The sequence below is a fragment of the Pantoea sp. MT58 genome, assembly GCF_014495885.1.
In the GTDB taxonomy this organism is placed as follows: domain Bacteria; phylum Pseudomonadota; class Gammaproteobacteria; order Enterobacterales; family Enterobacteriaceae; genus Pantoea; species Pantoea eucalypti.
Genome location: NZ_CP061083.1, coordinates 1,828,785 through 1,886,455, shown reverse-complemented (window position 1 = coordinate 1,886,455; position 57,671 = coordinate 1,828,785). Strand labels below are relative to the sequence as shown.

The window sequence follows — 57,671 nt, the reverse complement described above, 5'->3', positions numbered from 1 at the left end:
AGTTTGGGGGAATACCATGGCCTATTTCATCGATCGCCGGCTTAACGGTAAGAACAAGAGCGCGGTTAACCGCCAGCGCTTTCTTCGCCGTTATAAGTCGCAAATTAAGCAGTCGATCTCCGAGGCCATCAATAAACGCTCGGTGACCGACGTCAGCAGCGGCGAGTCCGTCTCTATACCTATTGACGACATCAATGAGCCGATTTTCCATCAGGGACGCGGCGGAAATCGTCATCGGGTCCATCCGGGTAACGACCATTTTGTGCAGAATGACCGTGTTGAGCGTCCACAGGGCGGCGGCGGCGGTGGCAGCGGACAGGGTAATGCCAGTCAGGATGGTGAAGGACAGGATGAGTTTGTCTTTCAGATCTCGAAGGATGAGTACCTTGACCTGCTGTTTGAAGATCTTGCCCTGCCTAATCTGCGCCGCAACCAGCATCGTCAGCTTAATGAATATAAGACTCACCGTGCCGGTTTCACCTCTAACGGCGTACCAGCCAATATCAGCGTCGTGCGTTCGCTACAGAACTCACTGGCGCGTCGTACCGCAATGACGGCAGGGAAACGCCGTATGCTGCATGAACTGGAAGAGACGCTGCAGGAGATTGAGAAAACTGAACCTGCTCAGTTGCTGGAGGAGGAGCGGCTACGCAAAGAGATCGCTGAATTGCGGGCGCGCATCGAACGGGTGCCCTTTATCGACACCTTCGATCTGCGCTACAAAAACTTTGAGAAACGCCCGGAGCCTTCCAGCCAGGCGGTCATGTTCTGTCTGATGGATGTCTCAGGTTCGATGGATCAGGCCACCAAGGATATGGCGAAACGCTTCTATATCCTGCTTTACCTGTTCCTGAGCCGCACCTACAAGAACGTTGATGTGGTTTATATCCGTCATCACACGCAGGCCAAAGAGGTGGACGAACAGGAGTTCTTCTACTCTCAGGAGACGGGCGGCACCATCGTGTCCAGTGCACTGAAACTGATGGATGAAGTCGTAAAAGAACGCTATGACCCGGCGCAGTGGAATATCTACGCGGCGCAGGCATCGGACGGTGACAACTGGGCTGACGATTCACCGCTCTGTCATGAGATTCTGGCGAAGCATATTCTGCCGGTCGTGCGTTATTACAGTTATATCGAAATCACCCGCCGTGCGCATCAGACGCTGTGGCGTGAATATGAGCATCTGCAGGCAACATTCGATAACTTTGCCATTGAACATATTCGCGAACCGGAAGATATCTATCCGGTGTTCCGATCGCTGTTTCATAAACAGGCAACGGAAGCCTGACCCACCAGGCCGGTTAATCACCGGCTTTTTTTATCTGCCGAATAACCTGCTAAAACAGTCTGTTTTCTCCCGCTTGCCTGCCAACCCCCTCATTCTTCACATTAATCTGATTCCATACCCTCTTCAGCAATTGGTATAATGATCATTTTCACAATGACAACTCCTTGATAAAACATTATCTTTCAGAGATAGCATGGATATTTGTCAGCAGTTGCTGCAGCGCACTGTCATATCTCAGGAGACCGGGTTTGAACCACACTATTGTCTACAGTCTTTTTATCATCGGTTCCGTGCTGGTAGCATCGAGCATTCTGCTCAGCTCTTTCTCATCCCGACTGGGCATTCCTATTCTGGTTATCTTCCTCGCACTGGGTATGCTCACCGGTGTTGATGGTATCGGCGGCATCGCTTTCGATAACTATCCCGCGGCTTACTTAATTTCTAACCTGGCGCTGGCGATCATCCTGCTGGATGGCGGTATGCGAACCAAAGCCAGCTCGTTTAAAGTCGCGCTCGGGCCTGCGCTGTCGCTGGCCACCGTCGGCGTGATGATCACCGCAGGTTTAACGGGCGTCGTGGCCGCATGGCTCTTTAACCTCGACATGATGCAGGGCTTCCTGATTGGCGCCATTATTGGCTCTACGGATGCTGCTGCGGTCTTCTCACTGCTGGGTGACAAAGGCCTGAATGAGCGCGTCAGCTCCACGCTGGAGATTGAATCGGGCAGCAACGACCCGATGGCCGTGTTTCTCACCATTACCCTGATTGAAATGATTGAACAGGGCCGCAGCGGCCTTGACTGGATGTTCCTGGTGCATCTGGTACAGCAGTTCGGTCTGGGTATCGTATTAGGCCTGGGCGGCGGCTGGGCGCTGCAGCAACTGATAAACCGTATCAGTCTGGCTCCTGGCCTTTACCCGTTGCTGGCGTTGAGTGGCGGCATTCTGGTGTTCGCGCTGACCACGGTATTAGAGGGCAGCGGTATTCTGGCGGTCTATCTCTGTGGCTTCTTACTGGGCAACCGCCCGATTCGTAACCGCCACGGCATTCTGCAGACCTTTGACGGTATGGCCTGGCTCAGTCAGATTGGCATGTTCATTGTGCTGGGCCTGCTGGTCACACCCTCTGATTTGTGGCACATCGCGGTGCCAGCCATGCTTCTTTCGCTGTGGCTCATTCTGGTGGCACGTCCGCTGTCGGTCTTTATTGGCCTGCTGCCATTTCGCAACTTCACGACCCGTGAACGGGTCTTTATCAGCTGGGTCGGCTTACGTGGTGCGGTACCGATTATTCTTGCGGTCTTCCCGATGATGGCAGGCTTAGAGAACGCTTCGCTCTATTTTAATATCGCTTTCTTCGTGGTGCTGGTCTCCCTGATGCTGCAGGGTACATCACTGGGCTTTGCTGCCAAAAAAGCCAAAGTGGTGGTGCCGCCAACCGCTTCACCTATCAGCCGTGTGGGTCTGGATATTCATCCGGAAAATCCCTGGGAGCAGTTCGTCTACCAGCTCAGCGCCGACAAGTGGTGTGTCGGTGCCGCACTGCGTGACCTGCAGATGCCACGAGAGACGCGTATCGCCGCCCTTTTCCGTGACAATGTGCTGATGCATCCCAATGGCGGGACGCGTCTGAAAGAGAACGACGTTATCTGCGTCATTGGCCGCGAGCGCGATCTTCCCGCGCTGGGCAAGATGTTCAGTCAGTCACCGCCGGTTTCGCTCGACCAGCGCTTCTTCGGCGACTTTATTCTGGATGCAGAAGCTCGCCTGCGCGATGTTGCGCAGATTTACGGACTGGAACTGGATGAGAGCACGAATGATCAGCAGTCACTGGGACAGCTGGTTCTGGCTATGCTCGGCGGTTCACCGGTGGTCGGCGATCAGGTGGAGTGGAATCAACTGACATGGACTGTTGCTGAGAAAGAGGATAACCGTATTGTGAAAATTGGTGTCCGGCCAGCGGAAGAGAAGGAATAATCCTAATGATTCAGCCACGTTATTTTCTCTCAATACGCTAAGCTTAACGTTCTACGCCAGTAAAAACGGGAGAAATGAATGGGACACGTGGTTAAAATTGGTCGTTATGAGATTGTTGATGCCGATCTTGGCGGTGAGAATCCGGACACTGTCAGTATCCCCTGTCACACTAATCCCGGTTTAATTACGCAACTTGATGGCTGGGATCGTGATACCAGCGTCCCGGCCTGGATTGACGGTGAACCGGTGAATCTGCAAATCGGCCATTACGATAAACAGCAGGACCGCTGGATTTTAAAGAAACCTGCCTGATGCGCGATCATTACCGCCAGTCGTCAGATTCGGCGGTAATTCCTAAAAAGCGTCTTAAACAGTTTAGTTATAACTGACCCCTTCCTTATTTTATCTAATTAAATCCACAAGTTAGCTATTTAAAACTTTAATCAGTTTTGATGTTTTCAGATTTTTTCCGTATTAACTCTGTCAAATAACTCCTGCATACTCATTCTCGATGCTGCAACATTCCGTGATTATCATCACGCTTTAATCGTTATCTTTTTTGCAGCTGAACTGGCTTTACTGACTGCAACAGACTGAAAATTATTTTTTAATTTTTCAGAGGCCCACTCCTGAGCGCGCACCTGATTCTGGTCAGGCCATCTTTTACTTGAGAAAGAGAGCAGGTTTTATGGCAAGTACATTGATAATGAATAGCCCGAGCCGCTCATGGAGCGGCACGCGTAAAAATATCATCGTGAAATTCGCCCTGAGCTTTTCCGATCTGATTGCACTTAACCTGGCACTGTTTTTATCTGCCGCGACGATACAAGGTATTTGGGGCGAGCTGGATACCTTTATTCCACCGCACCAGATCGAATATCGTTTCGTGGCACAGTTTATTATGTCAGTAATGTGTACCGGCTGGTTCTGGGTACGTCTGCGTCACTATACTTATCGCAAACCGTTCTGGTTTGAGCTTAAAGAGATCGTTAAAACATTATTTGTTTTTTCACTGCTCGACCTCGCACTGATCGCTTTTTCTAAATGGGACTTCTCCCGCATGGTGTGGGTCTTCAGCTGGACATATGCCCTGCTGCTGCTCCCACTGATGCGTGCTCTGGTGAAACGCGCCATCAACAAGGCGGGCCAGTGGCAGAAAGAGACCATCATTATCGGTTCCGGCCGCAATGCCACCGAAGCTTATGCGGCGCTGCAGAGTGAAGAGATCCTGGGCTACAACGTGCAGGCCTTTATCTCGGTTGATGATGTTCCTGCCCAGCAGAGCGTGAATGGCGTGCCCGTTATCACCTGGAAAGACATTAACTGGCAGACCATTGACCGCGATAACGTGCAGTTTATTGTTGCCATGGAGTATGAGCAGCAGCCAATGCGCGATCGCTGGCTGAAATTCCTGTCAAAGATGAACTGCCGTTCAGTCTCGGTGATCCCTACGCTGCGCGGTGTACCGCTTTATGGTACGGACATGTCCTTTATCTTTAGCCATGAAGTGATGATCCTGCGCGTCAGCAACAACCTGGCGAAACACTCCTCCCGTTTCATGAAGCGTGCCTTTGATATCGTGGTGGCGTCAATGCTGCTGCTGTTCCTTGGCCCGATCTTCGCCCTGCTCTGCTACATGGTGAAACGCGATGGCGGCAATGCAATTTATGGTCACGAACGTGTGGGCCAGAATGGCAAAAAATTCAAATGCCTGAAATTCCGTTCCATGGTGACCAATTCAAAAGAGGTGCTGGAGAAATTACTGGCAACCAGTGAAGAGGCGCGGATTGAGTGGGACAAAGATTTCAAACTGAAAAACGACCCGCGCGTGACCCGTATTGGTAGCTTCCTGCGAAAAACCAGTCTGGATGAGTTACCGCAGTTATGGAACGTGATCCGCGGCGAGATGAGCCTGGTGGGTCCGCGTCCGGTTATCGAAGCGGAGCTGGAGCGTTATGCGGGTGATGTGGACTATTACCTGATGGCCAAACCCGGCATGACAGGTCTTTGGCAGGTCAGCGGACGTAACGATATCGACTATGACACTCGCGTCTACTTTGACTCCTGGTATGTCAAAAACTGGGCGCTCTGGACCGATATCGCGATCCTGTTTAAAACCGCAGGGGTGGTATTACGCCGCGACGGCGCCTACTAGGCCTTTAATGCGATGCCTGTTTACAGCAGGCATCGCACTTTCCGCACGACTTCCTCTATCTTTTTTGCCTCTGAATCATTACCCTCTTCGATCGTTTTTCAACAGAACGTTACCCTCTGGTTGTTATGCAAAAATTTACGCTGCTGTTATTAAGCCTGGTGCTGCTGGCACCCTTAGGCATTGATCTCTATTTGCCCACGCTGCCACAAATCGCAGAAGGGCTGGATACGCCGGTTAATCTGGTTCAGACCACGATTCCGCTGTTTCTGCTGGTCATGGGGCTGGGACAACTGGTCACGGGTCCGCTGGTGGACAACTATGGCCGCAAGCCGATTGCCCTGCTGGGACTTGCGCTTTACATCGCCGGCAGTGCTATCGCTGCCACGGCGACGTCATTCCCGCTGTTCGTCGTTGCTCGTCTGGTGCAGGGCTGTGGCGTCTGTTGTAGCGCCGTTGTCGCCTTTAGCGGCGTGCGCGACCGCCTGAGTGGCGATGATGCCGCACGCGCCTATGGATTCCTGAACGGCGCACTGAATATCGTTCCGGCACTCGCTCCGTTACTGGGTGGCCTGCTGGCCAGCGCCTTTGACTGGCGCGCGCCCTTCTGGTTCCTCTGCGCCTATGGTCTGCTGATTACGCTGCTGGTGATTATCTGGCTGCCCGAGACGCGCCCGGCAGATACCCTGCGGGTGAAAGGATTACCGGTTAAGCAGTACGCTGAAATCCTGCGTCAGCCGCGTTTTCTGGCGTTCGCTTTTGCCAATGCCGGTGCGCTGGGCATGGTGCTGACCTACGTGTCACTGGCACCACAGGTATTAATGACCGAAGGCGGCCTGACGCCGATCCAGTTCTCGTTTGCTTTCGGGGCCAACGGTTTCTGGATTATGTTTGTCAGCATGTTTGTGAATAAAGCGATTCGCAAAGCGGGTCGCCCTTTCTGTCTGGCAATGGGTTTTTTAACGATGCTGCTGGGCGCGGTGCTACTGATGGCGGGAACGCAGATATTTCCGGCGGAAATGCAAACACACTGGGCGCTCTACATGTTCCCGGTGGCGGTATCGGTTGCCGGACTGGCCTTTACGGTAGGACCCGCCACCAGCTATGCGCTGGAGCCGTATCAGCAACAGGCAGGCGTGGCGTCCGCCCTGCAGGGATTTATTCAGATGGCTGGTGGTGCAGCAGGCAGCCTGGTAATCGTTGCGCTGCCGGTGGCGGAGAAGCTCTCGCTGAGCCTGATGATGCTGCTGGGTGCAGCGCTGGCGTTTATCGCCTGGCGCTGCAGCAGAAAGATGCGCGGCAGCCTGACCGCGCTTAAATAACGGTGACCGGAACGCGGGGTGCCAGGGCGCACATCAGCTCATACCCTACCGTTCCGGCTGCTTTTGCGACCTGATCGATTTTCACCTGCTCACCCCACAGTTCAACGGCTGAGCCAATGCCAGCCTGAGGGCAAGGCGTTAAGTCCACGGTAATCATATCCATGGAGACGGCTCCCACCACCTGCGTCATTACACCATCGACGCAGACCGGCGTGCCGGTTGGGGCATGACGCGGATAGCCATCAGCGTAACCGCAGGCCACCACGCCAATCCGCTGCGCCGTGCTGGCATGATAGCGATAGCCGTAACCCACGCCATCGCCAGCCTGTAATTGCTGAACCGCGATAATCTCACTGCTTAAGGTCATCACCGGCTGCAGGCCACTGCCTGCAATGTCCTGCCAGTTACCGCTGGGCGATGCGCCATACAGAATGATGCCAGGACGAACCCAGTCAAAATGCGCTTCAGGATGCCATAAGGTGCAGGCGGAGTTAGAGAGCGATCGCGGGCAGCTCAACCCTTCTGCCGCCTGCTCAATGCGCTGCAGCGGTGCAACTAAACCCTGCGAATTTTCAGCATCGGCGAAATGCGCCATCAGCGTCATCTCACCGACATTGCTCAGCGCCCGCAGTTTCTGCCACGCGCCGTTGACCTGCTCCGGGCGAAAGCCCAGACGGTTCATCCCGCTGTTCATTTTGAGATAAATATCAACCGGGGCAGAGAGTTGGGCACTGGCCAGTGCTTTGATTTGCCAGTTGCTGTGCACACTGGTAGTCAGACGATAGCGATCGATTAACTGCAAATCTTCTGGCTGGAAAAATCCCTCCAGTAACAGAATCGGTTTTTTCCAGCCCTGCTCACGCAGCTGAATCGCCTCCTCCATATTAAGCAGTGCGAAGCCGTCAGTGGCAGATAACGCCTCGCGGACGCGTTCAATACCATGGCCGTAAGCATTCGCTTTCACCACTGACCAGACGCGGGATGCAGGTGCCGCCTGGCGAACGACCGCCAGGTTCTGACGTAACGCCTGCTGATTGATGGTAGCGATAATCGGACGTGACATCCTCTCTCTCCCTGAAGACTTAACGAGTTGCGTTGGCGTTACGCAGCGGCGATGACGTCGCCGCGAAACCGGGTAAGTAGCGGAACACCGCTAAGTCATCCGCCGCAATGGCAGGCTTTTTACCGGAGATGAGATCGGCCAGCAGCTGACCAGAACCACACGCCATCGTCCAGCCCAGCGTACCGTGACCGGTATTGAGCCAGAGATTAGAAATTGGCGTGGCACCCACAATCGGCGTACCGTCTGGCGTCATCGGACGCAGCCCGGTCCAGAAACTCGCCTGCGCGACATGACCGCCTTCAGGATAGAGATCACTGACGACCATCTCCAGCGTTTCCCGACGTGCTTCAGTGAGTCTGGTGTTAAAACCAACAATCTCTGCCATGCCACCCACACGAATACGATCGTCAAAACGGGTCACCGCCACTTTGTAAGTCTCATCCAGAATGGTCGAAACCGGCGCAGCGTCAGGGTTTTTAATCGGAATGGTCAGAGAGTAGCCTTTTAGCGGATAGACCGGGATATCAATGACATTTTTTAACAGCGCGGTGGAGTAAGAACCAAAGGCCACCACATAACTATCCGCCTTGATGATCTCCTCACCACACTTCACACCATAAATACGATTGCCATCGCGCAGCAGGTGGTCAACCGGGGTGTTAAAGCGGAAAACGACGCCCGCCTCTTCGGCCATTTTTGCCAGACGCTGAGTGAAAAGCTGACAGTCACCGGTTTCATCGTTGGGCAGCCGTAATCCGCCAGTGAGTTTATGCTGCGTTGCCGCCAGAGCTGGCTCAACGCGTGACAGTTCATGCGCCTCTAACAGCTCATAGGGCACGCCCGCGTCGCGCAGCACGGCAATATCTTTGCTGGCGCTGTCAAACTGCTGTTGAGTGCGGAACAATTGTAATGTTCCACCCTGACGACCTTCATAGGCGATGCCGGTCTCAGAACGCAGCGCTTTCATGCAGTCGCGACTGTACTCGGCAATCCGTACCATGCGGCTTTTGTTCTGCTGATAGTGGGTGATGTCGCAGTTACGCAGCATGCGCCACATCCACTCCAGCTGAAAACTGCTGCCATCCAGCCGGATAGCCAGCGGCGCGTGGCGCTGAAACATCCACTTCACGGCTTTCAATGGCACGCCTGGCGCGGCCCAGGGTGCGGCATAACCGGGTGAGATCTGACCGGCATTACCCGCGCTGGTCTCCATCGCCGCCGCGGGTTGACGATCGATGACGGTCACCTGATGTCCGGCGCGCGCCAGATACCAGGCGCTTGCCACTCCCACCACACCACTTCCAAGAATTACAACGTGCATAGCTCCCCCACCCGGCATGTAAAAGCATAATTCACTGTTAAGAAGATGATAGTCAGCGGATTTACACAGCGGACATCACCCCATAAATTCAGCATCCATTTCACATCTTTTTCACTTTTCAGGTAACTAAAATCTTGCTGCCCGGCTAATTTCAGCGCTTTATGCGCCTTAATCACGAAAGACAGAAATAAATGACAACAGTGGCAGTTAAATCTGCGCATTGCAGGAGAATCCTTCAACCCCATACATTCCGCTTATAAACAGGATGATATTCCGCATTTTAAATTAATAGTCGCATCAAAGGCTGTTAAATTCTCTGCTGCAACACTCTTAATGATTTTGTGCCAAAGAATTCATTTGAGTTCGCATTTCGGATAAGCGACAGTGGGCTATCATTGTTGTGTTCGCTCAGTTTTTTTCGGGTTCCCTTTTTCAGGACGAAGCCTTAAATAACCAGAACGGGTTGTCTTTCGGGTCAGCCGGTTTGCAAAAAAGAGGTGCGCTATGACGACAATCTTTGACGAAGCCATCAGAGACAGCAAACGACTCAATGACGGACCAGACTGGACATTCGAACTGCTTGATGTCTATTTAGCAGAGATCGACCGGGTGGCTAAACTCTACCGGCTTGATACCTACCCGCACCAAATCGAAGTGATCACCTCTGAACAAATGATGGATGCCTATTCCAGCGTCGGCATGCCCATCAACTATTCACACTGGTCATTCGGTAAAAAGTTTATCGAGACCGAGCAGCGTTATAAGCACGGTCAGCAGGGGCTGGCCTATGAGATTGTCATCAACTCGAACCCCTGCATCGCCTACCTGATGGAAGAGAACACCATGACCATGCAGGCGCTGGTGATGGCGCATGCCTGCTATGGTCACAACTCATTCTTCAAAAATAATTATCTGTTCCGCAGCTGGACCGATGCCGGCTCAATTGTCGATTATCTGCTGTTTGCCAAAAACTATATCAGTGACTGCGAAGAGCGCTATGGCGTCGAAGAGGTCGAGCGACTACTCGATTCCTGCCATGCCTTAATGAATTATGGCGTCGATCGCTATAAACGCCCGCAGAAGATCTCCCTGCAGGAGGAGAAGGCGCGCCAGAAAAGTCGTGAAGAGTATCTGCAAAGTCAGGTAAACACCTTGTGGCGCACGCTGCCACGACGTGAGACCGAGGCGGTGGCTTTTGAAGCCGCACGCTACCCTTCTGAGCCGCAGGAAAACCTGCTCTATTTTATGGAAAAAAACGCCCCGCTGCTGGAGTCCTGGCAGCGTGAGATCCTGCGCATCGTGCGCAAGGTAAGCCAGTATTTCTATCCACAGAAACAGACCCAGGTGATGAATGAGGGCTGGGCAACCTTCTGGCACTACACCATCCTGAATCACCTGTATGACGAAGGCAAAGTGTCGGAACGCTTTATGATGGAGTTCCTGCACAGTCACACCAATGTGGTGTTTCAGCCGCCCTATAACAGTCAGTGGTACAACGGTATCAACCCTTACGCCTTAGGGTTTGCGATGATGCAGGACATCAAGCGCATCTGTCAGTCGCCAACGGAAGAGGACCGCTACTGGTTCCCGGATATCGCCGGTTCCGACTGGCTGGAAACACTGCATTTTGCGATGCGTGAGTTCAAGGATGAGAGTTTTATCAGCCAGTTCCTGTCGCCGAAAGTGATGCGCGATTTCCGGCTGTTCACTGTGCTGGATGATGACCGCAATAACTATCTCGAAATCGCCGCGATCCACGATGAAGCGGGTTACCGGGCGATTCGTCAGCAACTTTCCGCACAGTACAACCTGAGTAATCTTGAGCCTAACATTCAGGTTTACAACGTTGATGTGCGCGGTGACCGTTCGCTGACACTGCGCTATGTGCCGCAGAGCCGCACGCCGCTGGATAAGAGCCGTCGCGAGGTGCTGAAGCATGTGCATCGCCTGTGGGGGTTCGATGTGATTCTGGAACAGCAGAACGAGGATGGCAGTGTGGAGCTGCTGGACCGCAATCCGCCACGCGGTTCTTCACTTTGAGGGTTCAGTTGAAGGTGACGGCTTAGAAACAAAAAACCGGACGCGATGTCCGGTTTTTTTAACGTTTGTTGCCGAGATCGTCAGGCAAGTTTTTCTGCATGCTGTGCCAGATTTCACCGCTGCGGCGACCATAGTTGCGCACCACATCCACAATCTCATCCTGTCCTGGTTCTTTATCGCACAGCGCCAGAAGCTTAAGATAGAAATCGCGCGCGACCTGGCGAGCTTCCGGGTTAGAGAAGTAGTGACGACCAACGCGAGTATAGAGGCCTTTCAGGCCATTCAGAATCAAACCATAAATCGGGTTACCTGACGCAAATGCCAGGCCACGGAACACCCGATAATCAAGTTCGGTATAGGCATCAGCCTGATCGGCTGCGGCACTGACTGTCTCCAGCACTTCACGGGCTTTATCAGGATGATGGCGCAGCGCACGGCTGATAAAAATCGATGAAATGTTGCTGCGGACAGACAGCAGGTTGTCGATTAACACGGGAACGCTGTCGTGATCGAGACGGGCCAGGGTTTCCAGAATATTGAGGCCGGAGGTCTCCCAGAAATCGTTTACCCGTGTCGGTTTGCCATGCTGAATCGTCAGCCAGCCATCGCGTGCCAGTCGCTGCAGCACCTCACGCAAGGTAGTGCGCGTTACCCCAATCAATTCAGAAAGCTCACGCTCAGCAGGAAGAATCGATCCGGGCGGAAAGCGACTGTTCCAGATGCTTTCAATAATATACTCTTCAGCAAATCCCGCTGGACTCTGAGCCTTTATAACCATAGCAATGTGTTCTCGTTGCTTTTCTCATCATGATGGGGACTCATCATACCAGACGCCCTATAGCGGATATAGCCTGCGTACTCATTAAACCGGGCGTAGTCGCATATTTCAGAATGGCTGACAATCTAATCTGCTGCGCAGAGACAACCGTCATCAGAACAGTTTTATGGGCTGAAACAACCTGTGTCCCCGAACAGCATAATGGCGTTCTGAATGCGTGGACTGTTCGCGCAGGATAGTTGCTGCCAGCCGTTTCACTGACTGCCTTATGCGACCCACTCTCTCCGCCTGACTGATTTCAATCGCCGTGCTGATGCGACCTCCGCGGCGATAGCCTCTGCAGATCCTCATTTAACCTGTTCTGGATCAGAATCAGGTCATGTTTGCACACGATTTTTCCTTGCGACTGGCTGGTTTGCAAACGCTTTTGGTTTACACTGCGTGGCATTAACGTTTACAGGGAATGCAATATGTTGCGATATCTGAATCAATGTTCACGGGGGCGTGGAGCCTGGTTATTACTGGCACTGACGGCGCTTGCACTGGAATTGACGGCACTCTTTTTTCAGCATGTGATGGGCCTGAAGCCCTGCGTAATGTGTATCTATGAGCGTAATGCCCTGTTTGGTGTGCTGGGTGCGGGTCTGGTGGGCGCAATTGCGCCTAAATCGCCGTTGCGTCTGGGCGCGCTGGCCTTGTGGATCTACAGTGCCTGGGAAGGACTGCGTCTCTCCTATGAACATACGATGATTCAGTTGCACCCTAACCCCTTCACCACCTGTGATTTCGCCGCACGCTTCCCCAGCGGATTACCGCTGGATAAGTGGATGCCATCCGTGTTTCAGGCTACCGGTGATTGCGCTGATCGCAGCTGGACGTTCCTGACGCTCAGCATGCCACAGTGGATGATTGTGGTATTCGCCGGTTATCTGCTGGTTGCGGCGCTGGTACTGATTACCCAGCCACTAAAACCAAAACGTCGCGATCTCTTTAGTCGCTGAGATCAGGAAAGGCTGCCAATGGCAGCCTTTTTTTCATATCCCGACTCACGCGACGCGTTTAGCCGTTGCGATCGGGGCGATCGATAATGTGATCTTCCCAATCCCGCACTTCACTCTCGCGCACGGCAATATACCTTACAGAAATACGCTTCGCGTGCATGGCGGTTTTAGAACCGGCTCGCAGCGGATGCCAGGCGGGGAGATCTTTACCTTCACCCAGCAACCGGTATGCACAGGTACGCGGTAACCAGTTAAACGTGGTCAGATTTTCGCGCGTTAACTTGATGCAATCCTCTTCAAGTTCGAAGCGGCGCTCATAGTTGCGGCACTGGCAGGTTTTAATATTGAGCTGATTACAGGCGACATTGGTGAAGTAGATCTCATCGGTGTCTGCGTCCTGTAACTTGTTCAGGCAACACTGTCCACAACCATCACACAAGGATTCCCATTCCTCATCGCTCATTTGTGCCAGGCGTTTTTGTTGCCAGAAAGGGGTGTCTGTCATGATGATTTGTCCGGGTTGTGCCTAAACCGCACCTTATAAAGCCTATGCTGCGGTGATGCAAGTTTTTAGAGTACGCGCGTGCTGATGCCGTGACCCGCCAGGGAGACTTCCAGCTGATCACCCGAGCGCATCGGGCCCACCCCTTCTGGCGTACCGGTCAGAATCACGTCGCCGGCGCGCAGGGTAAAGTAGTGGCTCATGTGGGCAATCAGCGGCAGGATTTTATGAATCATATCTTCGGTGTTACCGTGCTGCCGCACTTCACCATTCACCACCAGTTTCAGTTCAACATTCTGCGGATCGCCACTGAAGTCTGACACCGGGATAAAACCGGAAACCGGACAGGCGTTATCGAAACCTTTGGATTTTTCCCAGGGCTGGCCTGCTTTTTTCAGCCCGGACTGCAGATCACGCAATGTCAGGTCCAGCGCCACGCCATAACCTGCAATCGCTTTAGCCACATGTGCCTCCGTCGCCTGCTTCAGCGTCCCGCCAATCAGCACGGCCAGTTCGACCTCGTGATGAACTTCGCCAAATGCGTCGGGAATAGAGAGCGGCTGGCGTAAATCACACAGCGCTGTTTCCGGCTTGATAAAGATCACCGGCTCAGTCGGGGTTGCGCTGCCCATTTCTTTAATGTGTTTTGCGTAATTACTGCCCACGCAAACCACTTTACTGACCGGAAAATCTAACAGAGCGCCTTGCCAGTTACGATGCTGATACATGCTCATCCCCTGTTCAGGTTAGGTGTGATGCCAGCGCTGCTGGCGGGTTGATGTTTGCTTTTGTGTTGATCGAAATGCCAACCTCATGGCGTGATAATAAGATCCTTTTAACGGTCCGGGGGATGGAATTTGTCAAAAAGCGTAAATGGCGGCGCTGAGGTGCTGAATAATCGTACAAATCAGGCGAAAAAAATGGGCAGGAAATTCAGAAACGGGTGAAACAGATAAGCTGCGCCGTTAATTTTACGCAGCGTCGGGCAATATTATCCTGCCAGGATGACGCCGACAGGATTTATATTTACAGAAGAATCTGAGTTAAACTTTTTTATCAGCCTCTAAATGAATTTTTAGCAGACTTTCAATCGGCGGAGGAAGTTGCAAATAATAGCCCTGCTCACTCAACCCCTGCTTAACTTTATTGATATCTGCATTTGCCAGCCTGTCGCGGCCCGCCAGCTTTAGCACCATCGCCAACTGCGGCTTGCCAAACCCTTTCAGCAATTCTTCAGGAACGCGCGAGAAATCGTCCTTTTTTTCTACATAGAGATAAGTCTGGTCACGTAACGGGCTTCTGTAGATCACACAAAACATATTTTTTACTCGAATTAACCGGCGTTGAGGCTTGTCTGAATATAGCTGTAACTATAACATGCTTGCAGAACTTCGAATATTCACCGTTAGCGCTTCAGTGATGATTTTATCATCGGCTTGCTAACGGTAGTGAAAACAGGACTGAGTCGGGACAGATGTCGCAAACGCCAATCGAATTCAAAGGTAGCAGTTTCACCCTATCTGTCGTCCATTTGCACCACCATGACCCTGCGGTGATTCGTAAGGCACTTCAGGACAAGATTGATCAGGCTCCGGATTTCCTGAAAAACGCACCGGTTGTACTTAACGTCGCCACATTGAGTGCCGAGGTTAACTGGAAACAGTTGCAGCAGGCGATTCTCGCCACCGGTTTACGTATTGTCGGCGTAAGCGGCTGCAAAAATGACGCACTGAAACGCATGATATCCCGGGCAGGCCTGCCAGTTCTGGCAGAAGGCAAAGAGTCCAGACCGCGTGCAGAAGCGCCACCACCCGTGCCAGTTCCTGAACCGCTGCCGGTGGTCACCGAAACGGTGGCAACGAAAACACGCATCGTGAACACGCCGGTGCGTTCAGGCCAGCAGATTTATGCGCGTGACGCTGATTTGATTATCACCAGCAGCGTCAGCGCCGGCGCCGAACTGGTCGCCGATGGCAACATTCATATTTACGGCATGATGCGCGGTCGCGCACTGGCGGGTGCCAGTGGTGATCGCAATTGCCAGATTTTTTGTACCAACCTGGCCGCCGAGCTGGTCTCGATTGCCGGAGAGTACTGGATCATGGATCAGATCCCGCAAGAATTTTTTGGTAAAGCCGCGCGTCTGTGCCTGCAGGATGGCGCGCTGACTATCCAGACACTTAATTAGGCCCCTTTTCTTTTGTTAAGGAAATCAACATTTATGGCACGCATTATTGTAGTTACATCCGGTAAAGGGGGCGTTGGTAAGACCACGTCAAGCGCGGCCATCGCCACCGGTTTAGCGCAGAAAGGCAAAAAGACGGTCGTTATCGACTTTGATATCGGTCTGCGTAATCTGGATTTGATCATGGGTTGTGAACGCCGCGTGGTTTATGACTTCGTCAACGTTATCCAGGGCGATGCCACGCTGAACCAGGCGCTGATTCGCGACAAACGCACTGAGCAACTCTACATTCTGCCCGCCTCGCAGACCCGTGATAAAGATGCGCTGACTCGCGAAGGTGTTGAAAAAGTTCTGAACGACTTAGCCGCTATGGAATTCGATTTCATCGTCTGCGATTCACCGGCAGGGATTGAAACCGGTGCACTGATGGCGCTCTATTTTGCTGATGAAGCCATTATCACTACGAACCCGGAAGTCTCATCTGTGCGTGACTCCGACCGTATCCTCGGTATTATTTCGTCTAAATCGCGTCGTGCGGAAAACAGTCAGGATCCGGTGAAGGAGCATCTGCTGCTGACCCGCTATAACCCTGGCCGGGTTAACCGTGGCGATATGCTGAGCATGGAAGATGTGCTGGAGATTCTGCGCATTCCTCTGGTTGGCGTGATTCCTGAAGATCAATCGGTGTTACGTGCCTCTAACCAGGGTGAACCGGTGATTCTTGACGGCGAATCTGATGCTGGCAAAGCCTATGCCGATACCGTTGAACGGTTGCTCGGTGAAGTACGCCCCTTCCGCTTTATCGAAGAAGAGAAGAAGGGTTTCCTGAAACGCCTGTTCGGGGGATAAACCATGGCATTACTTGATTTCTTTTTATCCCGGAAGAAGAACACTGCCAACATAGCCAAGGAAAGGCTGCAGATTATCGTGGCAGAACGGAGAAGGGGCGACAGTGAGCCCCATTATCTTCCGCAACTTAAGCGCGACATTCTGGAAGTGATTTGCAGATATGTGAAGATCGATCCAGAAATGGTGACTGTGCAGCTCGATCAGAAAGGTGACGATATCTCGATTCTGGAGCTGAACGTAACGTTGCCGGAAACGGATGAAGTGACTAAATGACGCTGACGGTTTCCTGAATTTCCCCTGCGCTCTGGCAGGGGAAATTTTTACCGTTAACAACCCGCCAGAATCTCCTCAATGCCGGGTTTCAGCAGTTCGCCCCGCCATCCGGTCAGTAACTCCGGTTTACGCCCCTGTGGCTTAAGACCCCAGTGCTGGCTTAATACCTGATTAATCTGACGTCGTGACGCCAGTAATTCCTGACTGAACCCACTCTGCTCGCTGACCTGCTGCACCAGGGCTTTCATCGCCTTAAACACCTGCTTGTAATCAGGATGGTCGATCAGATTGCCCAGCGGAGCCGGCAGTTCACTTTCATCCAGCGCCTCTGCTTCGGCCACCAGCGCCACCAGCGTTTTACCGTGGAAACGGATTTCATGACCTGACAGCCCCAGATGATCCAGCTCACCCAGTGAACCTGGCATAAAGCGCGCGACTTTCCACAGGTGCTCTTCGCGCACAACAAAGTTAACCGCCATATCCTTTTCACGCGCCAGTTTCAGACGCCAGGCCGCCAGTCGCTGCAACGCGGCCAGTTGACGCGGACGCAATTGCCAGGCATTGGTGATATCCCGCCAGGCTTCATCCGGCGAAAGGCTATCCAGACGACGCTGACAAAGATTGTCGCACTCACTGAGCGCCGCCGCCATGTTGCCGGCCTCTTCAGTGTTGATCATCAGCTGGCGCGCAATCGGCAGCAGATAGTGAACGTCTGCCGCCGCATATTCGCACTGACGCTGGGTCAGAGGGCGTGCCAGCCAGTCGGTGCGTGATTCACTTTTATCGAGTTCGACCTGCGTGAAATGCGCCACCATTGAGGCAAAGCCCCAGGAGAGCGGCTGGCCGGAGAAGGCCGCCAGAATCTGTGTATCGATCATCGGTGTCGGCAGCACGCCGAAACGGTGCAGGAAGACTTCCAGATCTTCACCTCCGGCATGGAGGAATTTGGTGACACGGGTGTCGGTAAGCAACGCAATAAAGGGTGACCAGTCACGGATATTCAGTGGGTCAATCAGCACCAATTGGTGATCGTCGAACAGCTGGATCAGGCCAAGCTGAGGATAGTAAGTACGGGTACGGACAAATTCGGTATCCAGTGCCACCGCCGCCTGCTGGCGCGCTTTCTGACACACGTCTGCCAGTTGATCATCCTGGTCGATAAGGGAATAGTTCACGTCTGATTTCCACCGCAGCTAACAACGCGCGGCGCTCCATGTTAAAAACAATAAAAACGCCGGACATGCCGGCGTTCAACCTCAATTTTGCCCGGATTCAGCTCGCGCCGGGTTTTACCTCGTCACGCAACTCGCGCCGCAGAATCTTGCCGACGTTGGTTTTGGGCAAATCATCACGAAACTCAATGATCTTCGGCACCTTGTAGCCGGTCAACTGACGGCGGCAGTGATCGAGCACGTCTTCTTTAGTCAGTGACGCGTCTTTTTTCACGATACAGACTTTTACGGCTTCGCCAGAAAGATCGCTCGGCACACCAATTGCCGCCGCTTCACGCACTTTAGGATGCTGCATCAGCACATCTTCGATTTCATTCGGATAGACATTAAAACCGGAGACCAGAATCATATCTTTTTTGCGGTCAACGATGCGGATAAAGCCTTCCTGATCAACGGTAACAATATCACCGCTGTGGAGCCAGCCATTTTTCAGCACTTCCGCTGTCGCTTCCGGATGCTGCCAGTAGCCCAGCATCACCTGGGGACCTTTGATGCAGAGCTCACCCGGCTCACCTGGCGGCACTTCGTTGCCATCGTCATCCAGAATCCGCACGTCTGTCGAGGGCACCGGCAGGCCGATACTGCCGGTATGACAGCTGATGTCATACGGATTGACTGACACCAGCGGCGAACATTCGGTCAGGCCATAGCCTTCCAGCAGATAGTGTCCGGTTAGCTTTTCCCAGCGTTCCGCCACCACTTTCTGCACAGCCATCCCGCCACCGGCCGAAAGACGCAGCGTTGAGAAATCGAGCTTATTGAACTGCTCATCGTTGAGCAGCGCATTGAACAGCGTGTTCACGCCAGTGATCGCGGTAAACGGAAATTTACCCAGCTCCTTAACGAAGCCAGAAATATCACGCGGATTCGTGATCAGCAGATTCTGACCGCCCAGCTCCAGGAAAAGCAGGCCATTCACTGTTAAAGCGAAAATGTGATAAAGCGGCAGCGCAGTGACGACAAACTCTTTACCGTCGCGCAGCACTTTACCGTAAGTCGCGCGGGTCTGCTCCAGGTTCGCCTGCATGTTGCGATGGGTCAGCATTGCCCCTTTGGCTACGCCGGTCGTGCCGCCGGTGTACTGCAGGAAAGCGAGATCGTCATTTGAGACGGTCGGACGCTGATAATTGAGTGTGGCACCCACGTCCAGAACATGACGAAAGGAGATGGCGCCAGGCAGATGATATTTAGGCACCAGCTTCTTCACATACTTGACGATAAAGTTAACCAGCGTCGCTTTTATGGGTGCCAGCTGATCGCCCATCCGCGTCAGAATGACATGACGCACCGCGGTTTCCGCCACCACTTTTTCCAGCGTGTGGGCAAAATTCGAGACGATGACGATGGCGCTGGCACCGCTGTCATTGAGCTGATGCCTGAGTTCACGTGGCGTATAGAGCGGGTTAACGTTGACCACCACCATGCCAGCGCGCAGCACACCAATCAGGGCCACCGGATACTGCAATAAGTTAGGCATCATCAGGGCCACGCGGTCACCCGCTTTCAGGCCCAGTTGCTGCTGGAGATAGGCGGCAAACGCGCGGCTCTTCTCCTCCAGCTGACGGTAACTCATCTTCTGACCCATGTTTATAAACGCGGGTTGATCAGCGTAGCGTTTTACGGCCTGCTCAAACAGATCCACCAGCGAGGTGTAACGATCTGCACTTATTTCGGCAGGCACATCTGCCGGGTAGCGTTTCAGCCAAACCTTATTCAAGGATTCACCCCGATAATTATGTTGTATTTCCATCGCTGCCTCAGCCAATCTGTTTTTTTAACAATATTTTAACTGATTGTACCAGTTTGCCTGGTTTGGCATGTTGAGGTTGCGAAGTGCATCACTAAATTTCGTGCAGCGAAAACAGGCAAATAAAAAGCCCGGCAGCGAGCACCGCAACCGGGCTGGATATCACCTTTTTCACCGTTACTCGGTCAGTATGGTTTGCACCTCAGTCGGCCCACTGTTAACCATACCCCAGTAAGGATTTGGGCCCCAGTAGCCGCCGCGATGACGAGTCGGACCATACCAGATCCAGGGATCCATTGGCTGAGGCGGTGCTGTTACCTGTTGCGCGAGACGCCAGCGCTGGTAACCTCGTACATCGATAACGGCAAATTTATAATCTGCCTCACCAATTTTGCCCTGCTCCGTTCCCTTCAGGGTACCCAGCACAGTGACATACTGGTTTCTGACATCCACTGGATCAACGAAGCCGTGGATATCGGCATAAATCCGCCCCACCGACGCCGCCCCCAGACGCGGTCTGGCGCTATCGTCCAGCGGCTGTGCAGCAATCTCAAGCCGGGTTTTGCCGTTCAGATTAGTGACATTCACGACCTTGCCGCCAAAGCGAGATTCCTGCCCGACGAAGATCGAAGGATCGCTCATGACCCGCAACAAATCCTGCTGCGGCTGAGGCGAGCTGCCCTGCAGTGTGTCGGGAATCGAGACACAACCGGTTAACGCCAGCACACAGGTCAGCAGCAGACCTGAAAGCCCTTTACCACACATTGACGACATAGACGTTCTCCCGTTAGGTAAAGACTTAGACTGGACGCATAACAATAAGTTGCGTGCATTTTACCGGCCAGGTAATTTTTTCCAGGCGACTTCATTACGCAGATAAGTGGGCTCCGCCGTCTCCGGCAGCAGCGTATTCCCCTGCGCCAGAGCAAGTATCGCCAGCGGCAGCATATCCTGAGCGGCAGGCAGCGTGACCTCACTGGCAATCAGCGTCAGTTCATGTCCCTGCTGCAGGCCAGGATAAGCCTGCCAGCCGGTGCCAGCGGTCATCCATTCACCAGAGAGCGACTGCATGCGTGCCAGTGCCGCTTCCGGCGACAACACACTTTCGCTGGCTTCGCCCTGCCAGGCACCGTGCTCATCACGCTGATATTCGGCCCAATAGACTTCGCCCATCCGCGCGTCAATCGCCGTTAATACCCGGGTTGCCCCGTGAAGGCGCCATGCGCCTTCCGCCAGCGTCGCGAGGGTAGAAACCGCGATCATCGGCAGTGCTGCGCCCAGTGCAAGGCCCTGCGCAATGCCAATGCCAATGCGTACGCCAGTAAAACTGCCCGGGCCGCGACCAAAGGCGAGCGCGTCCAGTTCGGTCAGTTCCAGCTGCTGTGCCAGCAGGAGCTCTTCGACCAGCGGTAAAATACGCTGGGTATGATCACGCGGGGCGATCTCGAATCGGGCATCAATCTGTTGCTGATTCAGCAAGGCAGCTGAACAGGCTTCTGTCGCCGTATCCAGCGCTAAAATTCGGGCTGACATGACCACCTCAGAAGAAAGAAAACGGCGCGCATATTAGCATAAAATTATGCGTCTGGTTCGGGTTGCTGACGGATAAAGGCGATGGCGCGGTCAATGTCCCGGGTGCGCGGCGTAGGTGGCAGGCTGTTGAGAAATAACGCGCCATAAGGACGCGATACCAGCCGCTGATCGCAAATCACCAGCACACCCCGATCATCCGTATCACGGATCAACCGCCCCACCCCCTGCTTCAGCGTGATCACGGCATCCGGTAGCTGCACATCCGTGAAGGGATCGCCGCCACGAATCCGGCAATCTTCCATTCTGGCTTTTAACAGGGGATCTTCCGGCGAGGTGAACGGCAGTTTATCAATAATGACCAGCGACAGCGCATCACCCCTCACATCAACCCCTTCCCAGAAACTGCTGGTCGCCACCAGCAGGGCGTTGCCTTTGTCGATGAACTGTTTCAGTAACTGACCTTTGCTGGTTTCACCCTGTACCAGCACAGGCAGGGTCATTGAGGCGCGAAATTCTGCCGCCAGTTCACGCATCATCAGGTGCGATGTGCAGAGGAAGAAACAGCGGCCTTTGTTGGCATCGATCAGCGGTTTCATCATCGCGGCCAGCTGGCGGGCGCCGCCGGGACGGTTAGGCTCAGGCAGATTGCGCGGCACGCAGAGCAGTGCCTGCTTCGCAAAGTCAAACGGGCTATTCAGAATCAGGCTCTTTGCCGCATTCACACCCAGTCGTTCGGCGAAATGGGCCATTTTTTCATCCACCGCCAGGGTGGCCGAGGTGAAGATCCACGCCGCTTTACGGTTGTCCATCACCTCCCGGAAGCGTTCAGCGACCGAGAGCGGCGTCAGCGCCAGAATAAAATGACGCGACGTACATTCATACCAGTAGCTGTAGCCCGGCTCGTTAATCGCCCGTAACCGTTTTAAGCGGGTACGGTAAAGCGCGGCGCGCTCAAAGGCGGCATCCAGCAGAGCTGAACGACCCAGCGAGAGTTTGATAACGTCGTAACAGAGCTCCAGCGCATCGTCCAGCAGGGTGAACATGCGCAGTATCTGGTTATCGCTCAGCAGTTCGCGCAAATTACCGCGATAACCCGGATCGCCTAATGACAGGCGGAAATCCTGTGCGCATTGCGCCAGTCGATCAGCTGATTTCTGCAGTTGCTGGGCATCACGCACTTCCGTGCGGTAGGCGGTAATAATATCTTTAGCCAGATCGAGTAACTGGCGGCTGGAGAGTTGCTGACCAAAATACTGGCTGGCGATATCGGGCAACTGATGGGCTTCATCGAAGATCATCACATCAGCCTCGGGAATCAATTCGCCAAAGCCCCCCTCTTTTACCACCAGGTCGGCAAGAAACAAATGGTGGTTAACGACCACCACATCAGCGTCCATGGCGCGCTTACGTGCCATGACCACAAAACACTCTTTATAGCGCGGACAATCCGTGCCCAGGCAGTTGTCGTTGGTGCTGGTCACCAGCGGCCAGATCGGGCTATCTTCGGTCACACCCGCACAGCTGCTGATGTCGCCATCTTTTGTCTGTGATGACCAACTGCGCAGCGTCACCAGATCGGTTAGCGCCTGCACGGTGAGCTCACCACCGGCCATCGACTGCTGTTCCATGCGTTCCAGGCAGAGATAGTTAGATCGCCCTTTCAGCAAGGCCGTTTTCCCTTTGAACTTCAGTGCCTTAATCATGGTGGGCAGATCGCGGCCATAAAGCTGATCCTGCAGCGCTTTTGAGCCGGTGGAGACAATGACTTTTTTTCCGGCCCGCAAGGCGGGTGCCAGGTAAGCATAGGTTTTGCCGGTGCCGGTGCCGGCTTCAACCACCAGTTCACCCTGCTGTTTTACGGCTTCAGATACCGCCTGCGCCATCTCACGTTGTGCTTCACGCGGTTTAAAACCTGCGATCGCCAACGCCAGTGCGCCATCCACTGCAAAATCGTCTGCCACATACCCTCTCTAAGAACGGCAAAAACACTGTAATTATGTCAGTATTGGATAAACAAATCAAAATCGATAAATATCAACAGGTTGAGGTTTTAGCCGTTTCAGGTGCGGCGGTACGTGACCCGAAAGTACGATAAGAAAACCTGAAATTTTACCGCTTCATTAAATACCCTGCTGAATAAGCTAATTAATAACAGGGACATTATTCCATTCGCTTTTTAATCTGTAAGGCGATAAACCGCCGTGCATCCGCGCAGGAATCGCTAAAGGTTTTCATCGATGCGAATGTCAGTGAGACTAATGACTGAAGGATTTTATCCGGGCAGTTTATCTGAACAACCCGAGCGGTCAGAGGTCATCACCAGGGTGTTGTTTAGCCAGATTCCAGCAACCCGGGTAAAGCTGAAAAGGCGCGGAGAGAAGTGAGTCAATGAGACCGGTGTAGAAACCGCAAAACTGCGCGACTGACGGTTTTGCGGCGTGAGTCAGAATTCAGAAGAAATAGAGGTCGTCAGACAACCGTTTCAAACGCCTAAACATCCTTTTCTAAGGGATCGTTTTCCTCATCCTCTTCTTCATCTTCCGGATAGATCTCAGCATCATCTGGCAGCGGTTCATCGTAATCAGGACGTTCAGACATAATTACCTCCGGTGATAAATAGCAAGGCTGCTATTTCAACTGATCATAGTTAACACTCACTGGAGGCCGCACACTTTCCACCTGAAATGTGAACCAAACGTGAATTCACTGTAATGGACTGAAAACAGCCCAACCGCACCTTGCTAATGATGCAGGTACAGTGCACCCGCCAGCATGATGATGAACAGCACGGCAAAGGTAACAAATCCCTGCTTACTGCCTTTGGATAACCCCACAAATGCCGCGATAACAATAAACAGCAGCGTCAGAGCGCCAGCCATTACCCAAAAAAGATACTGCGTATTCGCCATGCTTTAATCCTCAACCTGTGGCGCAATCTCATGACTGATTTATAACATTTTTAAGCCGCCAGTTCCCCTAATTCCGTGTTTCTTATCCCCTGTCAGCGCTAACAGCAGGCGCGATTAAGGACACTTCATTGTCAGCGCAGTTAGCGCCACAGTGTGATGCAGTTATCAAATGCAAATGAACACATCAGGTAATCAAAAGGCAGGATTATAATGATTAAATCAGCTTACTGTTGGGATGTGGCACCCGTAGGCTGATGTGCTGAGACTGGCTTAACATTGCCCTTCAGGTGATGTTTCGCAGATGGCTAAACCCGACTGCCTGTTTCAGGCGGAGGTACATCATGAATTATGTCCGCATCGGATCTCTGGCTGGCGTACTGCTGCTCTGCGGCTGCCAGGCACCTACCCCTGATCAGGCTCGTCTGCAGCAACCCGTTTTCCAGGGCCAAAGCGCCCGCACCGTCCCTCAGCTCAGCGACTGTATTTATCGCGGCTGGTCCACCACCAGCGTCATTGCACGGGATAACACCACCCACACCCAGCCGAACGGCAGTGAGATCAGCGTCTTTACCTGGGAAGATTCTATTTTTGCGGATGTTTCGCCCCGCCGAAAAGGTGCTGATGTGAAATATTTCACCACCTTCCGGATGTCCCCGGAAGTGATGGCAGACAGACAGGCGATTGTTGAGCGCTGCCTGTAAAGCGTAAGAGGTGACAGCGATATCAGGAGTGTGCCAGGCTAATGCGCAATTAACCAGGGAGAAACCGATGAGTATTACCCGCATTGACCCGGAACATCGTATGTCCGAAGCCGTCATTCATAACGACACAATCTATTACACCAGTGTGCCCGAAAATCTGGATGCCGACGCAGAAGCACAGACCGCCAATGCGCTGGCGGTGATTGACGCCATTCTGACCCGGCTCGGTAGCGATAAAAGCAAAATTCTGGATGCGACGCTGTTCCTGGTAGATAAAGCCGACTTCCCCGCCATGAACCGCGCCTGGGATGCCTGGGTTTCGCCGGGCAATGCGCCGGTGCGCTGTACGGTTCAGGCCGGTCTGCTAAATCCAAAATACAAGATCGAAATTAAAATCATCGCTGCACGTTAAACCTGCCGGGCGTTATTCCTCTTCGTTTTCGTCATCTTCGTCTTCGAATAACGCCCGAATACGTTCGCCCTTGTGATTTTCGCGGATTTCCTGCGCCACCTGGGCGATTGCTTCACCGCTCGATAGTCCGCCTGCCATCAGCGCCTGAATACGTTCGACGGCCTGTTGTTGTTGCTCATGAGAGAGAGCCGGTAATCCAATAAACATTTTTTACTCCTGCGTTGGGTCAGACAGTATCCCACGTGGAACTAACAGGTGCCAGTGAGGAAAAAATATGTCAGTCTGACCGCCTCTTAGCTTTCTGATTTGTCTGCCCGATGATTGTTGAAACCCTCACGCTTGATTATACCCCCGATGCGCTGACTCAGCGTTTCGCCACCCTTGCCCATCTGCCCTGGGCGATGCTGCTCTCCTCCGCGCAGGCCAGCCACAGTGACAACCGTTTTGATCTTCTGACCGCCGATCCCCGCGCCACCCTGGTGACCCGCGGCGCAATCACGACGCTCAGCGACCCAACCGGTACAACCGAATCAACCGCCGATCCCCTGTTGCTGGTGCAGCAACAGTGTGATGCGCTGGGCGTCACACCTGCATCCAGCGAGACGCTGCCGTTTCAGGGCGGTGCGCTGGGGCTGTTTGGTTATGACCTGGGCCGCCGGTTTGAGTCCCTGCCGCAGCGGGCTGCAGCCGATCTCACTACGCCTGACATGGCCGCAGGAATCTATGACTGGGCATTGATTGCCGACCATCATCAGCAAACCCTGACGCTCGTGGCGTTGAGCAATGTTGAAGAACGTGCCGCCTGGCTGGCACAGTGGCCTGTACGCGAAACTGTACCCTTTTCGCTGACAAGCCGCTGGCGCTCTAATATGAGCTATGCCGAATACGCCGCGCGCTTTGCCGCCGTTCAGGCTTATATTCAGGCCGGTGACTGTTATCAGGTAAACCTGGCACAGCGTTTTCAGGCGGGTTATCAGGGTGATGAGTGGCAGGCATTCACTCTCCTCAATGCGGCTAACCGCGCACCCTTCAGCGCGTTTCTGCGGCTGCCTGACAGTGCAATTCTCAGCCTGTCGCCGGAACGCTTCCTGTCGCTGAATAACAAGCAGATTGAAACTCGCCCCATTAAAGGGACCCGACCACGCTGTGACGACCCGATTGCCGACGCACAACAGGCGGAGTCGTTGCGCCATGCGGAGAAAGATCGGGCTGAAAATCTGATGATTGTTGATTTGCTGCGCAACGATATTGGCCGTGTGGCGCGACCCGGTTCGGTTACGGTGCCAGAGCTGTTTGTGGTTGAACCCTTCCCCGCCGTGCATCACCTGGTGAGCACGGTGCGGGCGCAGCTACCTGACAGCCTGCAGGCCACTGATTTACTGCGCGCCTGTTTTCCTGGCGGCTCGATAACCGGTGCACCTAAGATTCGGGCAATGGATATTATTGATGAGCTGGAACCGCAGCGCCGCAATGCCTGGTGCGGCAGCATCGGCTATATCAGCCTGTGTGGCCGGATGGATACCAGCATCACGATTCGCACGCTAATCGCCGAAGGCCAGCAACTCTACTGCTCTGCCGGTGGCGGATTGGTGGCTGACAGCGATCCGGAAGCGGAGTATCAGGAAACGCTCGATAAAGTCAGCCGGATCTTACCGACACTTGAGCAGGCAGGAGGTTCAGTTGGCACTGACGATTGATGTTTTTCGCAGCCGTTTTTTATTGCAGCAACCCGCCCGCAGCACCCAGCGTCTCTCAGGACGTCATGCTGCGGTGCTGGTGCCTATTGTGGCCCGTCCTGAGCCGGGTTTGTTGCTGACGCAGCGTTCGCAGGCCCTGCGCAAGCACGCCGGACAGGTCGCCTTTCCCGGCGGGATGCAGGATGACACCGACGCCTCACTGATCAACACAGCACTCCGTGAAGCGCAGGAAGAGGTCGGCATCGATCCGCAGCAGGTCGAGATACTGGGTGCGCTGCCTGCCGTCACCAGCAGCACCGGCTTCCAGGTCACGCCCGTGCTGGGCATTATTCCGGCCGATTTACGACTTACTCTTAACCCGGATGAGGTCAGCAGTGCTTTTGAGATGCCGCTGGCCGAAGCTCTGCAGCTAAGCCGCTACAGCGCGCTGGAGGTGCATCAGGCCGGTGTACGCCATCCGGTCTGGCTCTCGCGCTACCAGGATTATCTGGTGTGGGGCATGACCGCCGGAATCATCCGTTCATTGAGCACCCAGATCGCCTTCTGAAACCTTTTTGCCTGTTTTTTCACAGATGCTCGCCAGCGACCTGCCGGGCTGCGCTATAATTTTTTCTATCGTTTTAGATAAGTTTATTTCATGCGAAAAAGCGCTCTTTTCCGGTGCATGACTATTACTATGGGCGCCATAAACTGCCCCGGCAGACTGAGAATAATTGTGAGGAGTGTCACCTGTGATTAGTGTTTTCGACATGTTCAAAGTGGGCATCGGCCCATCGAGTTCGCATACTGTCGGCCCGATGAAAGCGGGTAAGCAGTTTGTGGATTTGCTGTGCGAACAGGAAAAGCTTCAGGAGGTGACCCGAATCGCCGTAGATGTCTATGGTTCTCTGTCTCTGACCGGCAAAGGCCATCATACGGATATCGCGATCATCATGGGTCTGGCGGGTGAATCGCCCGATACCGTGGATATTGATGCGATACCCGCGTTTATTAAAGATGTCGAACAGCGTGAGCGGCTGCTGCTGGCGAAAGGCGCGCATGAAGTCGATTTTCCGCGCGAAGGCGGCATGGTGTTCCGCAGCGAGAACCTCTCGCTGCATGAAAATGGTCTGCGTCTGCTGGCGTTTGCAGGTGACCTGCTGATTCTGTCGAAGACCTATTACTCCGTTGGCGGCGGTTTCATCGTTGATGAAGAGCACTTTGGGCAGTCGGCACTGGATGAAGTGTCAGTGCCATGGCCGTTTCATTCCGCTAAAGATCTGCTGGCGCACTGCCATGAGACCGGCCTCTCCCTCTCTGGCCTGGTGATGAAAAATGAGCTGGCGCTGCACAGCCGCGATGAGATCTATGCCTATTTCACCGATATCTGGCAGACGATGCAGGCCTGTATCGATCGCGGTCTGAATACCGAAGGTGTGTTGCCCGGACCGCTGCGCGTGCCACGTCGTGCTGCCTCACTGCGTCGCCTCCTGACCTCCTCCACTAAGCACTCCAGTGACCCGATGATTGTTATCGACTGGATTAATATGTATGCACTGGCCGTCAACGAAGAGAACGCCGCAGGAGGTCGTGTCGTCACCGCACCAACAAACGGTGCCTGTGGCATCGTGCCGGCGGTGCTGGCTTATTACGATCACTTTATCGAGCCGGTAACCCCCGATATTTTTCTGCGCTATTTCCTTGCCTCCGGCGCCATTGGCGTACTGTACAAAATGAACGCATCTATTTCCGGTGCTGAAGTGGGTTGCCAGGGTGAAGTGGGTGTGGCCTGCTCCATGGCGGCGGCCGGTCTGGCCGAGTTGCTGGGCGGCAGTCCTGAGCAAGTCTGCGTGGCCGCTGAAATTGGCATGGAGCACAACCTGGGACTAACCTGTGACCCGGTTGCCGGTCAGGTTCAGGTGCCCTGCATTGAGCGCAATGCTATCGCCTCAGTTAAAGCCATTAACGCGGCGCGAATGGCACTGCGTCGTACCAGCGAACCTCGCGTCTCGCTGGATAAGGTTATTGAGACGATGTATGAAACGGGCAAAGATATGAACGCTAAATACCGCGAAACCTCACGCGGCGGTCTGGCAATTAAAGTGCAGTGTGATTGAACGAAACGTTTAAATGTTTAAATAACGTTCAACTGTAATAAAATCCGCATCCTGCGCTATCTCAGCGCAGGTTTTAACGGTAGAGTGTTTTCCGCGCAACCGTCCGGCTTTCGTCGCTTTCCAGACCCGCTTTTCTGCATTTCGGCCTCAATATTGATCTGGCCGTGCCGATACTAACCCCGTAATTTTTTGCTTTATTCTGGCTTTTTGGGAAGGTGGATACTGATGTTTATGGCCCAGCAATTTGTTGGACAATTCAGACGCAAGCGTTTGCTCATAGCATTCTCAATCGCCATCGTGGTCATGATATTGACGCTGGCCTTTCGCTATTTTGAAGAAAAGTCACGTATTGAACGTCAGGCAATGGATTTCGCCAATAAAGCGATTATGCGGTTTGACCGGATGTTTTCGCCGCTGGAAGTTTCCGCGAATAATACGCTGGGCCTCGTGGGTGTACCCTGCAACAATGTTCGTTTTCCACTCATCGAAAAAATCTCTTCTCTGCAGACGCTCCGGGCGATTCTGCTGGTGGATAACGATGTACTTTACTGCTCCAGTGTTTATGGACCCCGCGCGATTCCTTTTAGCCAGACCTGGCCCGACCTTGCCTATAATGGCGAGCGTATGACCCTCTCAACCGATGATTATCTTCTCAAAGGCTCACCGATTTTAATGTTGTGGACGCCAAAAAGCCCGGATAACCGCTCAGGCATTTTGCAGGTAATTAACATCGAAATGATGAGCAATTATCTGCTGGAGCCGCAGTTACCCTGGGTTGAACGCGCCGTGTTTAACGTTAACGGACAGAGCCTGGAGTATGGTAATCCGTTGATCGAGTCGACAGTCGCTGCAGACGATGAGGTGAGCTATGAACAAGGCTCGCTGCGCTATCCATTCACGCTTACACTCTATGGCCCCTCTCCTACCCGATCGGCGCTGGCAACGCTTCCCTCACAGCTGCCGCTGGCAGTGCTGCTGAGCCTGCTTATGGGCTATATCGTCTGGCTGGCAACCGCAAATCGCATGAGCCTGAGCTGGCAAATCAGTTATGGCATTACCGCCCGCGAGTTTATGGTTTATTGCCAGCCACTGATCAATAGCAAAAGTGGTCAGTGCGACGGTATTGAGATACTGATGCGCTGGCATAATGCCCGTCAGGGCTGGATTGCGCCGGATGTTTTTATTCCGCTGGCTGAGCGCCAGAATCTGATCAAGCCGCTGACGCGCTTTGTGCTGAATGAAGTGGTGAGTCAGCTACCGCTCTTGCCCACGGATCCCGGCTTCCATATCGCTATCAACGTGGCTGCCAGTCATTTCCGGGACGGCGCAATTATTGAAGATCTGCAAAAGCTGTGGTGGCCCGCCTCGCCAGTGCCGACACTGATGGTGGAGCTCACCGAGCGGGATGCACTCCCGGTGGTGGATCAATCGGTCATTACGCAGCTGCACGATATCGGCGTTCAGCTGGCGATTGATGACTTCGGCACCGGTCATAGTTCACTCTCCTATCTGAAAGACCTGCAGCCCGACGTGCTGAAAATAGACAAAATTTTCACAGCAGCTATCGGCACTGACGCCATCAACGCGACGGTAACGGATATGGTGATTTCGCTGGCCCAGCGCCTGAACATCAGTCTGGTTGCTGAGGGCGTGGAAACGGCTGTGCAGGCGGCTTATCTGCGCGAACGCGGCGTGGATCATCTGCAGGGTTACTATTTTGCCCGTCCGATGCCGCTGCAGGATTTTCCGGCGTGGCTGTTACTGCACCAGGCCGATACCCACAGATAAAAAAACAGCCGCGACGTTGAAGCAGCGGCTGTCGGGAAGATTTACCGCGGCCGGTTATGCCAGCCGCGCCTTAGCAACAACGTGAAGAATTAACCCTCTTCATCTTCGTCATGCGGTTTATCTTTGGTGACACGCACCAGATCGATGCGGTAGTCGGTCGCTTCGATGATCTGGAAATGCAGCGGAGTGATATCAATTACATCGCCAGGCAGCGGTAACTGCCCTTTCTGCTCAATCAGCAGACCGGCCAGCGAGGCGTGGTCCTCTGTCGGATCGACCAGCTCATGGAAATCGAGCAGTTGCTGCAGCGAATGCAGATCGGTCCCGCCCTTAACTAACCAGCCATCACCGTCCGCCACAATATCAGGCGTTTCATCTTCATCCGGGAATTCACCCGCGATCGCTTCCAGCACGTCCAGTGGCGTGATCAAACCCTGGACCACACCAAACTCGTTGGTGACGATAACGAAGCTACCTTTGGCACGGCGCAGCACGCCAAGCAGGTTAATCGGATCCAGCGTCTCCGGCACCACAATGGTCGGGCTATTGGCCGCAAAGGTTGCCACATCCACGCCATGCTCCAGCGCCACCAGCAGCTCTTTAGCGCGCACTACGCCGACAATTTCGTCCAGCTCACCCCGGCAGACCGGAAACAGACTGTGGGGGGTATCAAGCAGCTGACCGCGAATCTCATCCACCGGACGATTCGCATCAACCCAGGAGATTTCACCGCGCGGCGTCATGATGCTGCGAATTGAACGTGACGCCAGGGTCAGTACGCCATTAATCATGTAACGTTCTTCATCTTTAAACGCTTCCTGCGGCATCGCTTCCGCCAGCGCAGCCTCTTCGCTGCTGCTGGTGTTGCTGTTACTGGCCATCTGGGCACGATTGCGGCCTCCCATCAGGCGCAGAATCGCCTCTGCGGTACGTTCACGCATCGGACGGTTGGACTGATGGCGGATAAAGTTTCGACGCGCAATCTGGTTAAACATCTCAATCAGAATTGAGAAGCCGATTGCCGCATAGAGATAACCTTTAGGAATATGGAAGCCGAAGCCTTCTGCTACCAGTGACAGACCGATCATTAACAGGAAGCTCAGACAGAGCACCACCACGGTCGGATGCGCGTTAACGAAGTTAGTTAACGGCTTAGACGCCAGCAGCATCACACCCATCGCAATCACCACAGCCGTCATCATCACCGGCAGGTGGTTGACCATACCTACAGCCGTAATCACAGCATCCAGCGAGAAGACCGCATCCAGCACCACAATCTGCGTCACGACTGCCCAGAAACTGGCATATCCCCGATTACCTGATCCGTCGAGCTGCCGGTTCTCCAGCCTCTCGTGCAACTCCATCGTCGCCTTAAATAACAGGAACAGACCACCCGCCAGCAGAATTAAATCACGACCCGCAAAGCTGAAACCGCCTACGCTGAAAAGAGGTGTTGTCAGCGTCACCATCCAGGAAATCAGTGACAGCAGGCCCAGACGCATAATCAGTGCCAGCGACAGGCCAATCAAACGGGCCTTGTCACGCTGCTTTGGCGGCAGTTTGTCGGCCAGAATGGCAATAAACACCAGGTTATCGATGCCGAGTACGATTTCCAGCACGATGAGCGTCAGTAAACCCGCCCAGATTGAGGGGTCGAATAAAAATTCCATTATTTATGACTCCAGAACAGGGAACAGATTGAGCCGGTGCGTATCAGCGCAGTGAAACGTGACATCCGGATGGTCGGTAAAGCGGTGAAAACGCCGCGAGGCGAAGGGTGACGCGCCAGCAGGCGCAAAGAACAGGTTAAGCGACGTCGGTGACGATCCATAAAGGTGGGCTGAAGCCCGTTACTCCTGAGTATTAAACAGAACGTTAATGTATCAGGTCGGTGATTTGCGTCAAAAAATTTTCTTATTTTTACAATCTGCAGAGCGGATGATCGGGCGCATAAAAAGGGTGACTCGCCTCTTCACAGGGTGAATAGCTGACAGACATCACATAATTTATTTTTTCGATCACTAAAATAAATCGCGACTTTATCGCCTTAACGTCATTAACCCATGTTTTTTCGACGCTAAACCGATTAATCGAATCACCCGGTTAAAACAATAACCAAAGCATGACTCAATACAGTTCATTGACTCAGATGAGCATCTCTAGCGAACGGAGGTAGCACGTGACCATTGCGATTGTAATTGGTACACACGGCTGGGCAGCGGAACAACTGCTGAAAACAGCAGAAATGCTGTTGGGCGAGCAGGACAATGTCGGCTGGATAGATTTTGTCCCTGGTGAAAATGCAGAAACGCTGATTGAAAAATATAATGCACGACTGGCAGAACTGGATACCAGCAAAGGGGTCCTGTTTTTAGTCGATACCTGGGGTGGCAGCCCGTTTAATGCGGCCAGCCGTATCGTCGTCGATAAGCCCCAGTATGAGGTCATCGCCGGGGTCAATATCCCGATGCTGGTCGAAACCCTGATGGCGCGCGATGACGATCCCGGATTTGACGAACTGGTCGCCGTCGCGGTCGAAACTGGCCGTGAAGGGGTTAAAGCCCTGAAAGCCAAAGAAGAAGCACCGGCACCGGCTGCGGTAAAACCGGCCGCTGCAGCGCAACCGGCTAAACCGATGGCACCTGGCGATCACATGAAAATCGGACTGACGCGCATAGATGACCGTCTGATTCATGGACAGGTCGCGACACGCTGGACGAAAGAGACCAACGTTCAGCGCATTATCGTGGTCAGTGATGAAGTGGCCAACGACCACGTGCGTAAAACCCTGCTGACGCAGGTCGCCCCGCCCGGCGTGACAGCCCATGTGGTGGATGTCGATAAAATGGTGCGGGTGTGGAATAACCCGAAGTATGGTCAGGATCGCGTGATGCTGCTGTTTACCAATCCCACCGATGTTCTGCGCGTGGTGGAACAGGGTGTGGATATTAAAACGGTGAACATCGGCGGGATGGCATTCCGCCAGGGAAAAACCCAGGTGAATAATGCAATCTCGGTTGATGAAAAAGATATTGCCGCCTTCCGAAAACTCAACGAACGCAATATTGAACTGGAAGTGCGTAAAGTTTCCAGTGACCAGAAACTGAAAATGATGGATCTGATTGCGAAAGTTAACGCGTAACAGAAGCACTTCTGCGCCTGCGTTTCCGGGCTCGTCGTTATCCTGCTGAGGACAAGAAGTATGATGGAAATAACCTCGCTACAAATTATTTTAATTTTTATTGTCGCCTGCATTGCCGGTATGGGGTCGATTCTGGATGAGTTTCAGTTTCACCGACCGCTGGTGGCCTGTACTCTGATTGGTATCGTGCTGGGTGATATGAAAACCGGCATTATCATCGGGGGTACGCTGGAGATGATTGCACTGGGCTGGATGAACATCGGTGCCGCCGTGGCCCCTGATGCCGCCCTCGCCTCCATTATCTCGACCATCCTGGTGATCGCCGGCGGTCAGAGTGTGGGTGCCGGTATCGCGCTGGCCATTCCGCTGGCGGCGGCCGGACAGGTGCTGACCATTATCGTGCGTACCCTGACTGTGGCCTTCCAGCACGCAGCTGATAAAGCCGCCGAAAAAGGTAACCTCACGGCCATCTCCTGGATCCATGTCTCTGCCCTGTTGTTGCAGGCGATGCGTATCGCTATTCCGGCGCTGATTGTGGCGATTTCGGTCGGCACCAGTGCGGTTCACGCCCTGCTCAGTTCTATCCCTGAAGTCGTCACCAACGGTCTGAATATCGCGGGTGGCATGATTGTGGTCGTCGGTTACGCGATGGTCATCAACATGATGCGCGCAGGCTACCTGATGCCGTTCTTCTATCTCGGCTTCGTCACCGCGGCGTTTACCAACTTTAACCTGGTGGCGCTGGGCGTAATTGGCGTGGTCATGGCCGTGCTCTACATCCAGCTCAGCCCGAAATACAACCGTGTAGCAGGCGCACCCAATGGTGCAGCAACCGCAAACGATCTTGATAACGAACTCGATTAAGGAACAGGTGAGCACATGGTTGATATTACGAAAGTCGAAAAGAAACTGACAGCCGGAGATGTTCGCGCCGTCTTTATGCGCTCGAACCTGTTCCAGGGCTCATGGAACTTTGAACGTATGCAGGCGCTGGGCTTCTGCTTCTCTATGGTGCCGGTGATCCGCCGTCTCTATCCGGAGAACAACGATGAGCGTAAGCAGGCAATAAAGCGTCATCTGGAGTTCTTTAACACCCATCCTTATGTGGCCGCGCCGGTACTGGGCGTCACCATGGCGATGGAAGAGCAGCGTGCCAACGGCGCACCCATCGACGATGCGGCGATTAACGGCCTGAAAGTCGGCCTGATGGGACCGCTGGCCGGTGTCGGCGACCCGATCTTCTGGGGCACGGTACGTCCGGTGTTTGCCGCGCTGGGTGCCGGTATCGCAATGAGCGGCAGTCTGCTGGGGCCGTTGCTGTTCTTTGTGCTGTTTAACCTGGCGCGTCTGCTAACCCGCTACTACGGCGTGGCGTATGGCTATCGTAAAGGAATCGACATTGTCAGCGACATGGGCGGCGGTTTTCTGCAGAAGCTCACGGAGGGCGCCTCGATTCTGGGCCTGTTTGTCATGGGGGCGCTGGTCAACAAGTGGACGCACGTTAACATCCCGCTGGTCGTCTCGCGCATCACCGACTCCACCGGTAAAACCACCGTCACCACGGTTCAGTCGATCCTTGATCAACTGATGCCGGGCGTGGTGCCGCTGCTGCTGACCTTTGGCTGTATGTGGCTGTTGCGTCGTAAAGTGAACGCGCTGTGGATTATCGTCGGCTTCTTCGCCATCGGTATCTTTGGTTACTGGATCGGCCTGCTCGGTCTGTAATTTCACCCGGCCGGGAGCCTGCGCTCCCGGCTTTTAAGCGTGGTGAGCTGAGCCACAACCGGCTGAGCTCACCCTGTTTGAGGTAGATGTGATGTCTTTAACTGACGCGTTGATTGCGTGTTGTATCGCCGCCCTGATGGGGTTTGCCGTTTACCATGAGGCGATTCTGCCGCGTCGGCATGGCCCCACCCGCTTAAGGGTCACGCTGCGCAGGCAGCATAAACTCGACAGCCTGATTTTTATCGGTCTGCTGCTGATTTTGCTGTGGAACAACGTCAGTCATCACGGCCCGCAGCTCACCACCTCTCTGCTGATGATGCTGAGTTTTCTGGCGTTCTGGCTCTTCTGGCTGCGAAAACCTACGCTACTGATGAAGAATGATGGATTGTTTTACGCCGGTGTCTGGATCGATTACCGGCGGATTCAGGTGATGAATCTCTCTGAGGATGGCATTCTGGTGATTCAGCTTGAACAGCGTCGACTGCTGATAGCGGTGCAGCAACTCGACGATCTGGAGCGCATCTATAACACCCTGGTAGAAGCGCGTTAGTCGCGCTGCCACATCGTCAGGCTAAAGTCGGCATCGCAGCTGAACTGCTCGCTCTGCTTCAGCGTTTGCCAGACCTCCTCCCGCGCCCGCCAGGCGAATGGCGTCATCTGCAACAGGGTTGTCGCGGCTGCACTGGTTAATGCCATCGGGTAACGCAGCGCCTGCTGTGTCACCTGCGTGAATCCGGGGTACGCTTTCTGCTCCGGCACATGCAACTGCACTTCGCGGTAAATCAGCGCTTTAAACTGTTGCAGATGATGCGGGCCAGGTGTGACCGTCAATACCAGGCCACCCGGCTTCAGCACGCGTGCCAGTTCTGCTTCATTGCAGGGGGCGTAGATGCGTACCACCGCATCCAGGGCCTGATCGGCAAAGGGTAAGCGCTGGCTGGAGGCGACGCAGAAGCGCACCGCAGGATAGCGCTTTGCCGCCAGACGGATTGCCATTCGGGCAACATCCAGCCCATAAATCTGTGCCTCTCCGCCTGCCGCCTCAGCCAGTGCGGCGGTGTAGTAGCCTTCGCCACAGCCTATATCAAGAATTTTGCACGCCGGCTGGGTCAGTGCCGGGCTGAGCAGGCTGACCACCTGATCACGAAGCGGTTGGTAGTAGCCTGCCTCAAGAAACGTCCGCCGTGCCTGCATCATCTCTGCACTGTCACCTGGCTCCCGTGAGCGTTTGTGCTGAACGGGCAGCAAATTGACGTAGCCTTCTTTCGCCTGATCAAACTGATGGCGATTTTCACAGCACCAGCTGCGGTTTGTGAAGGTCAGAGGTGAGTGGCAAAGAGGGCAAATCAGGGACATAAGGTGCTCCGGCATCAGATAACGCGGCGCAGTGTAACCTTATCGTTTACGCATCGGAAGCATAAAGAAAGCCCCGGCTGAGAAGCCAGGGCTTTGAGATTCCGTGTCAGGGTGCGACGCACCGAGGCGGAGTCGAATCAGATAGCAGTTACGTTAACTGCTGCCGGGCCTTTCTGGCCGTCCTGAATTTCGAACTCAACGCTCTGGCCTTCAGCCAGGGTTTTGAAACCATTGCCCTGGATAGCAGAGAAGTGTACGAACACATCTTTGCTGCCGTCAGCAGGGGTGATAAAACCAAAACCTTTAGACTCGTTGAACCACTTAACCTGACCTTTAATCTTTGCCATTTTGCAAATTCCTTTAGATGTTTATTTAGCCCGAAGGCTGTCATACAGAAAAACCAGAGACATTACTGCATGAGGCACTAATTAAGGTTCGGCAAGGAAGCGGTATTCAACGTCAACGTCTTTACTCGTACTTCTTTACTGAAGATGCCATGCATAAACAGAACTGTACCTCGTTTAACTCAGGAATTGTTATCACATATCCTAAAAATAATGGCAAGCCATTTTTAGGGGCTCAGAGAGCCTGTGCACATAATTGCCAAAAGGCTCACATTGCCTGTCAGGTGGGTTTACGCATGTCTGCACGAATAAGGCCCCTGCCCGGCCAGCGCGGTGCCACGTTGCGGCTGCCAGTATGAATTCGATGGATACCATAAGAAATTAATATTTCACAAATATGGCAATTGCAGAATGATAAAGCGAAGCGGTAACGGTTGAAGATATCAGAAATCTGACGTCAATCCTGTACACCGCTGTTTATTTTTGTACAAACAACATTTTTTTGCACCAAAACCATGAGTAACACATTAGCCTTGCGTCAAATAAAAGCATCGAAGACAATTTTTCTTATTAATAATTTAACTTTCGATTTGAAAAATTGATATCAGATAAAAAAGTACTGGCTTTTATTTATCCATCAGGGTTTAGGATAATTCCTGGGCGTCATTATTCAGCCTTCGGCTTTCACCTATTCGCCAGGGCGTGAAGCCGTCGTTTCGCTCGTTTGCCCGCAGCAGCGCATCTGCCAGTTCTTTTGGTGGCGCATCCAGTGACTCATCGGCCAGTTCGTACACACCCCAGTGGATCGGCAGCGTTAACGGCCTGCCGGCTGCCTGCCACAGCGCCACCGCCTGATCGGGATTCATATGCTGGCTTGCCATGAACCATTCAGGTGCATAGGCGCCAATCGGCAAAGCGGCCAGGTTGAACGGCCCCAGTCTGCCCGGAATGTCCAGCAGGCTGTCGCTATAACCGCTGTCGCCCGAAAACCAGAAACGTACGGAGGCAGACCGCACAACCCAGCCGCACCAGAGCGAACGGTTTCGATCGCGTAGCGTTCTCATGCTCCAGTGACGTGCCGGAACGGCATCAAAACAGAGGCCATTGACCGCAGTCTGCTGCCACCAGTCGAGCTGATGCACCTGTTTCACGCCCCGCGCCCTGCACCACTTAGCCAGACCCAGCGGCACAATAAAGGTTGCCTGAGGGAAACGCCGGACAATAGCTTTAACGGTCGTCCGATCAAGATGATCGTAATGGTTATGAGAAATCAGCACCACATCCAGACGCGGCAGATCAGCGATACTGAGCGGCGCAGGTGTTTTTCGCTGTGGTCCGGCAAATGAGAACGGCGAAGCGCGTGAGCCGAGTGCAGGATCGATCAGGATATATTGCTCGTTCAGCCGCAACAGCACGGCAGCATGCCCCAGCCACCAGATGCGATCGTCACTGCCGCGGATGTCGGCTGGCTGCCACCATTGATCGGTGAACGCCGCATAGCCCTGCTGTGGAGGATGCGGCAGCCCCTGAGCCTTACGCTCTCTGCGCCAGCGCTGCAGATCGCCTGGCTGGCGCTGCTCCGGTTCTGGACTACAGAACCCCTCGGGCGTATGGTGCGCTTTACTGCTGTCATACCACGGATTTTTCCAGGCCATCCTGCCTCTCTGCTGTGATTAACGTTCCGGAATTAACCGGATAAAGTCCCGTTTCTCCGCATCTTCATCGGTTTTTTTGACCTCGGAGACGGGCTGCATCTCAATCAGACGGCGCAGCAACTGGTTCTGTTTCTTCTGCTCTTCCAGCAACGACGCCAGTAAGTGAATTTGCTCTCCGGCGCGAACGCTGGCCCGGTTAACAAAGAACCAGGCAATAAACGCCACAATTAAAATAATGACCATCAGGCCATAACTGACCAGCGGTCCCGGATTTGCGGCTAACTCATTCATAACTGCCTCATAAAACAAAGTGAAAACGCCAACCCCCTATTCTACCTTTAGCCATCACAAAAGATAATGGGGATCACGTCAATGCAGATTTTGCCGTTTCAGTTATCTCTGATCGATCCTGCCTGAAAACCGAGGCATGCTGATATCATCATAACCGGCAGCACCAGGTTGTGCGCTGAGTTATCTTTCACAAGGAGACATAATGAAACTGTTGATTCGCACGATAGGCTTGCTAGCGGTGATCTGGCTGGCGATGCTGTTTACCGGCTATGGCGTATTAACCGGCAGCACTAAAAATGCAGCCGGACTTGGCCTGCAATGCAGTTATCTGACCGCTCGCGGCGTGATCAGCGCGCAGTATCTGCACACTGACAGTGGTGTAGTGGGCGTAACGGATTGCCCGTTGCTGAAGAAAAGCGGAGAAGTGATCGATAACTAGTAGTATGGCGGGCCGGATGGCCCGCTGTTTTCAGAACGGGTAGTCGTGATAGCCCATCTCTGATGAAAGCGTGCGCGCCGCACGATGCAGCATGGCCACGTAATCCTGACGGGCATCTTCTGAAAAACGAATGGTGGGAAAAGAGATACTGAGTCCCGCAATCACCACGCCAAATCGGTCGAATACCGGCACGGCGAGGCAGCGCAATCCCTCTTCCTGTTCTTCATTATCCTCACCATAACCCTGCGCTCTGACCTGATCCAGCGTCGTAATCAACGCCTCCGCGCTTAACAGCGTATTGGCCGTGCTACGTTTAAACTCCACATCCCGTAGAATCTCCTCCACTTCGCTTCGGTCGCGCCAGGCCAGCAGCACTTTACCGATCGCAGTGGTATGCAGCGGATTACGACGACCAATGCGTGAATACATACGCAGGTTATAGAGCGAGTCGATTTTGTGGATGTAGACAATACTGTCCTCTTCCAGCGCGCCCAGATGAATCGTCTCTTTGGTCAGACGCGACAACTCACGCATCTGCACATCCGCGCTGCGGATTAAATCAACGTTCTGTAATGCTTTTGCACCCAGCTCAAACAGCTTCAGCGTCAGTGAGTACTTCTCGCTCTCGCCTTCCTGCGTGACATAGCCCAGCGACTTCATGGTCTGCAGAAAACGGTAGACGGTGCTTTTTGACATCATGACGCGCTGCGCGAGCTCAGTAATACCATGATCGCGCTCTTCGCCCAGCGCCTGCAAAATGCCAAACACTTTAAGAACAGAAGAGACCGAATCAGGCTGTTTATCATTTTCACCAATGGACATCGCGCACCTTATTAAACCTGTTTCAAAAAAAATGGAACGGATAGTCAGTATAGAGTGAGGCGCAGCATGGCAGCAATGCTTTAACCCATGCGTCATATTTTAAGACAGTTTTTTATCCGTTCGATCGCTGCATTTCAGCGTTAATTTCATTAGCATGATGATATTCACCCTCTTTAGTAATTAACTTATGACTCTTTCTCCTCCGCAGGATGGATTACCAGGCCGTCAGCGCTATATGGCTATTGCCACAATCGCTATCGGGCTGACCATGGCGGTGCTGGATGGCGCGATTGCCAACGTCGCCCTGCCGACCATTTCGCGTGAACTCAATGCAAGCCCGGCGCAGTCAATCTGGATAGTGAATGCCTATCAGATTGCGATTATCGTCTCGCTGCTGTCGCTCTCGTTTCTGGGCGATATGCTGGGCTATCGGCGCGTCTACCAGGCCGGCCTGGCGCTGTTTATTGCCACCTCGCTGTTCTGCGCCTTCTCGACCACGCTAACCATGCTGACCTTTGCCCGCGTGCTGCAGGGGTTAGGTGGCGCCGCGCTGATGAGTGTGAACACTGCGTTGATACGCATTATTTATCCCCAGCGCTATCTGGGACGCGGCATGGCAATTAACTCGCTGGTGGTGGCGGTGTCGACCGCGGCAGGCCCGACAGTAGCGGCTGCGATTCTGTCAGTGGCGAGCTGGAAATGGCTGTTTCTGATTAACGTCCCGCTGGGTGCTATTGCACTGTGGCTGGCGCTGCGCACACTGCCCGATAATCCGCAAAAAGCCACCGCACAGAAATTTGATGTGCCCAGCGCGATCATGAATGCCCTGTTCTTTGGTCTGATCATCTCCGCATTGAGCGGTTTTGCGCAGGGTCAGAGTCATCTGCTGGTGCTGTCGGAGGTCGTTGTTCTGTTGGTGACAGGCTGGTTCTTTATTCGTCGTCAGTTAAACATGGCGGTGCCGCTGCTGCCGGTTGATCTGTTGCGTATCCCCATTTTCAGCCTGTCGATGGGCACGTCGGTCTGCTCCTTCTGCGCGCAGATGCTGGCGATGGTCTCACTGCCCTTCTTCCTGCAAAACGTCCTGCAGCGTGATGAGGTGGCAACCGGTTTACTTCTGACGCCCTGGCCGCTGGCGACCATGGTGTTTGCGCCAATAGCCGGCCGGCTGATTGAGCGGGTGCATGCCGGGCTGCTGGGAGGAATCGGGCTGGCGATGTTCGCCCTGGGGCTGTTCCTGCTCGCCTGGCTGCCAGCAAACCCTGGCGATGGTGATATTATCTGGCGCATGATGCTGTGCGGTGCCGGTTTTGGGCTGTTCCAGTCACCTAACAACCACACAATTGTCACCTCTGCTCCACGTAACCGCAGCGGCGCTGCCAGCGGCATGCTGGGTACCGCGCGCCTGCTGGGTCAGAGTATGGGTGCTGCGCTGGTTGCGCTGATGTTTAATCTGTTTGATGAGCGTGGCACGCACGTTTCGCTGCTGCTGGCGGGCAGCTTTGCCGCCGTGGCGGCGCTGGTGAGCGTGTCGCGCATGACGCAGACCCGCGCCTGATGGCAGCGAAAAAGCGAACGCCTTACAGCATGTGAACCGATTCGCTGCAAGGCCGGGTCTGCACAGGGAACCCTGACAAATCAAAAAGACGACTGTCATCCAAGACGGTCGTCCTGCACGATTACGCACCTCATCCCTGATGTGCGCCCATAAACGGGCCAACGCTTTGCGTTGTTTAAAAACGCTCCCGGCGTTTTTGTACAGGCGTCGGGACGTTATCCTCCTCTCTCTGGGTTCCCTGCTCTTTGAGCTAAGATACTGGAGCTAAGATATTGCTGTCAGATTCAATCTGATGCTGATTTCTAAAACAGAAAAGGCGACCCGCGGGTCGCCTTATTTGCTCTGCTTAGTGCTACTTCAGATACTGACCGCTGCGCAGTGCTTCAATACGCTTATCTAACGGCGGATGCGACATAAACAGCTCACTGAATGATTTGCCTTTGCCGTTGATGCAGAACGCCATCATGCTGCTCGGCTCCTGCGGTTCATAGCTGGTTTTCAGACGCTGTAACGCCGCAATCATCTTCTCACGACCAACCAGCTTCGCTGAACCGGCATCGGCATGGAACTCACGGTGACGGGAGAACCACATGGTAATGATGCTGGCGAGAATACCAAACACCAGTTCCAGCACCATCGACACCGCAAAGTAGACCAGCGGATTGCCGTTGCTGCTCTCCTCACCATCACGGTTGCCGGACATAAAGCCTGCCGCGATCTGCGCCAGAATGCGTGAAACGAAAATCACAAAGGTGTTCACCACGCCCTGGATTAGCGTCATGGTGATCATGTCGCCATTAGCGATGTGCGACACTTCGTGTGCCAGTACCGCTTCCGCTTCATCACGGCTCATGTTTTGCAGCAGACCGGTTGAGACAGCAACCAGTGAGGCGTTACGTCGTGCGCCGGTCGCAAAGGCGTTGATGTCAGGTGCGTGATAGATTGCGACCTGTGGCATCGCAATGCCCGCCTGCTGGGCCTGACGGCCAATAGTATCCACCAGCCAGTGCTCGGTTTCGTTGCGTGGCTGTTCAATCACTTCACCGCCAACCGATCGCAGCGCCATCCACTTCGACATCAGCAGTGAAACAAACGCACCGCCGAAGCCAAACAGGCCTGCCATGATCATCAGGCCCTGAACACTGCTTGACTGGATCCCTGTCAGGCTGAGAATCAGCCCGAATACCAACATCACAGCCAGGTTGGTCATCAGGAAAAGAGCAATACGCATCATTTTTGTTAATCTTCCTCAGTAGTTCACGCGCCTATACGCGGATCCATATCCTATGGGCATTGGGCTGCTTTTCAAGCAACCTTAACGTTTAAGTGCCTAAAAAGACATAACTTTACATTCTGACACGCCTGATGAGCAACCCAGCCTGCAGGCGGCTTCTCGCGCGCTAATCATTGGTTAATGGAAACTTTTACGGACGCAAAAAAAAAGCACCGCTTAGCGGTGCTTTTTCTGGCAACAGCGGCTTATTTCGCCGCGGGTGCGTCTGGCTGGGATTTCTCAAGCTGGGCAAGATCATTTGCGATCTTCACCGTCTCGTCGAGATACGGATCCGGCTCTTTATAATCTTTCGGCAGCTCATCCAGGTTTTTCAGCGGTTTTTTGCCTTCTGCCTGATAGCGCGCGTTGATGCGCTCCAGTCGTGAGGCATCATCTTCGTGGTTCTCTTTCTCGCGCTGAGCAAGATTAAGTGACACGATATTGCGCTTATCTTTCAGGGCATTGTAACGGGCAATGTCCTTCATGATGTACTGGAACTCGCGATCCTGTGCGATGCGATCAGCATGCTGCTTCGTCAGCTGCGCAACCAGCGGTTTAACATCACCGGTTTTGGTGTAGGTTGCCGCTTTGATGCTGTCCCACGGCAGTGCGTTATCCTCAAATTTCTCACCGGTTTCAGCCGCTTCTACGCCGGTTGGCATCAGCAGATCCGGCGTGACGCCTTTGCGCTGTGTACTGCCGCCGTTAATGCGATAGAACTTCTGGATGGTATAAGAAACGGAGCCTAACGCTGGCCACTCCGGACGCAGCATCTGATCATAGATGCGGTTCAGAGAGCGATACTGCTGAACGGTGCCTTTACCAAAGGTTGGCTCGCCAACAATCACTGCACGACCATAATCCTGCATCGCGGCAGCGAAGATCTCAGAGGCTGAGGCGCTGAAGCGATCGACCAGCACCACCAGCGGACCTTTATAGTAAACAACGCCGTCGTTATCGCTGTCTTCGCGCACCCGACCATTGTTGTCGCGAACCTGCACCACCGGACCACTCGGAATAAACAGGCCGGAAAGGGATACCGCTTCGGTCAGCGCGCCGCCGCCGTTGGTACGCAGGTCGATGACCACGCTGTCGACGTTCTGTTTCTGCAATTTCTGCAGCTGGACCTTCACGTCGTCGGTCAGACCGACATAGAAGCCAGGAATATCGAGCACGCCGACTTTCTGCTTGCCGACATTTTTAATGGTCAACTTCACCGCACGGTCTTCCAGACGGATTTTCTCACGCGTCAGCGTGACAGTACGGGTTTTCGTGCCCTTACCGGCTGGCAGAACTTCCAGGCGCACTTTGCTGCCTTTAGGCCCTTTGATTTTTGCAACAACATCATCAAGACGCCAGCCGATAACATCTTCCATTGGCTTGCCTGGCTGCCCGACACCCACAATGCGATCGCCAACGGTTATGGCTTTGCTTTTCGCTGCCGGACCGCCTGCCACCATTGAGTTGATCACGGTGTAGTCGTCATCCATCTGCAGAACCGCACCGATGCCTTCCAGAGAGAGGCTCATCTCCGTGTTGAACTGCTCGGTGTTACGCGGCGACAGATAGCTGGTGTGGGGATCGATTTCGCGGGCGAAAGCGTTCATCACCAGCTGGAAAACATCTTCACCGTTGCTCTGGGCCAGACGGCGGATCGCGAAGTTGTAACGCTTAGTCAGAACGTCGCGAATCTCATTGTCGTCTTTACCGGCCAGCTTCAGGCTCAGCTGGTCATATTTAACCTTGGCATCCCAGAGCGCGTTTAGTTCAGCCTCATTTTTCGGCCATGGCGCTTTGGCGCGGTCAATGTCGATAGTGTCATTGCCGCTGAAATTCATCGGACGCGCCAGCACCGTCAGCGCATACTGATAGCGCTCAAAACGGCGCTTCTGCGCCAGATTATAAATATCGTAAAAAAGATCCAGCTTGCCACTGCGGAGCTCATCGCCCACGGTGGTTTTTTTGCTGGCAAACTGCGCCACATCCGATGCCAGCAGCACATTGTGGCTGTAGTCGAGCATGTTCAGATAGCGATCAAAAATTTTCGCTGAAAAGTTCTGATCCAGATCGAACTGGCGATAGTGGGAACGGGTAAAGCGCGACGTGACGCGCTCACTGACAGTGGGATCCTGCGGGTCTTCGTGAAGCTGGGGAATCTGGTCGGCGCGCGTAATGTTCTCTGCGCCGAAGGATGGGCCTGCTAATAGCAGGCCCGCAATAAGTCCAACTTTAAAAAGGGTGTTCATGCCGGGGTTAGCCTCCGTTTCAGAACTGCAAGTGTTCTGCGCGCACAATCATTGCCATGCCGGAAGCGAGCTGGACCCGAACGCCGTCTTTTGATACTTCAAGAACGGTAGCGTCCATCGCACTTTTGCCTGCTTTAACTTTAATACTCTGGCCGGGTTGCAAAGTTGAGGTATCAGTGATGGGTCGGGCTTCCTGCTCCGGACGTGGGGCTGGCTTGCGATGCTGTGAAGCAGTCGCACGCGGTGCTGCAGTGGTCTGCGGACGCGGTTTACGCGCAGCGTCACCTTCTGCAGGCTTACGAGCCGCGGGCTTGCGTGGACGACGCGGTGCTGCGCCCTCTTCGCTTTCACCGGCTTCACGACGTGCAGCGCGCTGCTGGTCACGCTGCGCCTGGACGCGGGCTTTCGCTTCTTCCAGCTGCTTGCGTGCATGCTCTACGTGTTGCTCATCCAGCACGCCACAGGCGTTGCCGTCGAGATCGACACGGATAGCACCGGCTTTAATGCCGTACAGATAACGCCAGCTTGACGTATAAAGACGCAGCGCGGAACGCAGCTGTGTTTTGCTCAGACCCATTTCGCCCTGAACACGCTCGACCAGATCCTGAAAGATACCGATTTTGAGCGGACGCGCTTCACCTTCAGCGCTAAAGCAGTGCGGAAAGCGCTCCGCCAGAAAAGTGATGACTTCTTTACTGCTATTCAACTTAGGTTGATTTTCCATGAAATTTCCTGATTACAACGGGTTTGCCGACCAGCGCAGGCATGAACAGGCGACATTATAATGACAACATCGCTAAATGCCATGTGATCCAGTCGATTAGCTGCGCGTCAGCTGCAGATATTTTTCTAAGTCGCTGTTCGCAAGCACTTCACAAAGCCCATCAGTCAGTGTGACCAGCCCCGATTCGTCTTCGCTGTCAAAGCGATTGTATGTCACGCTGTCGATGTCCAGCACGCCAACCACCGTGCCATTCACTTTCAGAGGAATCACAATCTCAGCATTGCTGGCAGCGTCACAGGCAATGTGGCCCGGGAAGGCATGCACATCGTCAACGCGTTGCACTTTTTCTTCTGCCAGCGCCGTGCCACACACACCTTTACCGACCGGAATCCGCACACAGGCAATTTTGCCCTGGAAAGGACCCAGCACCAGCGTATCGGCTTCCGTCAGCAGGTAGAAACCCGCCCAGTTCACGCCATCGAGACGTTCATACAGCAGCGCGCTGAAGTTTCCCATCGCGGCGAGGAACGCCGTTTCTCCCGCCAGTAAGGCGCGCATATCGCGATTCAAATCGGCGTAAAAGGCAGTTTTGTTCATTATCCAACCGTTACCAATGACATCTGTACAGGAGATACAGACCGTTCGTTAAAAATAAGTTTTAAATATCCAGAGCCACAAGGTGAATCATAGCGTTAGTTGCTATACCCTTAGCATTCTGTGGATCGAAGCGTGATGCCCGAGACAGGCACACAGACAATGTCTTAATGACCGATATCTGTTACTTCTGAAGAGCGAAGATTGCATCACCCTATGAAAATTCACGCTATCAGCCAGACATTGCCTCACGCACGTTATCAGCGTTGCCCGCAATGCGATACCCTTTTTTCCTTACCGGATGTGAAATCGCATCAGTCGGCTTATTGCCCGCGCTGTAACGCCGAGATTCTCAGTGGTCGGGACTGGTCAATGACTCGCCTTATGGCGATGGCCGCCACCATGATGGTATTGATGCCCTTTGCATTCTCATTGCCGCTGGTGGATATCCGGCTGCTTGGCATGCGCATCAATGCCAGCGTGCTGGAAGGCGTGATCCAGATGACCCAGCAGGGTGATGTACTGACCGCCTCAATGGTGGCGTTCTGCACCATCGGCGCACCGGTGACGCTGGTGGCTGGCATCTGTTATCTCGGCATTGGTCATCAGCTTGGTATGAACCTGCGACCGGTGCTGCTGATGCTGGAGAAGCTGAAAGAGTGGGTCATGCTCGATATCTATCTGATCGGCATCGCCGTGGCGTCGATTAAAGTGCAGGACTATGCGTCGCTGGAGATCGGTTACGGGCTGGCAGCTTACATTGCCCTGACGGTACTGAGCGTGCTCACGATGATCCACCTGAATATTGAGCAGCTGTGGGAGCATTTCTACCCGCAAAGTCCCGGCAATATGGCCCGCAACGAGATGCAGGTCTGTCTGAACTGTCACAACACGGGCGTAGCCGATGAACGGGGCCGCTGCCCGCGCTGCCATACGCCGCTCGACTTCCGGCGCCGTCACAGCCTTCAGAAATCCTGGGCCGCACTGATCGCCTCGATTGTGCTGCTGATTCCTGCGAACCTGATGCCCATTTCCGTGGTTTATCTGAATGGTTCACGGCGTGAAGACACGATCTTTTCCGGCATCCTGGGGCTGGCTGAAGGCAACATTCCGGTGGCAGCAATTGTTTTTATCGCCAGTATTTTAGTGCCCTTTATCAAGGTGCTGGTGATGCTGACGCTGTTGCTCAGTATTCATTTTCGCTGTGAACAGGGGCTGAGAACCCGCATCCGGTTGCTACGCTTTGTCACCTGGGTTGGCCGCTGGTCAATGCTCGATCTGTTTGTCATTTCGTTAACCATGTCGCTGGTCAACCGTGATCAGCTGCTGGCTTTTACCATGGGACCGGCGGCGCTGTTTTTTGGCGCGGCCGTCATCCTGACCATTATGTCTGTTGAGTGGCTGGACAGCCGCCTGCTCTGGGATGCACATGCAACAGGAAACGCCGACTACACCGACTAACGCCACGCTGCGCAATAAGCGTAAAATTTCGCCTTTCTGGCTGCTGCCTATCATTGCGATGCTCATCGCAGGCTGGCTGCTCTGGGCTAACTATCAGGAGCGCGGCACCACCATCACCATCAATTTCCAGACGGCGGATGGTATCGTGCCGGGCCGCACACCGATCCGGTATCAGGGTGTGGAAGTGGGCACCGTGCAGGGCATTAATCTCAGCGACGATTATCGCCGCATTCAGATTAAAGCCAGCATCAAAAGCGATATGCGCGACGCGCTGCGTGAAGACACGCAGTTCTGGCTGGTGACGCCTAAAGCCTCACTGGCAGGTGTGTCGGGGCTGGATGCGCTGGTCGGCGGTAACTATATCGGGATGATGCCAGGCAAAGGTAAACCCAGCGAGGCGTTTACCGCGCTGGATACTCAGCCTAAATATCGCGTGAATACCGGCGAACTGATGATTCATCTGCATGCGCCGGATCTTGGCTCGCTCAATACCGGCTCGCTGGTCTATTACCGCAAAATTCCGGTTGGCCGTGTTTATGACTACAGCATTGATAATAAGGCTGATGGTGTGGCAATTGATGTACTGATTGACCGTCGCTTTATCAATCTGGTGAAGACCAACAGCCGCTTCTGGAACGTGTCGGGCGTCAATGCTGACGTCAGCCTGAGCGGCGCTAAAGTCCAGCTGGAGAGCCTGGCAGCGCTGGTGAATGGTGCAATTGCGTTTGACTCCCCTCAGGGTTCGGAAACCGCCAAAGCGGAGCAGAATTACCGGCTCTATCCCGATCTGGCACACAGTCAGCGTGGCGTTCAGATCACACTGGACCTGCCTGACGGAAAAAATCTTAAGGCAGACAGCACTCCGCTGATGTATCAGGGCCTGGAGGTCGGCACACTGACCAAACTGAACCTGCTGGATGGCGGCAAAGTCACCGGCGAGCTGACCATCGATCCTTCCGTGGTGGGTCTGATGCGCAGCGGCACCCGCATTGAGATGCACAGCCCGAAAATCAGCCTGACGGATACCAGCCTCAGCTCCCTGCTGACCGGCAACACGCTGGAACTGGTGCCTGGCGAAGGCGAGCCGCAACAGCACTTCACCGTGCTGCCATCCAGCGAGACCCTGCTGCAGAAACCTAACGTGCTGACGGTCAAACTCAGTGCACCGGAGAGTTATGGTATCGACCAGGGCCAGCCGCTGATGCTGCACGGTATGCAGATTGGCCAGGTGATATCACGTTCGCTGGATGAAAATGGCGTTAATTTCGTGGTGGCGGTTAATCCTGAAAATCGCGATCTGGTGCATGGCGACAGCAAATTTATCGTTAACAGCCGGCTTGATGTGAAGTTTGGCCTTGATGGCATGCAGGTGTTAGGCGCCAGCGCCCGTGAGTGGGTGGATGGCGGTATCCGGCTGGATCCGGGCAAAAAAGGTGAGCCGAAAAGTGCCTATCCGCTGTTCGCTGATGCTGAAAAAGCGGAAGAAGGCATCACGGGTGATGGCCCTTCTACAACGCTGACGCTGACCGCCAACAGTCTGCCCGACGTGCAGGCCGGTTCTGTCGTGCTTTATCGCAAGTATCAGGTGGGTGAAATTGTCAAAGTCACACCGCGCGCGGATGCCTTTGATATTGCGGTCCATATCCAGCCGGAATATCGCAAGCTACTGACCAGCGAGAGCGTGTTCTGGGCTGAGGGCGGCGCACGTGTGAGCCTTAACGGCAGCGGCCTGACGGTGCAGGCATCGCCGCTTAACCGTGCGCTGAAAGGCGCAATCAGCTTCGACAATATGAGTGGTGCGCAGTCGGCCAAAGGGGCAAAACGCGTGCTCTATCCGTCTGAGACGGCGGCACGCGCGGTGGGCAGTCAGATTACGCTGCACACCTACGACGCCAGTAAGCTCTCGGCCGGTATGCCGATTCGTTATCTGGGAATTAATGTCGGCCAGGTGGAGTCACTGTCGCTGAGCAAAGATAACAACCAGGTCGTAGCGAAAGCGGTGCTCTATCCGGAGTATGTGAATGATTTCGCCCGTCTCGGCAGCCGTTTCTCCGTGGTTTCACCAGAGATTTCCGCCACCGGAGTGAATCATCTGGAAACCCTGTTGCAGCCTTACGTTAACGTGGATCCAGGCAAAGGCGGTGCGGTGCGCACCTTCGAGCTGCAGGAGAGCACGATAACCGATTCACGTTACCTGAATGGCCTGAACATTTATGTTGATGCCACGGAGGCAGGCTCGCTGTCGCTGGGCACGCCGGTGCTGTTCCGCGGTGTCGAAGTGGGTACGGTGACCGGCACCTCGCTGGGTACGATGGCAGATCGCGTGCAGATCGCCCTGCGCATCAGTAAGAAGTACCAGCATCTGGTGCGTAATAACTCGGTGTTCTGGCAGGCGTCCGGTTACAACCTCGACTTCGGCCTGGTGGGCGGCGTGGTGAAAACCGGTACCTTCCAGCAGTTTATTCGGGGTGGCATTCAGTTTGCGACGCCGCCGACGGTGCCGCTGGCACCGCAGGCGAATCCGGATAAACACTTCCTGCTGCAGGATGAAGCGCCGAAAGAGTGGCGTAACTGGGGAACGGCGATTCCGTCTCCGCGCTAATTGAGTCTGAACGGGCCGCTTCTTTCAGACGGCTCGAAACGTAAAGCGATGGGAGTATACGCCTGTAGCAAAGCATCGCGGCCCAGGGATGGGCCGCGCTGAGCATGCCAGGGATGCCCGGCCCTCGCCGTCCCTGGCGCGGGACGCTTTCCTCTTCTGCCCGTGTTCCCTGCGCGTTGAGTTTATCCGTTGCGGCCAGATTCACCCTGATTTGGGTTTGTCAGCAGCCTCAAACGGGCAGCAAGGCTACCCGTTTCCTTTCCGCATGATACACTGCCGCCTTTGCCTTAACTGGAATGTGCCCGTGTCCGAAGCTTCTTCGTTTTTCCCCGCCGATTTTCTCTCGTTAATGCGTCAGAGCCTGCCCGATGAGGGGAGCTTCGCGCAATTTATTGCGTACAGTCAGCAACCCCTGCGCCGCAGTATTCGCGTCAATACCCTGAAGATAAGCGTGGCCGATTTCCTGAGCCAGACTGCAGGTTATGGCTGGCAGCTGACGCCCGTGCCGTGGTGCGAAGAGGGATTCTGGATCAGCCGGGAAGATGAGAGCCTGCCGCTGGGCAGCGTCGCTGAGCACCTCAGCGGCCTGTTCTACATTCAGGAAGCCAGCTCCATGCTGCCGGTAACCGCCCTGTTTGACACTCAGCCAGAGGTCAGCGCGGTGATGGATATGGCGGCGGCGCCGGGTTCTAAAACCACCCAGATCGCTGCGCGGATGGGCAATCAGGGCGTTATCCTGGCAAACGAATTCTCCTCCAGCCGGGTAAAAGTGCTGCACGCCAACATCAGCCGCTGCGGCGTCAGCAACAGTGCCTTAACGCACTTTGACGCGCGGGTATTTGGCCCAGCATTGCCGGAACAGTTCGACGCCATCCTGCTCGACGCGCCCTGCTCCGGCGAAGGGGTGATTCGCAAAGATGCTGACGCGCTGAAAAACTGGTCGCTGGCCAGCACAGAAGCGATCGCCGATACTCAGCGCGATCTGCTCGACAGCGCCTTTCACGCACTCAAAGCGGGCGGCACGCTGGTTTACTCGACCTGTACCCTGAACCAGATTGAGAATCAGCAGGTGATTGACTGGCTGTTGCAGCGCTACCCGGATGCAGTTGAGGTCGTGCCGCTGGAGGGGCTGTTTAGCGGTGCCGAAAAGGCCGCGACGCCAGAAGGTTATCTGCATGTCTTCCCGCAGATGTTCGACAGCGAAGGTTTCTTCGTGGCCCGTCTGCGTAAAACCGCATCGGTCGAGCCCCTTCCAGTGCCAGGTTATAAAGTCGGTAAGCTGCCCTTCTCTCACCTTAGCCGCAAACTGGAAAGTGAGATCGCGCAGGCCGCCGCGGCCGTCTCTATAAGATGGGATGACTCACTGGAGCTGTGGCAGCGTGATAAAGAGATCTGGCTATTCCCTAAAGCCGTCACCCCGCTGCTTGGCAAAGTGCGGTTTTCACGCATTGGCCTGAAGCTGGCAGAAACGTTTGCCAAAGGCTATCGCTGGCAACATGAAGCGGTGATTGCACTGGCGCAGCCCGATACGACGCAGACCTTTGAGCTAACGGCGGCAGAGGCGGAAGAGTGGTATCGCGGCCGGGATATCTATCCGGAAACCGCACCCGCAAACAACGAGATGATTGTGACGTATCAGCACCAGCCGCTGGGGCTGGCAAAGAAAGTCGGTACCCGCATCAAGAACAGCTACCCACGTGAACTGGTTCGCGACGGACGCCTGTTCCGGTAACTCATTTTAGTCGCAGCAGGGTCAGATGATTGCCAAACACTGCACCGGTATCGATATAGTGCAGATTGGCAATCGTCAGCGATTGTTTTAGTGGCGTGTGACCAAAGTAAAAGGCGTCCGCGCCACGGATGCCTGCCTGTTCACCTGACTCAATACCCTCCAGCCGCTGACGGCTCCAGACCACCTGTTGCCAGTCGAGTGGCTTATTGAGCGCGTATTCCTGAGCAGGATAATCCGCATGAGCAATGACAATAATGCGCTCGCCGAGTTGCAGATGAAGGATCAGCGGCAGCTCGCGGCAGCGGCGCAGCGCGTGACGTGCCGCGATCAGCGCCGCGCCACGCAGACGAAAAAACCAGTCTCCCCCATTCATCTGCCAGAGCGCCATCTCCTGGCCCTGCAACGCCGACAGCGCCATTTCCTCATGATTTCCCCGTACGCAGCGAAACCAGGGTTCCTGCAGCAGCGCCAGACAACCCAGACTGTCCGGCCCGCGATCGATAATGTCGCCAACCGAAATCAGTAAGTCCTGCTGCGGATCAAACTTATGCTGCTCCAGCAATAGATCCAGTTCGCGACGGCAACCATGCAGATCGCCAACGACCCAGATCCGCCGCCACTTCGCGCCATTCAGGACGTGGTAACACATCGCTGCCCCCGCCTCTCTGCTGAAAATATCCCCAAAGTATAGTCAGAGCTCAACCTGAACCGGCATGGGGAAAAGGAAAGCTGAGTGCAAAGGAAGCAGGCAGAGCGTGCAAGGCTGTCGGGGGAAGAGAAATAATGGTGGTCAAGAAGTGCGTCCCTTCCGGCGCTTATCTCCGGCACTCAGTTAAGGTGGTAGCTCTGTAAGGGACGTAATTTATGATAACGACATCAGAGACGACAGGCTATTCTGTCCGAAACATTTTCGTTGTCATTTGAGATCAACTGCGCAGTTTAGCCGGGTATTTTTGCAACTTCTCTGCCGGACGCACCGGACGGCGCACCAGTTCGCCGCTGCAGTTGGGACAAATATGCGCGAGATGCTCATCGCAGTCAGCGCAGAATGTGCATTCAAACGAGCAGATGCGAGCCGCCAGAGAGGATGGCGGAAGATCAACATCGCAGCGTTCACAGTTGGGGCGAAGTTCCAGCATAGAGTGACTCCTGAAGAAGTGTATCCGTCAGCATCGCGTTTACTGGCCCGGATGTCGAGCCAGTAAACGGACAGGTGTGCGCCAGATCCGGACATCCTGCTTAAACCGTACAGACAGCGGCGAGCGTCGCAATGCCATGCGGGCGCTATTTATGTTGCTGATTCTCAGGGATATCATCCGTCAAATTTTCTTCGACCCTCGTGTCTTCGTCACTTTCGCGTTCATCTTCCGGCTCCTGACCGCCCATTGACGCATGAATCACCTCCTCTTCCAGCGTTGGGATCAGCGCAGCACCCAATGGCGAGGTCGCCAGACTGTCAGGCATCACCACGTGCGGCAGCGGCACTTCGGTCGTCGGAAGCGGGCCAGGCGCTCGGACAAAGCTCAGTCCGCCGATCACCAGCGCGCAGAGCATAAAGAAGAGATAGAGCATATTGCTGCCGAGCGGCTCCATCAGCGCGCCCACCACCAGCGGCCCGATACTGGCGCCAATACCAAATGCCATCAGCAGACAGGCGGTTAACGAGACACGACGCTCGGGGGCAACCTGATCGTTGGCCAGCGCCACCTGCAACGGATAGAGCGCAAACTGCATCATGCTGGCAGCAAAGGCGATGCCGATCATCCAGTGGAAAGTCAGATGCGGCAGCACCACCAGTGGCACGCAGGCTACGGCAAACAGCATGGCGATGATGAATAACAGCCGCTGGCGATCGTAGCGGTCAGAAAGCCAGCTTAGCGGAAACTGCGACACCAGCCCGGCAAAAATCGTGAGACTCATAAAATAGCCAGTCTGGCTGGTAGTGAAGCCTTTACTGCTGCCATAAACCGGAGCCAGACCGTAGAACGCGCCAATGGCCATACCGGTCACCAGTGTGGTGCCGAGAAGTTTGGGGATCGCACGTATAAAGTAGCCCAGTTCCATTGGCGCAGGTGTCATCGGCCTGACGTGAGTGCGGGTCGTCAGGGCAATTGGTACCAGACAGAGTGCGAAACAGAGTGCCACAATCAGCAGGGTGCTGACGCCAAAGCCCGTTTGCAGGCTCAGTATCACCTGTCCGCCACTGAGTCCAAGATAGGTGGCGACCATGTATAAGCCGAAAATCATGCCGCGCTGGGATGATTCCGCCTGATCGTTAAGCCAGCTCTCCAGCACCATGTACTGACACATCATGCAGAGCCCGATAATCAGACGCAGAAAGACCCACAGCGGAATAAAGTCGGTGAGCCCGTGACCAACCACAGACGCGGTAATGATCCCGGCACAGGCCACGTAGGCGCGTATATGGCCGACGCGGGCTATCAGGTTGTGCCCCACTTTGCCGCCGATCACCAGTCCGATGTAGTTGGCCGCAATGATTGAGCCAATCAGCGCGCCGTTGACATGCTCGCTGGCCAGCCGTAATGAGACATAGGTGGTCAGCAAACCGGAACCGAGCAGCATCAGCAACGTGGTCGTGTAAAGCGGCAGAAACGTACTGAATATTTTTCCCATCATGACTCCCTGTCTGTGCTTTTCTGGCATCAGGCCAGAAAGCCCTAAAGATAGTCGATTTCGTCAGGTGAACACGGTTAGTTCAGGACGACGGTAGCGAAAAAAAAGCCCGCCAGCAATTGCTCACTGACGGGCCCTGATTCAGACGCTCGGGAAGCTGATGTTGCTGCCCGGTGCTTCACGGTTGAGATGGATGAAGTTCAGGTGTCGCTCATACTGATCCAGTATGTCGATGATCACCTGCTCTTTGCTGTAATCCATCAAGTCGTTGCCCTGACTGCCCTCCATCAGGAAGGTTTCCAGGCGGTAGTAGGTCGACTTACCGCTCCGGGCGCGATAGGTAAAGCCCGGGATCGAATATTGCTGCGGCCAGACCTGATAGACAAAGTCCTGCTCTTCGCCCAGATGAACGCGCAGATCCAGATAGCCAATCGGGTTAGCCTCATCAGCCTCAACGCTTTCCAGCGTGACGCGGCCATCACGCAACTCCAGCTCCTTCGCCACCTCCTGCATCGCCGGATAAATGGTCTTTTCCATCATCTGCTGGGTGTAGCGCGAGCCAGGATAGTTCATCAGACGCGACAGGCGTTTCTTCCAGGTCAGACGATCGGTGGCATGCGCCAGATAAGGCGCAGTGTCGCGCGTGGCGCTGGCCCGACGGTGGTCTTCAATCTTCAGAGATTTAAACAGCCCGGCCATCACAAAGAAGATAACAAAGCTGAACGGCAGCCCCATGATCACCGTGGTGTTCTGCAAGGCAGTGATACCGTTGGTCATCAGCATGCTCAGGGTCAGTACCCCAATCGCCACAGACCAGAAGATGCGCAGCCAGTTCGGTGCATCGCTATTGATGTCTTTCAGGCGTGAGGTGAAGTTACCCAGTACCAGCGAACCGGAATCCGCCGAGGTCACATAGAACAGCATACCGGTGATGGTGGCGATCGATGCGCTGAGTTTAAACGCCGGATATTGCGCCAGCAGGCTATAGAAGCCGCGTTCTGCATGATTCATCACTTCCTGCGCAAACTCGGTATTGCCATGAATGATCTGATACAGCGCGGCATTACCGAACACAGAGAGCCACAGCAGCGTAAAGGTGAACGGAATAATCAGCGTGCCCAGTACGAATTCACGGATGGTACGACCGCGTGAGATACGTGCCAGGAACAGGCCGACAAATGGCGACCAGGCCACCCACCACGCCCAGAAGAAGAGCGTCCAGCTGTTCATCCATTGGGTCGGGCGATCAAAGGCAAAGGTATTAAGCGTCATGCCCATAAAGCGGTTGATGTAATCGCCGACGTTCAGTACCAGCGCATTCAGCAGGAACTCGGTGTTGCCAAAGAACAACACAAACAGAATCAGCCCCAGAGCCATGATCACGTTGAGCTCAGAGAGAAAACGAATTCCTTTATCGACGCCTGATGTGACAGAGATTGTAGCGATCACGACGGAAAGGACTATCAGCGCAGCCTGTGCGGTCAGGCCTTCCGGAATATCAAACAGCACTTTCAGGCCGTAGTTCAGCTGTACGACCCCTATCCCTAATGTGGTGGCGATACCAAAAATGGTGCCGACCACGGCTGCGATATCCACCGTGTGACCAATCGGGCCATAGATGCGTTTACCAAAAATAGGATAGAGCGCCGAACGGATAGTCAGTGGCAGATTATAACGATAGCTGAAGTAGCCCAGTGCGATGCCCATCAGTGCATACATCGACCAGCCGGTCAGTCCGTAGTGGAACAGCGTCCAGACCATCGCCTGACGGGCCGCTTCAAGGGTCTGCCCTGCGCCCTCCGGTGGCTGCATGTACTGCGTCACCGGTTCAGCGACCGAGAAGAACATCAGGTCGATTCCGATCCCGGCAGCAAACAGCATGGCAGACCAGCTGAGCACGCTGAACTCGGGTTTGGAGTGCTCGGGTCCCAGCTTGATTGAACCAAAGCGTGAGCATGCCATGTAAAGCACAAAGACGATATAAAGGGTGGCAGCCAACATGTAGTACCAGCCAAAGGTGGCGGAAACCCAGTTTACCGTCTTGAGGATCCAGCTCGCGGCCAGTTCACTGTAGAGAATCGTCACGAGTGAAAACGTCAGAATCAATCCGGCAGAGGTATAAAATACAACGGGATTGAGTCTGTCTTTTTCACCGGCAGGTGGATTATTCATCGATTACCTCTGGTTAATGTCCTGAAAATACGC

The 57,671-nt window shown here is 54.2% G+C and carries 52 protein-coding genes; 25 read left to right on the top strand and 27 right to left on the bottom strand.

The features are described from left to right. Positions 1 to 16 precede the first annotated feature (16 nt). The 5 genes from IAI47_RS08920 to IAI47_RS08900 all read left to right on the top strand — a co-directional run bounded on the left by IAI47_RS08920 (position 17) and on the right by IAI47_RS08900 (position 6,741). Positions 17 to 1,291: a YeaH/YhbH family protein gene (locus IAI47_RS08920; RefSeq protein WP_003852738.1), complete on the top strand. Its 1,275-nt coding sequence runs from the start codon at positions 17 to 19 to the stop codon at positions 1,289 to 1,291. 248 nt (positions 1,292 to 1,539) lie between these two features. Then, positions 1,540 to 3,267, top strand: coding sequence for a potassium/proton antiporter (locus IAI47_RS08915; RefSeq protein ID WP_003852737.1), 1,728 nt, complete (start codon positions 1,540 to 1,542; stop codon positions 3,265 to 3,267). Positions 3,268 to 3,345: 78 nt separating this feature from the next. After that, positions 3,346 to 3,579 (top strand): DUF1480 family protein, encoded by a 234-nt coding sequence (locus IAI47_RS08910; RefSeq protein ID WP_003852736.1) that lies wholly within the window; start codon positions 3,346 to 3,348, stop codon positions 3,577 to 3,579. Between the two features lie 376 nt (positions 3,580 to 3,955). Next, entirely contained in the window at positions 3,956 to 5,422 is a 1,467-nt protein-coding gene (gene wbaP, locus IAI47_RS08905; RefSeq protein ID WP_008925307.1) for an undecaprenyl-phosphate galactose phosphotransferase WbaP, read from the top strand. Between the two features lie 125 nt (positions 5,423 to 5,547). Beyond that, positions 5,548 to 6,741 (top strand): multidrug effflux MFS transporter, encoded by a 1,194-nt coding sequence (locus IAI47_RS08900; protein WP_008925308.1) that lies wholly within the window; start codon positions 5,548 to 5,550, stop codon positions 6,739 to 6,741. On the opposite strand, the gene dadX is transcribed toward IAI47_RS08900, so the two are convergent. Then, entirely contained in the window at positions 6,734 to 7,804 is a 1,071-nt protein-coding gene (gene dadX, locus IAI47_RS08895; protein WP_008925309.1) for a catabolic alanine racemase DadX, read from the bottom strand. The genes IAI47_RS08900 and dadX overlap by 8 nt on opposite strands. 19 nt (positions 7,805 to 7,823) lie before the next feature. Continuing rightward, on the bottom strand, positions 7,824 to 9,125 hold the full coding sequence (locus IAI47_RS08890) for a D-amino acid dehydrogenase (protein WP_008925310.1): 1,302 nt from the start codon (positions 9,123 to 9,125) through the stop codon (positions 7,824 to 7,826). 504 nt (positions 9,126 to 9,629) lie between these two features. Between IAI47_RS08890 and IAI47_RS08885 the strand changes: the two genes are divergently transcribed. Further along, positions 9,630 to 11,165 carry a SpoVR family protein gene (locus IAI47_RS08885; protein WP_003852729.1) on the top strand — a complete coding sequence of 512 codons (1,536 nt, stop codon included), beginning with the start codon at positions 9,630 to 9,632 and terminating at the stop codon, positions 11,163 to 11,165. Positions 11,166 to 11,223: 58 nt separating this feature from the next. On the opposite strand, the gene fadR is transcribed toward IAI47_RS08885, so the two are convergent. After that, entirely contained in the window at positions 11,224 to 11,943 is a 720-nt protein-coding gene (fadR, locus tag IAI47_RS08880) for a fatty acid metabolism transcriptional regulator FadR (protein WP_003852726.1), read from the bottom strand. Positions 11,944 to 12,413: 470 nt separating this feature from the next. On the opposite strand from fadR, the gene dsbB reads away from it, so the two are divergent. After that, positions 12,414 to 12,944: a disulfide bond formation protein DsbB gene (gene dsbB, locus IAI47_RS08875; RefSeq protein ID WP_008925312.1), complete on the top strand. Its 531-nt coding sequence runs from the start codon at positions 12,414 to 12,416 to the stop codon at positions 12,942 to 12,944. Positions 12,945 to 13,002: 58 nt separating this feature from the next. On the opposite strand, the gene IAI47_RS08870 is transcribed toward dsbB, so the two are convergent. From IAI47_RS08870 to IAI47_RS08860, 3 genes are all read right to left on the bottom strand, one after another. Next, a complete protein-coding gene (locus tag IAI47_RS08870; protein ID WP_003852723.1) occupies positions 13,003 to 13,449 on the bottom strand; it encodes a YcgN family cysteine cluster protein in 447 nt (148 codons plus the stop codon). 65 nt (positions 13,450 to 13,514) lie between these two features. Then, positions 13,515 to 14,174 carry a fumarylacetoacetate hydrolase family protein gene (locus IAI47_RS08865; RefSeq protein ID WP_003852721.1) on the bottom strand — a complete coding sequence of 220 codons (660 nt, stop codon included), beginning with the start codon at positions 14,172 to 14,174 and terminating at the stop codon, positions 13,515 to 13,517. Positions 14,175 to 14,489: 315 nt separating this feature from the next. Next, on the bottom strand, positions 14,490 to 14,765 hold the full coding sequence (locus IAI47_RS08860) for a YcgL domain-containing protein (RefSeq protein ID WP_003852719.1): 276 nt from the start codon (positions 14,763 to 14,765) through the stop codon (positions 14,490 to 14,492). A 155-nt stretch (positions 14,766 to 14,920) separates the two neighbouring features. Between IAI47_RS08860 and minC the strand changes: the two genes are divergently transcribed. The 3 genes from minC to minE are packed head-to-tail and all read left to right on the top strand — an operon-like array spanning position 14,921 to position 16,753. After that, entirely contained in the window at positions 14,921 to 15,634 is a 714-nt protein-coding gene (gene minC, locus IAI47_RS08855; protein WP_008925313.1) for a septum site-determining protein MinC, read from the top strand. Positions 15,635 to 15,667: 33 nt separating this feature from the next. Then, positions 15,668 to 16,480 carry a septum site-determining protein MinD gene (gene minD / locus IAI47_RS08850; RefSeq protein WP_003852716.1) on the top strand — a complete coding sequence of 271 codons (813 nt, stop codon included), beginning with the start codon at positions 15,668 to 15,670 and terminating at the stop codon, positions 16,478 to 16,480. A gap of 3 nt (positions 16,481 to 16,483) precedes the next feature. Further along, the gene (minE, locus tag IAI47_RS08845) at positions 16,484 to 16,753 is read left to right on the top strand and encodes a cell division topological specificity factor MinE (protein WP_008925314.1); all 270 of its coding nucleotides are present in this window, start codon (positions 16,484 to 16,486) and stop codon (positions 16,751 to 16,753) included. Between the two features lie 53 nt (positions 16,754 to 16,806). Here the strand turns inward: minE and rnd are convergent, their stop codons facing one another. The 6 genes from rnd to IAI47_RS08815 form a co-directional block, all read right to left on the bottom strand. Beyond that, entirely contained in the window at positions 16,807 to 17,928 is a 1,122-nt protein-coding gene (rnd, locus tag IAI47_RS08840) for a ribonuclease D (protein WP_187961269.1), read from the bottom strand. 97 nt (positions 17,929 to 18,025) lie between these two features. Further along, on the bottom strand, positions 18,026 to 19,702 hold the full coding sequence (gene fadD, locus IAI47_RS08835) for a long-chain-fatty-acid--CoA ligase FadD (protein ID WP_143756059.1): 1,677 nt from the start codon (positions 19,700 to 19,702) through the stop codon (positions 18,026 to 18,028). Positions 19,703 to 19,909: 207 nt separating this feature from the next. Beyond that, complete coding sequence (locus IAI47_RS08830; RefSeq protein ID WP_003852709.1) at positions 19,910 to 20,506, bottom strand: Slp family lipoprotein; 597 nt, start codon at positions 20,504 to 20,506, stop codon at positions 19,910 to 19,912. A 60-nt stretch (positions 20,507 to 20,566) separates the two neighbouring features. Then, the gene (gene tsaB, locus IAI47_RS08825; protein WP_008925317.1) at positions 20,567 to 21,265 is read right to left on the bottom strand and encodes a tRNA (adenosine(37)-N6)-threonylcarbamoyltransferase complex dimerization subunit type 1 TsaB; all 699 of its coding nucleotides are present in this window, start codon (positions 21,263 to 21,265) and stop codon (positions 20,567 to 20,569) included. Positions 21,266 to 21,309: 44 nt separating this feature from the next. After that, complete coding sequence (locus tag IAI47_RS08820; protein ID WP_008925318.1) at positions 21,310 to 23,226, bottom strand: ATP-dependent DNA helicase; 1,917 nt, start codon at positions 23,224 to 23,226, stop codon at positions 21,310 to 21,312. A 780-nt stretch (positions 23,227 to 24,006) separates the two neighbouring features. Further along, positions 24,007 to 24,174: a hypothetical protein gene (locus IAI47_RS08815; protein WP_003852701.1), complete on the bottom strand. Its 168-nt coding sequence runs from the start codon at positions 24,172 to 24,174 to the stop codon at positions 24,007 to 24,009. A gap of 341 nt (positions 24,175 to 24,515) precedes the next feature. Here IAI47_RS08815 and IAI47_RS08810 point away from each other — a divergent pair, with 341 nt between their 5' ends. Both IAI47_RS08810 and IAI47_RS08805 read left to right on the top strand, forming a co-directional pair. Beyond that, on the top strand, positions 24,516 to 24,875 hold the full coding sequence (locus IAI47_RS08810) for a hypothetical protein (RefSeq protein WP_003852700.1): 360 nt from the start codon (positions 24,516 to 24,518) through the stop codon (positions 24,873 to 24,875). A 67-nt stretch (positions 24,876 to 24,942) separates the two neighbouring features. Further along, positions 24,943 to 25,287 (top strand): RidA family protein, encoded by a 345-nt coding sequence (locus IAI47_RS08805; RefSeq protein ID WP_003852699.1) that lies wholly within the window; start codon positions 24,943 to 24,945, stop codon positions 25,285 to 25,287. Between the two features lie 12 nt (positions 25,288 to 25,299). Here the strand turns inward: IAI47_RS08805 and IAI47_RS08800 are convergent, their stop codons facing one another. Then, entirely contained in the window at positions 25,300 to 25,494 is a 195-nt protein-coding gene (locus IAI47_RS08800; protein WP_003852697.1) for a YoaH family protein, read from the bottom strand. Positions 25,495 to 25,604: 110 nt separating this feature from the next. Here IAI47_RS08800 and pabB point away from each other — a divergent pair, with 110 nt between their 5' ends. The 4 genes from pabB to IAI47_RS08780 all read left to right on the top strand — a co-directional run bounded on the left by pabB (position 25,605) and on the right by IAI47_RS08780 (position 30,868). Further along, a complete protein-coding gene (gene pabB, locus IAI47_RS08795) occupies positions 25,605 to 26,984 on the top strand; it encodes an aminodeoxychorismate synthase component 1 (protein WP_008925320.1) in 1,380 nt (459 codons plus the stop codon). Continuing rightward, positions 26,968 to 27,531 (top strand): CoA pyrophosphatase, encoded by a 564-nt coding sequence (locus tag IAI47_RS08790; protein ID WP_008925321.1) that lies wholly within the window; start codon positions 26,968 to 26,970, stop codon positions 27,529 to 27,531. Before pabB ends, IAI47_RS08790 begins: the two co-directional genes overlap by 17 nt. Before the next feature lie 184 nt (positions 27,532 to 27,715). Beyond that, positions 27,716 to 29,080 carry an L-serine ammonia-lyase gene (locus IAI47_RS08785; protein ID WP_003852693.1) on the top strand — a complete coding sequence of 455 codons (1,365 nt, stop codon included), beginning with the start codon at positions 27,716 to 27,718 and terminating at the stop codon, positions 29,078 to 29,080. Between the two features lie 225 nt (positions 29,081 to 29,305). After that, a complete protein-coding gene (locus IAI47_RS08780) occupies positions 29,306 to 30,868 on the top strand; it encodes an EAL domain-containing protein (protein WP_003852692.1) in 1,563 nt (520 codons plus the stop codon). Between the two features lie 89 nt (positions 30,869 to 30,957). On the opposite strand, the gene IAI47_RS08775 is transcribed toward IAI47_RS08780, so the two are convergent. Then, positions 30,958 to 32,538: a TerC family protein gene (locus IAI47_RS08775; RefSeq protein ID WP_003852691.1), complete on the bottom strand. Its 1,581-nt coding sequence runs from the start codon at positions 32,536 to 32,538 to the stop codon at positions 30,958 to 30,960. 509 nt (positions 32,539 to 33,047) lie between these two features. On the opposite strand from IAI47_RS08775, the gene manX reads away from it, so the two are divergent. From manX to IAI47_RS08755, 4 genes are all read left to right on the top strand, one after another. Then, positions 33,048 to 34,010, top strand: a complete 963-nt coding sequence (gene manX / locus IAI47_RS08770; RefSeq protein ID WP_003852689.1) for a PTS mannose transporter subunit IIAB — start codon at positions 33,048 to 33,050, stop codon at positions 34,008 to 34,010. 63 nt (positions 34,011 to 34,073) lie between these two features. Further along, positions 34,074 to 34,874, top strand: coding sequence for a PTS mannose/fructose/sorbose transporter subunit IIC (locus IAI47_RS08765; protein ID WP_033743088.1), 801 nt, complete (start codon positions 34,074 to 34,076; stop codon positions 34,872 to 34,874). Positions 34,875 to 34,889: 15 nt separating this feature from the next. Beyond that, a complete protein-coding gene (locus IAI47_RS08760) occupies positions 34,890 to 35,735 on the top strand; it encodes a PTS mannose transporter subunit IID (RefSeq protein ID WP_003852687.1) in 846 nt (281 codons plus the stop codon). A 91-nt stretch (positions 35,736 to 35,826) separates the two neighbouring features. Next, positions 35,827 to 36,285, top strand: coding sequence for a DUF986 family protein (locus IAI47_RS08755; RefSeq protein ID WP_008925323.1), 459 nt, complete (start codon positions 35,827 to 35,829; stop codon positions 36,283 to 36,285). Here IAI47_RS08755 and rlmA read toward each other — a convergent pair. The 4 genes from rlmA to IAI47_RS08730 all read right to left on the bottom strand — a co-directional run bounded on the left by rlmA (position 36,282) and on the right by IAI47_RS08730 (position 39,381). Continuing rightward, on the bottom strand, positions 36,282 to 37,091 hold the full coding sequence (rlmA, locus tag IAI47_RS08750; RefSeq protein WP_008925324.1) for a 23S rRNA (guanine(745)-N(1))-methyltransferase: 810 nt from the start codon (positions 37,089 to 37,091) through the stop codon (positions 36,282 to 36,284). The genes IAI47_RS08755 and rlmA overlap by 4 nt on opposite strands. Before the next feature lie 137 nt (positions 37,092 to 37,228). Then, complete coding sequence (cspE, locus tag IAI47_RS08745; RefSeq protein ID WP_003852684.1) at positions 37,229 to 37,438, bottom strand: transcription antiterminator/RNA stability regulator CspE; 210 nt, start codon at positions 37,436 to 37,438, stop codon at positions 37,229 to 37,231. 641 nt (positions 37,439 to 38,079) lie between these two features. After that, entirely contained in the window at positions 38,080 to 39,090 is a 1,011-nt protein-coding gene (locus IAI47_RS08735) for an MBL fold metallo-hydrolase (protein ID WP_008925325.1), read from the bottom strand. Between the two features lie 18 nt (positions 39,091 to 39,108). Continuing rightward, positions 39,109 to 39,381, bottom strand: a complete 273-nt coding sequence (locus IAI47_RS08730; RefSeq protein WP_008925326.1) for a YebO family protein — start codon at positions 39,379 to 39,381, stop codon at positions 39,109 to 39,111. A gap of 202 nt (positions 39,382 to 39,583) precedes the next feature. Here IAI47_RS08730 and IAI47_RS08725 point away from each other — a divergent pair, with 202 nt between their 5' ends. Next, the gene (locus IAI47_RS08725) at positions 39,584 to 39,820 is read left to right on the top strand and encodes a YobH family protein (protein WP_003852681.1); all 237 of its coding nucleotides are present in this window, start codon (positions 39,584 to 39,586) and stop codon (positions 39,818 to 39,820) included. A 30-nt stretch (positions 39,821 to 39,850) separates the two neighbouring features. On the opposite strand, the gene kdgR is transcribed toward IAI47_RS08725, so the two are convergent. Continuing rightward, positions 39,851 to 40,642 carry a DNA-binding transcriptional regulator KdgR gene (gene kdgR / locus IAI47_RS08720; protein ID WP_003852680.1) on the bottom strand — a complete coding sequence of 264 codons (792 nt, stop codon included), beginning with the start codon at positions 40,640 to 40,642 and terminating at the stop codon, positions 39,851 to 39,853. A 187-nt stretch (positions 40,643 to 40,829) separates the two neighbouring features. Here kdgR and IAI47_RS08715 point away from each other — a divergent pair, with 187 nt between their 5' ends. After that, positions 40,830 to 42,200, top strand: coding sequence for an MFS transporter (locus tag IAI47_RS08715; protein WP_008925327.1), 1,371 nt, complete (start codon positions 40,830 to 40,832; stop codon positions 42,198 to 42,200). Between the two features lie 352 nt (positions 42,201 to 42,552). Here the strand turns inward: IAI47_RS08715 and htpX are convergent, their stop codons facing one another. The 4 genes from htpX to IAI47_RS08695 all read right to left on the bottom strand — a co-directional run bounded on the left by htpX (position 42,553) and on the right by IAI47_RS08695 (position 47,040). Then, on the bottom strand, positions 42,553 to 43,434 hold the full coding sequence (htpX, locus tag IAI47_RS08710; RefSeq protein ID WP_008925328.1) for a protease HtpX: 882 nt from the start codon (positions 43,432 to 43,434) through the stop codon (positions 42,553 to 42,555). 245 nt (positions 43,435 to 43,679) lie between these two features. After that, positions 43,680 to 45,719, bottom strand: a complete 2,040-nt coding sequence (gene prc / locus IAI47_RS08705) for a carboxy terminal-processing peptidase (RefSeq protein ID WP_003852677.1) — start codon at positions 45,717 to 45,719, stop codon at positions 43,680 to 43,682. A 19-nt stretch (positions 45,720 to 45,738) separates the two neighbouring features. Continuing rightward, positions 45,739 to 46,443 carry an RNA chaperone ProQ gene (gene proQ, locus IAI47_RS08700; RefSeq protein ID WP_003852676.1) on the bottom strand — a complete coding sequence of 235 codons (705 nt, stop codon included), beginning with the start codon at positions 46,441 to 46,443 and terminating at the stop codon, positions 45,739 to 45,741. 96 nt (positions 46,444 to 46,539) lie between these two features. After that, positions 46,540 to 47,040 carry a GAF domain-containing protein gene (locus IAI47_RS08695; RefSeq protein WP_003852675.1) on the bottom strand — a complete coding sequence of 167 codons (501 nt, stop codon included), beginning with the start codon at positions 47,038 to 47,040 and terminating at the stop codon, positions 46,540 to 46,542. Positions 47,041 to 47,253: 213 nt separating this feature from the next. Here IAI47_RS08695 and yebS point away from each other — a divergent pair, with 213 nt between their 5' ends. The 3 genes from yebS to rsmF all read left to right on the top strand — a co-directional run bounded on the left by yebS (position 47,254) and on the right by rsmF (position 52,832). Beyond that, positions 47,254 to 48,498, top strand: coding sequence for a membrane integrity lipid transport subunit YebS (yebS, locus tag IAI47_RS08690; RefSeq protein ID WP_033743075.1), 1,245 nt, complete (start codon positions 47,254 to 47,256; stop codon positions 48,496 to 48,498). Beyond that, entirely contained in the window at positions 48,467 to 51,100 is a 2,634-nt protein-coding gene (locus tag IAI47_RS08685) for a PqiB family protein (RefSeq protein ID WP_003852673.1), read from the top strand. Before yebS ends, IAI47_RS08685 begins: the two co-directional genes overlap by 32 nt. Before the next feature lie 304 nt (positions 51,101 to 51,404). Continuing rightward, complete coding sequence (rsmF, locus tag IAI47_RS08680) at positions 51,405 to 52,832, top strand: 16S rRNA (cytosine(1407)-C(5))-methyltransferase RsmF (protein WP_197066365.1); 1,428 nt, start codon at positions 51,405 to 51,407, stop codon at positions 52,830 to 52,832. Position 52,833: 1 nt separating this feature from the next. Here rsmF and IAI47_RS08675 read toward each other — a convergent pair whose 3' ends face one another. The 4 genes from IAI47_RS08675 to IAI47_RS08660 form a co-directional block, all read right to left on the bottom strand. Further along, positions 52,834 to 53,481, bottom strand: coding sequence for a metallophosphoesterase (locus IAI47_RS08675; protein WP_003852671.1), 648 nt, complete (start codon positions 53,479 to 53,481; stop codon positions 52,834 to 52,836). Positions 53,482 to 53,758: 277 nt separating this feature from the next. Then, complete coding sequence (locus IAI47_RS08670) at positions 53,759 to 53,971, bottom strand: DUF1272 domain-containing protein (protein WP_003852670.1); 213 nt, start codon at positions 53,969 to 53,971, stop codon at positions 53,759 to 53,761. A gap of 145 nt (positions 53,972 to 54,116) precedes the next feature. Further along, complete coding sequence (locus IAI47_RS08665; RefSeq protein ID WP_008925331.1) at positions 54,117 to 55,466, bottom strand: MFS transporter; 1,350 nt, start codon at positions 55,464 to 55,466, stop codon at positions 54,117 to 54,119. Between the two features lie 141 nt (positions 55,467 to 55,607). Beyond that, entirely contained in the window at positions 55,608 to 57,638 is a 2,031-nt protein-coding gene (locus tag IAI47_RS08660) for a choline transporter (protein ID WP_008925332.1), read from the bottom strand. Positions 57,639 to 57,671 lie beyond the last annotated feature (33 nt).

What these genes read in the sequence shown, in the direction of transcription:
- IAI47_RS08670 (WP_003852670.1), bottom strand. Translation starts at nt 53,971, where the DNA reads ATGCTGGAACTTCGCCCCAACTGTGAACGCTGCGATGTTGATCTTCCG.
- IAI47_RS08775 (WP_003852691.1), bottom strand. Translation starts at nt 32,538, where the DNA reads ATGGAATTTTTATTCGACCCCTCAATCTGGGCGGGTTTACTGACGCTC.
- IAI47_RS08860 (WP_003852719.1), bottom strand. Translation starts at nt 14,765, where the DNA reads ATGTTTTGTGTGATCTACAGAAGCCCGTTACGTGACCAGACTTATCTC.
- fadR (WP_003852726.1), bottom strand. Translation starts at nt 11,943, where the DNA reads ATGGTTATAAAGGCTCAGAGTCCAGCGGGATTTGCTGAAGAGTATATT.
- wbaP (WP_008925307.1), top strand. Translation starts at nt 3,956, where the DNA reads ATGGCAAGTACATTGATAATGAATAGCCCGAGCCGCTCATGGAGCGGC.
- IAI47_RS08660 (WP_008925332.1), bottom strand. Translation starts at nt 57,638, where the DNA reads ATGAATAATCCACCTGCCGGTGAAAAAGACAGACTCAATCCCGTTGTA.
- IAI47_RS08910 (WP_003852736.1), top strand. Translation starts at nt 3,346, where the DNA reads ATGGGACACGTGGTTAAAATTGGTCGTTATGAGATTGTTGATGCCGAT.
- IAI47_RS08805 (WP_003852699.1), top strand. Translation starts at nt 24,943, where the DNA reads ATGAGTATTACCCGCATTGACCCGGAACATCGTATGTCCGAAGCCGTC.
- IAI47_RS08865 (WP_003852721.1), bottom strand. Translation starts at nt 14,174, where the DNA reads ATGTATCAGCATCGTAACTGGCAAGGCGCTCTGTTAGATTTTCCGGTC.
- cspE (WP_003852684.1), bottom strand. Translation starts at nt 37,438, where the DNA reads ATGGCAAAGATTAAAGGTCAGGTTAAGTGGTTCAACGAGTCTAAAGGT.
- dsbB (WP_008925312.1), top strand. Translation starts at nt 12,414, where the DNA reads ATGTTGCGATATCTGAATCAATGTTCACGGGGGCGTGGAGCCTGGTTA.
- IAI47_RS08890 (WP_008925310.1), bottom strand. Translation starts at nt 9,125, where the DNA reads ATGCACGTTGTAATTCTTGGAAGTGGTGTGGTGGGAGTGGCAAGCGCC.
- minE (WP_008925314.1), top strand. Translation starts at nt 16,484, where the DNA reads ATGGCATTACTTGATTTCTTTTTATCCCGGAAGAAGAACACTGCCAAC.
- IAI47_RS08725 (WP_003852681.1), top strand. Translation starts at nt 39,584, where the DNA reads ATGAAACTGTTGATTCGCACGATAGGCTTGCTAGCGGTGATCTGGCTG.
- IAI47_RS08730 (WP_008925326.1), bottom strand. Translation starts at nt 39,381, where the DNA reads ATGAATGAGTTAGCCGCAAATCCGGGACCGCTGGTCAGTTATGGCCTG.
- dadX (WP_008925309.1), bottom strand. Translation starts at nt 7,804, where the DNA reads ATGTCACGTCCGATTATCGCTACCATCAATCAGCAGGCGTTACGTCAG.
- IAI47_RS08685 (WP_003852673.1), top strand. Translation starts at nt 48,467, where the DNA reads ATGCAACAGGAAACGCCGACTACACCGACTAACGCCACGCTGCGCAAT.
- IAI47_RS08900 (WP_008925308.1), top strand. Translation starts at nt 5,548, where the DNA reads ATGCAAAAATTTACGCTGCTGTTATTAAGCCTGGTGCTGCTGGCACCC.
- IAI47_RS08665 (WP_008925331.1), bottom strand. Translation starts at nt 55,466, where the DNA reads ATGGGAAAAATATTCAGTACGTTTCTGCCGCTTTACACGACCACGTTG.
- IAI47_RS08715 (WP_008925327.1), top strand. Translation starts at nt 40,830, where the DNA reads ATGACTCTTTCTCCTCCGCAGGATGGATTACCAGGCCGTCAGCGCTAT.
- minC (WP_008925313.1), top strand. Translation starts at nt 14,921, where the DNA reads ATGTCGCAAACGCCAATCGAATTCAAAGGTAGCAGTTTCACCCTATCT.
- proQ (WP_003852676.1), bottom strand. Translation starts at nt 46,443, where the DNA reads ATGGAAAATCAACCTAAGTTGAATAGCAGTAAAGAAGTCATCACTTTT.
- IAI47_RS08760 (WP_003852687.1), top strand. Translation starts at nt 34,890, where the DNA reads ATGGTTGATATTACGAAAGTCGAAAAGAAACTGACAGCCGGAGATGTT.
- IAI47_RS08765 (WP_033743088.1), top strand. Translation starts at nt 34,074, where the DNA reads ATGGAAATAACCTCGCTACAAATTATTTTAATTTTTATTGTCGCCTGC.
- htpX (WP_008925328.1), bottom strand. Translation starts at nt 43,434, where the DNA reads ATGATGCGTATTGCTCTTTTCCTGATGACCAACCTGGCTGTGATGTTG.
- tsaB (WP_008925317.1), bottom strand. Translation starts at nt 21,265, where the DNA reads ATGTCAGCCCGAATTTTAGCGCTGGATACGGCGACAGAAGCCTGTTCA.
- IAI47_RS08695 (WP_003852675.1), bottom strand. Translation starts at nt 47,040, where the DNA reads ATGAACAAAACTGCCTTTTACGCCGATTTGAATCGCGATATGCGCGCC.
- IAI47_RS08870 (WP_003852723.1), bottom strand. Translation starts at nt 13,449, where the DNA reads ATGACAGACACCCCTTTCTGGCAACAAAAACGCCTGGCACAAATGAGC.
- IAI47_RS08735 (WP_008925325.1), bottom strand. Translation starts at nt 39,090, where the DNA reads ATGGCCTGGAAAAATCCGTGGTATGACAGCAGTAAAGCGCACCATACG.
- kdgR (WP_003852680.1), bottom strand. Translation starts at nt 40,642, where the DNA reads ATGTCCATTGGTGAAAATGATAAACAGCCTGATTCGGTCTCTTCTGTT.
- IAI47_RS08885 (WP_003852729.1), top strand. Translation starts at nt 9,630, where the DNA reads ATGACGACAATCTTTGACGAAGCCATCAGAGACAGCAAACGACTCAAT.
- IAI47_RS08755 (WP_008925323.1), top strand. Translation starts at nt 35,827, where the DNA reads ATGTCTTTAACTGACGCGTTGATTGCGTGTTGTATCGCCGCCCTGATG.
- IAI47_RS08830 (WP_003852709.1), bottom strand. Translation starts at nt 20,506, where the DNA reads ATGTCGTCAATGTGTGGTAAAGGGCTTTCAGGTCTGCTGCTGACCTGT.
- minD (WP_003852716.1), top strand. Translation starts at nt 15,668, where the DNA reads ATGGCACGCATTATTGTAGTTACATCCGGTAAAGGGGGCGTTGGTAAG.
- yebS (WP_033743075.1), top strand. Translation starts at nt 47,254, where the DNA reads ATGAAAATTCACGCTATCAGCCAGACATTGCCTCACGCACGTTATCAG.
- prc (WP_003852677.1), bottom strand. Translation starts at nt 45,719, where the DNA reads ATGAACACCCTTTTTAAAGTTGGACTTATTGCGGGCCTGCTATTAGCA.
- IAI47_RS08675 (WP_003852671.1), bottom strand. Translation starts at nt 53,481, where the DNA reads ATGTGTTACCACGTCCTGAATGGCGCGAAGTGGCGGCGGATCTGGGTC.
- IAI47_RS08920 (WP_003852738.1), top strand. Translation starts at nt 17, where the DNA reads ATGGCCTATTTCATCGATCGCCGGCTTAACGGTAAGAACAAGAGCGCG.
- pabB (WP_008925320.1), top strand. Translation starts at nt 25,605, where the DNA reads ATGATTGTTGAAACCCTCACGCTTGATTATACCCCCGATGCGCTGACT.
- IAI47_RS08780 (WP_003852692.1), top strand. Translation starts at nt 29,306, where the DNA reads ATGTTTATGGCCCAGCAATTTGTTGGACAATTCAGACGCAAGCGTTTG.
- IAI47_RS08815 (WP_003852701.1), bottom strand. Translation starts at nt 24,174, where the DNA reads ATGGCGAATACGCAGTATCTTTTTTGGGTAATGGCTGGCGCTCTGACG.
- rlmA (WP_008925324.1), bottom strand. Translation starts at nt 37,091, where the DNA reads ATGTCCCTGATTTGCCCTCTTTGCCACTCACCTCTGACCTTCACAAAC.
- IAI47_RS08800 (WP_003852697.1), bottom strand. Translation starts at nt 25,494, where the DNA reads ATGTTTATTGGATTACCGGCTCTCTCTCATGAGCAACAACAACAGGCC.
- IAI47_RS08810 (WP_003852700.1), top strand. Translation starts at nt 24,516, where the DNA reads ATGAATTATGTCCGCATCGGATCTCTGGCTGGCGTACTGCTGCTCTGC.